Here is a 56,190-nt window from a genome sequence, read left to right as displayed (position 1 = left end):
TTCTGATCTGGTGCGTGGTATTGCGCATTCGCCGCTGTTGGTCGGCCGCACGGGTGAGTCCGTGGTGGATGAGTCTGCGGGTATTGCCGGTGGTGTGCTCCTTCTGTCCGGTACGGCGGTGGGCCGCGGTTCCGTCATTGGGGCGGGTTCGCGTTTGGATGGCACGGTGGTCTTCGATGGTGCGACCATTGAGCCGGGTGCCATCATCAACAACTCCATCATTGCCTCGGGTGCCCACATCGGTGCGAATGCGCACATCGATAACTGCGTTATTGGCGAGGGTGCAATCATTGGTGCGCGCTGTGAGCTGCAGGGTGGCATGCGCGTCTTCCCGGGCGTGAGCATTCCGGACGCGGGCGTGCGTTTTAGTTCCGACGCCTAAGCGCTGCGCCGTAAAAGGAGGACAAGGCACCGAGGAGGAAGGAACCTTCTCGGTGCTTTCCATATCTTTTGGGCGTGACGCATGGTTTTCATGGTGCGATTGAGATCCATGTGTTTTGCCTAACTGGGTGGCGACACGCCGAAGCAACCTTAGAATTGTTCACAGGGTTGGGGGTGGCCACTACATGTAGTACCCCCGATGATTGCCCCCTAGATAGGTAATCTGTGACGGATGTGAAAGTTGAGGATGCTGTACAGCGTTTTCGCTGGAGCCGCCGAAAAATCTCCCGCGACAGGTTGACGATATTTAGTGATTCGGTGTGAAATGACATCAGTGTAATCAACGGCACGGCGGGCACGGCACCGAAAAATCTTTTCGGTGTAGGGTCGGTGCCATCGAATCAAGAGAGAAACGACCTCGGAGAAAGGAAGCGGCGTGGACAATACAACGAATAACAGCGCTATTCTCCGTGGCGGTGCTGCTGCAGAGATGTCGCTCGATGAACTCTTTGGTGCCGTCGAGCAGGAGTGGCAAGACCAGGCGCTGTGCGCCCAGACGGATCCAGAAGCATTCTTCCCGGAAAAGGGAGGCTCTACCCGCGAGGCCAAGCGCATCTGCCAGGCCTGCGCGGTGCGTGATGAATGCCTCGAGTATGCCTTGGAGCATGACGAGCGCTTCGGTATCTGGGGCGGGCTTTCGGACCGTGAGCGTCGCCGCCTCAAGCGTGAGATTGGTTAGAGCTCAAAGCAGCTACTAACTAGCACCAGTACTCCCCCTCACTGCACAGTCCTATGTCATTCGGCTCGGGTCTCGGCGGTGAGGGGGAGTAGTGGTTTTAAGGCAGGGTCGCTCCGCACCCCTAGCCTTTACCAAGTAAAACGCGGATCGATATCACCGGGATCGACGTTGAGGTAATTGGCAACCAGAGCGGTCAACACTGTGGACAGTAGCTCTTCACGCTCCTGCGCGGAGTGCACGCGCTCCTCCACGGGCATGCGGAAAATGACGAGCCGGGCGCGCGTGGGCTGCCCTTCGGAATCAACGCCCGCCGGGACAATGCGCCCGAGCGGAACGGGGCCATCCGCGATGATTTCATCCGGCAACACAGTCATATCAGCTGAGAGGCGCATGCGGGGCACGGTATCAACGGCGAGATCGAGCCCGGTGAGCTGCTCGGCAAAGGCATTGTGAATGGGGGAGTAGGCCTCGAGCACGGCCATGTCGAAGCGCTCGGCGCTGCTGCGGTAGCGCGGCGTATTCTGCGGCAACAGCGGCCCGCGGGCACCACGGCCATGGCGGTGGCGGGCCGGGCGAATATGCGGGCGGGGCGTGGTCATGCGGCTTAGTCTAAGCCGCTTCGAGGCGGGCTCGTGGCGAGACGCGCCGCGCTGAACTATCTAAATCTCAAGTTAGGGTTTAGACTTGGGCCCGTGAATAGCTCTCGCCATTGCTCCCGCCCCGGCTGCGGCCGTCCCGCCGTGGCGACGTTGACCTACGCCTATGCGCAGCAAACCGCCGTCGTGGGCCCGCTCTCCGAAGAAACCGATCCCCATGCCTGGGATCTGTGCGAAAAGCACAGCGCACGAATTACCGCCCCGCAAGGATGGGAAATGGTGCGCGTTGACCGCATCGAGCTCGATGAGGATGATGACCTTACAGCTCTCGCCGAGGCGGTCCGGGAGGCCGGGCGCGTGACCACTGGCTTGGTGGATGATTCCACTGCCGGTTCCGGCGCCGATCCCATTGACTATTCCGCTACTTTCGACGGCGCGGATCCGCGAAATTCGAACCACCCCGTGTTCCGAACCCGCCGCGTCCACGATGCCCGCCAGCGTCGCCGCGCTCACCTGACGGTGGTTCCGGACGCAGAGTAGCCACTCGGGCGCTTTCTAGCCCGTCGGACACTGACTGGTCCGTCGGACGCTTTTTGGCCCGTCGGACGCGGTAGCTCGCGTCCGACGGGGGTATGCTTGTGGGCTATGCGAACTCGTGAACAGCTCAATGCAGTGATCAAGGCCTATGACGTCCGTGGTGTTGTGGGCGAGGACATCGACGAAAACCTCGTGCGCGATACTGGCGCGGCCTACGCCGCCATCCTCCGCGGGGAAGGGGAGACCACCGTGGCAGTGGGCCACGACATGCGTCCGTCCTCCCCGCAGCTGGCCGCCGCCTTTGCTGAGGGCGCTGCCGCGCAGGGCCTCAACGTCATTCAGCTCGGCTTGACCTCGACCGATGAGCTGTATTTCGCTGCCGGCCACCTGAATTGTGCGGGCGCTATGTTCACCGCCTCTCACAACCCGGCTAAGTACAACGGCATCAAGCTCTGCCGCGCGGGTGCTGTTCCGGTGGGACAGGAGACCGGTCTGGAGCAGATCAAGGACATGCTGATTGACGGCACCCCGGCCTTCGATGGCGAGCCGGGCACCGTGACCGAGCGCGAGGTTCTGCCGGACTACGCGGCATTCCTGCGCGGCCTGGTGCCGCTGGAGAACTCCCGCCCACTGGTCGTGGCTGTCGACGCCGCGAACGGCATGGGTGGGCACACCGTCCCGGCGGTCTTCGAGGGGCTGCCTTTCGACGTGCGTGACCTCTACTTTGAGCTGGACGGTACCTTCCCTAACCACGAGGCCAACCCGCTGGATCCGAAGAACCTGGTGGACCTGCAGAAGTTCACCGTTGAGCAGAAGGCGGATATCGGCCTTGCCTTCGACGGTGATGCGGATCGTTGCTTCGTGGTGGATGAGAAGGGCCAGCCGGTGCCGCCTTCCGCTATTTGTGCGCTGGTGACGGAGCGCTACCTGGACAAGTTCCCTGGTGCCACCGTCATCCATAACCTGATTACTTCCAAGACCGTTCCGGAGCTCATCGCGGAAAAGGGCGGCAAGGCCGTTCGTACCCGCGTGGGCCATTCCTTCATCAAGGCCCAGATGGCCAAGGAGAAGGCGGTCTTTGGCGGCGAGCACTCCGCTCACTACTACTTCCAGGAGTTCTGGAATGCGGACTCCGGCATGCTCGCGGCCATGCACGTACTGGCGGCCCTGGGTGAACAGGACAAGCCGCTGAGCGAGCTCATGGCGCAGTACTCGCGCTACGAGGCTTCGGGTGAGATCAACTCCACTGTGGATGACCAGAAGGCCACGACGCAGCGCGTGTTGGATGAGCTGGCGGACAAGATTGAGTCCGTCGACGAGCTCGATGGCGTGACCGTACAGCTGAAGGGCACCGATGCGTGGTTCAACGTTCGCGCCTCTAACACCGAGCCGCTGCTGCGCCTCAACGTTGAGGCCAAAACTGCCGAAGAGGTGCAGGCCATCGTCGACGAGGTGCTTGCCATCATCCGCGCCTAGCGTGAAGGCATGTGCCTTCACACGAAGGCCTTGAGACTTGAGGCGAAAACTGCCCTATCTGACGATTTCCCCCGCGTTCATTGCGGCGGGAGCGATAACTTCGTCAGATAGGGCAGTTGTAGTTGGGGAAGACCCAGCTTGGCCGTGGAGGCTGGGCTGAGGGGCTGGGCCATGGGGCCCCGCCTTGAAACAGCGGACTAGCCGCGCGAGTGGTTGACCATCTCTTCCCACTCGACGAACTTCTTGCGCTCGCGACCCTCGGCCTCACCCAGTGCGCGCTCGGCGGCGTCGAGCTTCTTCCAGCCCTCCCAGGTCAGGTGCTCCAGGCCCTTGGACTCGAAGAGCTCGACGATGTCCTCCTCGCGGGAGTGGGAGAGGTTGCCTGCTTCGGCGTCGGCAAGCAGCATGCCGATGGTCTCCGTGGCATCGGACTTGGTGTTGCCGATAAGGCCCACCGGACCGCGCTTGATCCAGCCGGTGGTGTAGAGGCCCGGCACGACCTCACCGTCGAGGTCAACGACGTGGCCGCCGTCGTTATTGATGACGTTCTTCTGCTTATTGAAGGGCACGCCCTCGATGGCATCAGAGCGGTAGCCCACGGCCAGGTAGACGGCCTGGGCCGGCCACTCGGTGAACTTGCCGGTGCCGGAGACGGAGCCATCGCCGTTGAGTGCGGTGCGCTCGGTCTTCACGGCGGTAACCTTGCCGTTTTCACCGATGAACTCCACCGGCTGCTCGAAGAGGTGAATCTGCAGGGTGTGCGGGGCATCCTTGGGCTCGCGGATGGCGTAGCCTTCCAGAGTCTGGCACACCAGGTCGCAGGACTTGGCCTCTTCGCGGGCCTTGAGGGAGGCCTCGTCGTAGTCGATGTCCTCCGGGTCCACCACCACGTTGATGGTCGGGGAGTGGTCGAGCTCCTTGAGCTCCAGCGGGGTGAATTTCGCCTGCGCCGGACCGCGGCGGCCGAAGACGCGCACGGTGGTGGCCTGGTTCTTGGCCAGGGACTCATAGACGTTGTCGGGAATCTCGGTGGATTCCTTGAGCTCATCGCCGGTCTTGGCCAGGATGCGGGCCACGTCCAGGCCCACGTTGCCCACGCCGATCACCGCGACGTCGGTAGCGGAAAGATCCCAGGAGCGCTCGAAACGAGGGTTGCCGTCGTAGAAGCCAACGAATTCGCCGGCGCCATGAATGCCTTCGAGGTCAGAGCCGGGGATCTGCATGCCTAGGTCGCCGACGGCGCCGGTGGCGAAGACGATGGCGTCGTAGTACTCCTCGAGCTCGGAGACGGTGACATCGCGGCCCACGTTGATGTTGGAGAGAAGGCGAATCTGCTCGGTGTCGAGCACACGGTGCAAAGAGTTGACGATGCCTTTAATGCGCGGGTGGTCCGGAGCCACGCCGTAGCGGATGAGCCCGAAGGGGGCGGGCATCTGCTCGATGAGATCGATCTGAACGTTGCCGCCGGTTTTCTTCACCAGGATGTCGGAGGCGTAGATGCCGGCTGGGCCGGCGCCGATGACGGCTACTTTCAGGGGCTGCTGGGTCATGATGGCCTTTCGGAATGTTGTAGTAACTAACGAAAGCTTAGGTCTAAACAAGCGTGGGTTTCATTGAACCGGCTTGTCTGCTGTAGGGCAACTGGGCCTAATTACATTCGGAGAACATTGTGGCATAAACCCAGCGTGCTTTGCATATTCGGGAGAAAATAAAAAAGACTGCTTTGTCTGTTTTAGCTAGACCGGTAGGTTTTCACTAACCGACGAAAGGCAGCAGATTATGACCACCGCGACGAAGCGACCACCCCGCGCAAAGAAGCCAGAAGGCCAGTGGAAGATTGATGGCACCGCGCCGCTGAACTCCGACGAGGAGATTAAGCAGGCCGATGATGCCCTAGCAGTGCGCCAGCGCGTTATCGATATCTACTCCAAGCAAGGATTTTCCTCGATTCCCGCAGAGGACCTCGCCCCACGTTTCAAGTGGTTGGGCCTGTATACCCAGCGCAACCAGAACTTAGGCGGTGAGATGACCTCCAAGCTCAGCAACACCGAGCTACAGGATGAGTACTTCATGATGCGCGTGCGCTTCGATGGCGGCCACGCGGATCCCGCTAAGCTGCGCGCGGTGGGAGAGATTTCGCGCGATTATGCGCGCTCTACCGCGGACTTTACGGACCGCCAGAACATCCAGCTGCATTGGATTCAGATTGAAGATGTCCCCGCCATCTGGGAAAAGCTGCGCTCCGTGGGGCTAGATACTCTACTGGGCTGCGGCGACGTCCCCCGTGTCATCCTGGGCTCACCGGTAGCGGGAGTGGCTGCTGACGAAATTATCGACGCCACCCCGGCCATCGAGGAGATCAAGAATGACTACCTCCTGCGCGATGAATTCCATAACCTTCCGCGCAAGTTCAAGTCCGCCATCTCCGGAAATGTGCGTCAGGACGTGACCCACGAGATTCAGGATGTCGCCTTCGTTGGTACGGAGCATCCCGAGTATGGCCCGGGTTTCGATTGCTTCGTGGGCGGAGGTCTGTCCACCAACCCGATGCTCTCGCAATCCCTCGGCGCGTGGATCCCGCTCGAGCGCGTCCCAGAGGTGTGGGCTGGAGTCGCACGCATCTTCCGCGACTATGGCTTCCGCCGCAACCGCAACCGTGCGCGCCTGAAGTTCCTGGTGGCGCAGTGGGGCATTGAGAAATTCCGAAAGGTACTGGAAGAGGAATACCTCGACGCACCGCTTCTCGACGGCCTCCCGCTTCCCGTCGCTCCCGGCAACCGTGACCATCTCGGCGTGCACCGCCAGCAGGACGGAAAGTTTTACGTGGGCGTCAAGCCCACCGTCGGGCATGCCACCGGCGAGCAGCTCATCGCCATCGCGGACGTGGCCGAGAAGTTCGGCATCAGCCGCATCCGCACGACGCCGATGAAGGAGCTGCTCTTCCTCGACGTGGAAGAAGAGGACATCCCTGCGCTGTCGCGCGCCCTGGATGAGACGGGCCTGTACTCCCAGCCCTCGGAATTCCGTCGCGGCGTCATCTCCTGCACCGGCCTGGAATTTTGTAAGCTCGCGCACGTGACCACCAAGGCCCGCGCCATCGAGCTCGTCGACATCCTGGAAGATACCCTCGGTGACCTCGACGTCCCGATTTCTATCGCCCTCAACGGTTGCCCCAATGCCTGCGCGCGCTCGCAGGTATCAGATATCGGCCTTAAAGGGCAGATCGTGACCGATGCTGATGGCAACCGTGTCGAGGGTTTCCAGGTCCACCTTGGCGGCGCTCTTGGCCTCTCCCCGGACTGGGGCCGCAAGCTGCGCGGACACAAGGTGGTGGCGGATGAGGTCCCGGACTATGTCATTCGCTTGGTCAACAAGTACAAGGAGCAGCGCGAAGACGGCGAGCAGTTCCGCCACTGGGTCCTGCGCGCGGACGAGGAGGACCTGCAGTGAATTTTCGTCGTCAGCCTAACCCGAACCGTAACCACCCAGCCTTTTGCCCCTACTGCGCCGGAACAAACCTATTTCCAGATGAGGAAGATGATTTTGCCTGGAAGTGCGAAGAATGCCTCCGCATCTTTTCCGTACGCTTCCACGGCCAAGACGATGCCCCCGTAGCGCCCGCGCCGGCGGTCTCCTCCGCGGAGGCGCTGCAGCGCTCTCTCGCTCGCCGCGGCCATTCCACCGCGAAAACTCAGGATTAAGGAAACCCACCATGACCGCCCCGACCGCTACCACTGCATTACTAACCCTGTCACACGGCTCACGCCACCCCGAAGCTGCAGCAAACGTTATGGCGCTGACCCATGCCGCTGGTGAGCTTGCTGGTGTGCCGGCCACCGCCGCACACTTAGAATTCAATGACCCGCCACTCGATGAGGCGGCGCGCTGCCTAGCAGCGCAAGGAATACGCGAGGCGGTCGTTGTGCCTTTGCTCTTTACCGAGGGCTACCACCAGCGCATCGACGTTCCTGAAGCTTTGGCCCAGGCTTCTGCGGCGTCGGGAGTGCGCCTTCACCAAGCCCGTGGACTCGGTACCGGCGAGGACATGGCGCGTCTGCTGGCAGAGCGAGTTCCAGAGGGAACAGATACCGTTGTCCTCTATTCTGTCGGCTCCTCCGATGAGCGTGCCAACGCCGCTGTCGCTGATCTAGCGCGACGCGTCGGCGAGCTGGCCGGTTGCACGGCGAAGGTTGCCTACGCCACGCGCGGTGAGTGCCAGCCCGTTGAGCCAGATGGCAATCAGGAGGTCGTCGTGCCACTCTTTGTGAGCCCGGGGCTGCTTTTAGATCGCCTCGACGAGGAGGCGGAGCACGGCGGCGGGGAGCCCCGGCAGGTTCTCCCTCCGCTGGGTGAGGCACTCGCCGGCATTGTTTCCCACCGTTATACGGAGGTGGCCCATGCGTAGCCTCATCCTCATCGCGATTGCGGGTGCCGCCGCGCAGCTTGTCGACGGCGGCATCGGCATGGGCTTCGGCGTTACCTCCACCACCATCCTGCTACTGGCGGGATTGGGGCCCGCGACGGCCTCCGCCGTGGTGCACACATCGGAGCTAGGCACCACCTTGGTCTCCGGAATTAGCCACTGGCGTTTTGGCAATGTGCATTGGCCCACGGTGCTCAAGCTCGGTGTGCCGGGAGGCCTGTCGGCCTTCATCGGAGCGACGATTCTGTCTAACCTCTCGCTCGAGGCCGCCGAACCCGTGACCTCCGCGATTCTCTTAGTCCTAGGCATCAACCTCGTCTGGCGCTTCTCGCGCCCACGGAGCAGCACATCGCAGGAGACTCGACAGCACTCCACTCCCCTCCTCGCGGGGCTTGGCGTGGTGGGAGGCTTTGTCGATGCTTCGGGCGGCGGTGGCTGGGGGCCGATTTCCACCTCGACGCTCATGGCGGTCGGCCGCGAGCAGCCGCGGCGCATCGTCGGCACTGTTAACACCGCAGAATTCCTCGTTACTTTTGGAGCCACGGCAGGCTTCATCGTTGGCCTCTGGGAAGAGATCGTGGCTAACGCTGCCGCGGTTGTAGCGTTGCTTATCGGCGGAGTCATCACCGCACCGATTGCAGCGTGGCTCATCTCGCGCATCAACCCCACGCTCCTTGGCGGCTTCGTGGGCACGGCTATCGTGACGCTCAACATTCCTAAGGCCCTAGGGTGGGCGCTGGCGCATCAGCAGATCCTTCTTCTGCAGGTCGCTGCGCTGGTCCTCGGAGTTGCTCTCACGGTATGGGCGAACCAACGCCGGGCTCGATCCGCACAGGGCGAGGAGGGGGATAGCACTTCGCAGCAGCGCACTGGCAGCCGTGTCGTCGAAACGACGGAGCCGACTGGCCGCGAGGGCGCCCATGCAGGCAGCTCCGCGGAATCCGAGGAAGAGCGCGTCAGAGTTGATTAGAAGGAGTTGACTAGAACTCGGGGCTCGAGCCCGGCAACCTCACCGATGACGATGACCGCAGGGGGAGCCACCGAGTTTTCTTCCATCGTGGCCCCTAGCTCAGCCAACTCGCACTGGAATGCTCGCTCGCCATCGAGGGAGCCTTCCTGAATGATGCGCACGGGGGTGTGGGGGGAGAGGGAGGCGTCGATCAGCGCGGCGGCGATAGCGGCCGCGTTCTTGACACCCATGATGACGGACAAGGTAGCCCCGGAACGTGCCAGTGCTGCCCAATCCACCAAAGACTTGGGATGGCCTGGCGGCAGGTGTCCGGAGACCACCGTGAAGGCATGGACGACGCCGCGGTGCGTCACCGGCGTCCCCGCCAGTGCGGGCACCGCGACCGCCGAAGTCACCCCGGGGACGACTTCCACCGGGATGCCTGCCGCAGTGAGCGCAGTGAGTTCTTCGAAACCACGCCCAAACACATAAGGGTCCCCACCTTTGAGGCGGACCACGCGGCGCCCCTGGCGGGCGTTGTCAACCAAAATCTCGTTGATGCGCTCCTGGGCCACCTGGGCGCGGTAGGGGATCTTGGAGACGTCGATAAGCTCCTTGGCGTCAATATCGCACAGCTTATCCAGCTGGGCGGTAGGGCCGAGGTGATCTGCCACGATGACCTCAGCATCCTGCAGCGCCCGCATGCCACGCACGGTGATCAGATCCCACGCGCCGGGGCCGCCGCCGACAAGGACTACCGGATGAATGCTCATGGCCACTAATCCTAGCTATGCTCGGGCCTATGACTTCCTATGACCCCGAAACCGTGGGCTTCTTTGACATCGCCCACGAAGGCGCCCAAGCGCGCGTGGTGGCTGCATCCGTGCCGGAGCTGGCCCGGCTCCTGGGTGGGCTGCGCCCGCGCAGCCTCGTCATCTTGGCCGCGGATCAGATTTCGCGCGCCGCCGCGCATGTTGCTGTGGGCCTAGCCGAGCCCGCTGAAGTCCCCATCATGGTCAGCGAATCACTGCCGCACTTTACTGGTGCACTCGATGTCGTGGTGGTGGCGGGGGATAGCCCGTGGGCGGAGCGTGCGCTGCATACTGCTGCGCGCCGGGGTGCCACGACAGTCCTTCTCAATGAGATCGAGGATGCTCCCGAGGACACCATCGTCATCGACACCTTGCCCACCGCCGAAGGGATTTCCCCGGTGCGCGTGATTACAGCTGTGCACGCCGTGTACGCGGTGCTGAGTGAGGACCCAGTTCTCGTTTCCCGCCGCGTGGAGGACATCGCCGATGCCGTGGACCGTGAGCTGGAAGCACTATCCCCGCAACGTGACTCCACGACGAACCCTGGGCGCGCGTTGCGTGAATTCGTAGAGGGCGGGCGAGTCATCCACAGCTGTGGGCCCGATCCTTATGCGCTGTCGGAGGAGCGCACGCGCGTGCACCTCGACGCGCTTGTTGCCCGCATGGCTGGCGCGCTGTGGGCAGCCCACGGGCTGGGAGGGACCGTTGTTGATGCGGAAGGCTTAGGGCCGATTCTGCAGACAGACCCGACTGACATCTTCTATGACCCGTTTGAAACGGAAGAGCCTTTGGTACCCTTGAAAGTTGTTTTATGGGGACAGGAAGAGGCGAACCTTCCCCACTCTTTCGCAGCAGCGAGCGCCGACACCTCCTGTGGGGAATTGGCCCGCGCGCTGCAGCTGATTACGCGCAGTTATGCCGCGACCGCCTACGACGTGAAATAGAGGATTTCAATGAAGTTGCTCACCAGCGCTGCCCGCAATTATTCGTGGGGTTCGCGCACGCTTATCCCGACGCTGCTCGGCGAACCAGAAGCCCACAGCCCGGTAGCTGAGCTGTGGTTCGGTGCGCATCCGGCTGACCCTTCAACGATTGGGGAGGAGAAGCTGGATGAGATCATCGCGGCCGACCCCGAAGGACAGCTGGGGCAGCGGGTGGCGGATAAATACGGCGCCGGCCTGCCCTTCCTGCTGAAGATTCTGGCGGCAGCTGAGCCGCTATCGCTGCAGGCGCATCCTTCGAAGATGCAGGCCGAGGAAGGTTTTGCCCGTGAGAACGCGGCGGGAATCGAACTCACGGCAGCCAACCGGAACTACAAGGATGACAACCACAAGCCGGAGCTCATCGTGGCGCTCACCGAGTTTTATGCCATGGCGGGCTTCCGCCCCCTCGCGCAGACCCGTAGCCTCTTCGCGGCTTTGGAATGCGAAGAACTAGCGCACTATGAAGGCATGCTCGACGCGGATCCAGCCGCCGAAGGCGATAGCCTCCGTGCGCTGTTTACCACGTGGATTACTATTCCTGGCGCCAAGCGCAAGGAGCTGATCAGCGCGGTAGTGGCCGCTGGTGAGCGGCTCCGCAGCGCCCAGGCTGGTGAGCCGTGGATGGCCACCGTAATGGGTACCGTGGCCAAGCTCAATGAACAGTACCCAGGTGATATCGGCGTTCTGGGAGCGCTTCTGCTCAACCACATTGTCCTGCAGCCGGGAGAGGCGATTTACCTCGACGCCGGGCAGCTGCATGCCTATGTCTCCGGCTTAGGCGTGGAGATCATGGCCAACTCCGATAACGTGCTGCGCGGCGGATTGACCCCGAAGTTCGTTGACGTTCCTGAACTGGTCAAGGTCCTTACCTACGAGGCGGCTGAAGACCCGCGCGTGGACCTGGTGGATGCCTCCGAAACCGGAAACGTGAAGGGTGCTAAGGCATGGTCTTATCCGGTACCGATTGAGGAATTCCTGCTGGACCGTGTGGAGCTTTCCGGCGAGGAGAGCGTCGACGTCGACAGCGATGGCCCGATGATTCTGTTGTGTACCTCCGGCGCAGCTGCGTTGAGCAACGCAGAGGGAGAGAGCCTCAGCTTAAGCGCGGGCCACGCTGCGTGGATCCCTGCTAGCGACCCGGCAGCCACCGTCCGCGCTGCCGGTGCCGAGGACACTGAGGTATTCATCGCCCGCGTCTAAGCCCGCGGCGGGGCGGCAAGCCTTAAAACTGCAGAGCTGCCCAGGCTTTGTTTGCGCCTGGGCAGCTATGGGGGAATTTAAGCAGACTCTGTGAACGCCGGTCTGGCAGTTGGCTCGGGGGAGCTTTCAGCTGGAGCAGTGGCGGAGGGGGTTGCTGCAGAAGGTTCCTCGGCAACGGGGGCATCATCCGTCGGTGCAGCTGGGGTGGGAGCCTCGTTGCTTCGGTGGGTTTCGGTTTCGCGCCCCAGCGCTTTCACACCATTGCCGCCTTGTGGGGCGGTTCCTTCCCACGGCTTCTTGCCAGCTTCGCGGGGGTCTGCGGGATCCTTCCGCTCCTCATAAGGTGCGGGAGCTTCGTGGGTGAACCCAGCTGGCCGCGGATTGAAGGTTCCAGGGGAGTCGGAAGGTTCTGATCGCGGGGGAGTGGGTTCCTCAGGCTGTGGCTGAGGTTGCCCGGAGGACTGCGGGCCAGCGTGGTGGTCCTCCGTTGGGCTCTCCTGCGGAACGACGGTCGGTGATTCCGGTGTGGTCGGCGGCTGCGTCGGCTCTGAGCTCGGCTGAGGAGAACCCGGTGCTGGCGACTCAGGGGCAGTCGTAGCGGAACCCTCGGATGGCGGCGCAGTGGGCGCCGTGCTGAGCGGCGCTTGCGGGTACTGAGTGTTCGGGGTTACCTGTGGCTGTTGGTTCTGCAGCGAGGAGACATTGTCAGGGCGGTAGACAGCCGTGGGTGCAGCCGGTTCCGTGCGGTTTACTACGGCATTCGGTGCCAAGTACGGGTCCTCCGCGGGTGCGGCAACCTGGGTCTGGGACTGCTTGGAGCGCGTCGAGCTCGGGGAGGCCGTGGTGGTGTAGGAGTGCGTTGCCGAGGATGACGTGGCCGGAGCGCTCGACGCAGCGGTGGCGGCGGAGGGCTTGGAGACCACGGAATCCGGCGCGCTCATGCGCCACACTGCGATGCCAACGGCGACGGCACACAGGAGGCCTACCACGACGAAAGCCACAATGCGGCGAGGGGTGCTCGTCATGCGGGGCGCTCTCCTTCCTACTTAAAATGCTGCGCAAAAGCCTGCTCAAATGTCACAAGACGGTAACAACGATAACACGAAACTGAGGATAGTAAATGGGCTGGGCAATAATCCCCGTGCATTTCTTATGCAAGCCGGTATTCGGAGCGCTGTAGAAGGAGAGAAATGTGAAAGAGGAAGGAAAGGTAAATAGGTAGCTCTGTAATAAAACGGGACTGCAGGACCAAGCCTTGCATACGTGCGCCTAAAGAATGGTAGAAATTGGATTAGATAGCGGCTGCGCGGCGTGCCCCGCCCGCGAATCCGCACCGGCAACCGTGGATAAAAGAACACAGACCCCTAATTCACCAGAGCATTAAGGAGAAAACAATGAGCTCATGGGATGAAGACATCTTCGCTGACGAGGCCAACGTCGACTTCTTGGATGAACTGGCTGATCTAGAGGATGAAGAGATCGTTGCTGCGGTCGATGATGCCTGCGCGCTCGCGGTCTCAGGCGAGGCGCAGACTGAGGAGGAACAGCGCAACGCCCTAGCAGCGGCCACGATCGCCGCCATCTGGGCAGGTGCTCCGTTCAGCGCCGGGGAGGTCGTTGAGGACTACCCCTTCATCCGGGATCTCGCCGGATCCGGCAGCGAGAACCTGAACGAAAATGCCCTCGAGCTCATCGAAAGCGTGGAGGAAGACTATGATCTCGAGCCCTTCATTGAGGCTCTGTCGTAGAGGCAGCTTTCCTAGACACAGCTCGAGCACCAGATACACCAAGCATGCTGATCAGTATTGAAGGAATTGACGGCGCGGGTAAAAACACCATCACCCAGCGCTTGCGGGAAGAACTAGCCTGCGATGTCGAAGTCTTAAGCTTCCCACGCTACGAAGACTCCATCCATGCTCAGCTCGCGCAGGAGGCACTCTACGGGCGTATGGGTGACCTCACCGATTCGGTCTACGGGATGGCCACGCTCTTTGCGCTGGATCGGCGGGGCGCCAAGGAGCAGCTCCTCGCCGCCGCTGAATCCACGGATACTCTGCTTATTTTGGACCGCTATGTGGCCTCCAACGCCGCGTACTCCTCCGCGCGAGTGGGAGGGGAGCTCATCGTCGATTGGATTTATGAGCTCGAATTCGAGCGCTTCGGCCTACCAGTGCCGCAACTGCAGATCTTTTTGGATACCGACGTTGCCCTTGCCGGCCAGCGTGCCGTGGCCCGTGCAGCCGAGGATGAAGGACGCAATCGCGACCGCTATGAGCGCGATGCCGCGTTGCAGTCACGCACGGCGTCTGCCTACCGCCGCTTGGCAGAGCAACAGTGGGCAGGGCAGTGGATCGCTACAGCGGATGCCGATATGATTATCCAAGCTGTCAAGGAGCTTGTAGGAGAATAATAAAGTGGCACCGAAAATCTTGGTCGTGGATGATGACCCGGCAATTGCCGAAATGCTCACCATCGTGCTCGAGGCAGAAGGGCTGGAACCTATTGCCGTCAACGATGGTAATGAGGCCATCCCGGCCTTCCGCGAGCACGACCCAGATCTGATCCTGTTGGATCTCATGCTTCCGGGCATGAACGGCGTTGATATCTGCCGTGCCATCCGTACCGAGTCCTCGGTGCCCATCGTGATGCTCACCGCAAAGACCGATACCGTCGATGTGGTCCTTGGCCTCGAATCAGGGGCGGATGACTACATCACCAAGCCCTTCAAGCCGAAAGAGCTCATCGCCCGCATCCGTGCGCGCCTGCGCCGGATTGACGGAGGTACAGGCGAAATTATCGAGGTAGGGGACCTGCTTATCGACGTCCCCGAGCACACCGTCACCCGCAAGGGCGGCGAGGAGATTTCGCTGACCCCGCTGGAATTCGACCTCCTGCTGGAAATGGCTCGAAAGCCCGGACAGGTGCACACCCGCGAGGCGTTGCTCGAATCTGTCTGGGGCTACCGCCACGCTTCCGATACTCGCCTGGTCAACGTGCATGTTCAGCGCCTGCGCGCAAAGATCGAGCATGACCCAGAGGATCCGCACATCGTGCTCACGGTACGCGGTGTGGGATACAAGACTGGAAAAGTCGCCGAGTAAAGGACTACCGCTATTTTTGGTTGGTTAAGGCGAGCCCGGGATGGCGTCGTCGAGCGCTGGCGCACGTCCCTGCAGACACGCGTCTTGGGCATGATGCTGGTCGCCTCCACGGTGGTCATGATCATCCTGGCTTATGCGCTGGTGTCGGTGTTGACACAACAGCTGGTGAGCCAGAAGGAAGACACTGCACTGCAGGAGCTCGACCGCGCCCGCGTGGCCGTGGAACAGCAGATCGACGCCACCGGCACAGCAAATTCAACGCAGGTGCGCATCAACTCTGCTCGCGCCGCCTTGGGCCAAATGTCGGCGCAGCAACCCGATGCCCAAGCTGTGTATGAGCCGGTCATCGTCGTTGAAAACTCAGACGGCACGGCCACGACCTCGCCGGAGGGCTACCGCATTCCCGATGGCATGCGCGAGCTCGTCGGCCGCGGTCAGGTTGTCCAGCAATACGCCACGGTGGACCAGCAGTCGGGGGCGACTTATAACGCGTTGATGGTGGGCACGCCCATCGAAAGTGATATCCCGAATACCCAGGTCTACCTCGTATTGTCCATGGAATCCGAGGAATCCACGATGGCGCTTATGCGGGGTTTGCTCTCGGCCGCCGGAGTGGTGGTTGTGGTCCTCCTCGTCGGCATTGCCTGGCTGGCCACCCAGCAGGTGATCGTTCCGATTCGTTCCGCATCCCGCATTGCGCAACGATTTGCCGCCGGCCACCTGCGCGAGCGCATGGTGGTCAACTCGGATGATGAGATGGGCCGCCTTGCTTCCTCTTTCAATGACATGGCAGACAAGCTGTCAAAGCAGATTACCCAGCTGGAGGAGTACGGCAACCTCCAGCGGCAATTCACGTCCGATGTCTCTCACGAGTTGCGCACGCCACTAACGACGGTGCGCATGGCGGCGGATGTCATCGCGGAAGACGCAGAAGAGTTCAATCCCTACACCAAACGTTCGGCGGAGCTGCTCATCAAGGAGCTGGATCGTTTCGAAGACTTGCTCGCGGACCTGTTGGAGATCTCTCGCCACGATGCAGGCGTTGCTGATTTGTCCACTGCCTCCATCGATATTCGCTCCTGCGTGGACTCCGCACTGAGCCAGGTGGAGCACCTCGCCGCAGAGTTGGGGGTGGAGGTAATCGTTCATGCCCCAGAGGAACCCGTGGCTGTGGAATGCGATTCGCGCCGCGTCGAGCGCATCTTGCGTAACCTTCTCGCGAACGCCATTGATCACTCTGAAGGCAACCCCGTCACCGTGGATATCGGGGCGACTGAGGATGCCGTTGGCATCGCCGTCACCGATTCTGGTGTGGGACTCAAAGAAGGCCAGGAGGAACTGGTGTTCAACCGCTTCTGGCGCGCGGATTCCTCGCGCAAGCGCCACTCAGGCGGGACCGGCTTGGGCTTAGCCATCGCTCGCGAGGATGCCGTGCTCCATGGAGGCACTCTGGATGCCATCGGCTACTTCGGCGTTGGCTCGCGCTTCCGTCTGATCCTGCCACGCACTCCGGGGGAAGCGGTGGAATCTGAGCCCATTGCCCTCGAGGTCCCCGGTGCTTCGAAGCCCGTCGAAGCGGAGGAACAGTCTGCGTTCGAGGTGAGCACTGAACCAGGAGCCCTTGCAGTAAAGGCAGAGCCAGATAACGGGATAGTGTGGCCCTCGGAGCGCGAAGCGCGTGGAGCGGAAGCACCGTTCAATCAAGACATCGTCCCCGATTTCGACGAGGAGGCCCAGCGATGATTCCGGCCCGCCGCCCACTCGCAGTACTCAGCTGCGTTGCGCTTACTACCCTCGTCGGGTGCTCGACCTTGCCACATAACACCGATCCCCAGGTGATCGGCACCTTTGAACCGCATGAGCGGGCAGATGATGCCGTCGTGGAGCCCCGCACCGATAGCGAACCGGACCTTTTAGTCCGTGACTTTTATTCGGCCGTGGCGATTCCCACTGGTAACTACGCTGCTGCCCGCACCTTCCTTTCTTCCGAAATCGCTAATTCTTGGGATCCCACGGATACCGTGCTCGTCGTGGACTCCATCGACCTTGTGACCTCAAACATGGAAGACGGTGCCCTCGAGTATTCGGTGCGCGGCAACATCATCGGCCGTCTGGCGAATGGCGGGGCCTATGTCCCGGATAACTCACGCCTTGAGGCGACTGTCCGACTGCGCCAGTTCAATGGGCAATGGCGCATTACGGACCTGCCCACCGGCGCGGTGATCGAGCGCACGGAACTGCGCAACCGCTACCGCCCGCAGTCGCTGTACTTCTTCGGTATAGCCCAGCGCCTACTAGTGGCGGACCGCAGGTGGCTCTACTCAGGGAAGGACTCGATCGCTTCAGAGCTGGTCACCCTCTTGCTACAGGGCCCGTCTTCCGATATTGCTCCGGCGACGTCCACCCTGATCCCGAAGGATGCCACTTTCTTAGGCATCAACGATGGCGTGTATGAATTCAGTGGTATGTCAGCAATGAGCCAGGAGGAGCGCCTCAAATTTGCCTCCCAGTTGGTCTGGACTCTCAACAATGCGGAGATCACTAGTTCGGTGCGCGCCACCATCGATGGCAGCCCCTTGGTTGACAACATGGAGGAGATGACCATCGATGATTTCGCCGAGTTTAACCCAGAGGTAGCTGCCCAATCCGTGCCCAAGCTCTACGCCGTCAACGACGGCTCGCTGCTGGAAGTCAAGGGCGAAGGTAGCACCGAGGTACAGGGCATGGCCGGCCAGATCCACGACATCCAGTCTGCCGATATCTCGGATGAGGGGATGGTGGCCGCGGTGCGTAAGCGTTCTGAGAAGGAATCGCAGCTGGCGATGGGCGAGCTCGGCCACGAACTCAAGGATTCGGTCAAGGGCGAAACCCTAGCCCGCCCCACCTTCGAGGTGGGCGGCCAGGTGGCGTGGACCGTCGTCGATGGCAAACATGTAGTCCGTGTGACGCGTTCGCCGGCGACTGGCGAACTGAGCACTGCCGAGGTTGACACCTCCGCACTGGAGAACGTAGAGGGAGAAATCTCGGTCATCCGTCTGTCCCTCACGGGAGCCCGCATCGCCATGATCATCGACGGCAGCATTTATACCGGCGTGGTGGCCCGCGCGACTTCGGGCGAGCGGCGCATCGTCAACATCCACCAAGTTGGCCCAGAGCTGACTGGCTCGGCCTTGTCCGTGGAGTGGCAGACGGATGGTTCTTTGCTCGTGGGTACCTCGGCGTCGAACTCGCCCGTGTGGCGTATCGAGCAAGACGGTTCTTCTGCTACCACCTTGCCCACCGGAAATATCACCGCGCCTGTGGTGGCGGTGGCTTCCTCACCGTCGACGCACTACGTCACCGATGCGCATGCCCTACTGCAGCTTCCCGCAGGCGGATCTGAACGCTCGTATTGGCGTGAAGTCGAAGGTCTGCAGGGAGTGCGCTCTTCCCCCATTATCGCGCGCTAGAGTCGCGCTACAGTGGGGTGCATGCCGAAGAATCGGGGGATAGGGGAGGCCACGGTCGCTCTCGTGGAGCTTTTCTTGCCACGTCCCTGCGCCGGGTGCGGGGGAGAAACAGCTGCGGGCGGGGTGTTGTGCACGTCCTGCCAGGAACACTTGCGGCAGGTTCCGCGCCGGGTGGAACGGCCGCAACCTTTGGGGTTTCCGGCATGGGCTCTTGGACCCTATTCCGATACTCGCCGTGGGGTCATCATTGCCATGAAGGAACGTGGGCACCGCGCAGTGCGTGCTCATCTCGGGGCGGTGTTCGCCGCCGGCATCGATTACTTGCGCGCCCGAGGTGATATCCCGGAGACCGGGTTGCTTGTGCCGGCGCCGACGCGTGTGTCTTCGGTGCGTCGCCGCGGTGGCGATCCTGTTGCTTCGCTGTGCCAGGCAGCGGCTGCCAGACTTCCGGGCTGGGCTGTGGTCAATGCCTTGAGTACGGCTGAAAGCAGCGCGGACCAATCGGAGCTCAGCGCCGCGGAGCGCGCTGATAACATGCGGACAGCCGTGCTGTTGCGTCCCGCCGCCCGCGAACTGGTGGGGAAGAGCGTGCTGCTTGTCGACGACGTCATCACCACCGGCGCAACGCTGCGCGCCAGCGCCGCGCGTGTGTGGGCTATCGGGGGTGACGTTGCGGGCGCGATTGTGCTGGCAGATGCGTAGGGTGGGCCGCTATCGAGCTTAGGTGGAGGGGGCCAGTCACCGCGTTGGTTATGACCAGTGGTAGCATGAGGGGTGTCACAGGGAAGCGGGCTTTCGGCCCCTCATCACAGGCTTGTGGAAGTCCGCAGAATGTGCAGTCATTCAGTCCCCACGAGTATAGGGAGGCATTTCATGTCCCAGCAGACCAACGCTCAGGTCACCATCACCGGCCGTAACGTGGAGGTTCCGGAGCACTTCCAGGAACGTGTCACTGAAAAACTAGCCAAGATCGAGCGCCTTGATCCGACCCTGACCTTCTTCCACGTGGAGCTGCAGCACGAGCCGAACCCGCGCCGCGAGTCCGAGGCAGAGCGTCTGCAGATCACCGCTACCGGTAAGGGGCACATCGCTCGCGCCGAGGCGAAGGAAGATTCTTTCTATGCGGCACTCGAGACTGCCCTGGGCAAGATGGAGCGCTCCCTGCGCAAGGTTAAGGTGCGCCGTGAGAACGTGAAGTCCGGCCACCGCGCCCAGAAGGGTACTGGCCAGATCGCTGCTGAGCTGGTCGCTGAAGCTGAGGCAGCTAAGCCTGCTAAGGAAGAGCGCTACATCGATCCCTACGCCGAGACCGTCGAGGATGTTCGCCCGGGCCAGGTCGTCCGCTTCAAGGAGCACCCGGCAACCCCGATGTCTGTCGATGATGCGCTCAGCGAGATGGAGCTGGTCGGCCACGACTTCTACCTTTTCATCAACGAGGAGAACAACAAGCCTTCCGTGGTTTACCGCCGTCACGCATTCGATTACGGTCTCATCTCCCTCACGGATGCTGATGCTTAAGGCCTAAGCCTTAAAGGCCTTGGGGCCTAGTGCACAGGCTCCCTGCCCCGCAGCGCACACGCGCAGCGAGACAGGGAGCCTTCTTATTTCTCTATTAAGCATTGTTAATCTTTGATCTTCTCTTTTTCGTGACGGATGAGGGGGCGTCCTGCAAACGCCGGGGTGGGGGGGGCAGAATTACGCTTTGGTCTGGGTGGCGAACTGTAAGGGAAAAGCTAGTGAGTACAATGGCGACGAGTTAACTTATTTGTCGCGACAAGAAGGACTATCTAGACGTGTTTGGACTTTCCAAGCTGCTCCGTGCCGGTGAGGGACGCACCGTCAAGCGCCTGGCCAAAATTGCAGATGATGTTATTGCCCTAGAAGATAAATTCGCGGCGCTGTCGGACGACGAGCTCAAGGCTAAGACTGATGAGTTTAAGAAGCGTCTGGCGGATGGCGAAAAGATGAATGACATCCTGCTCGAAGCCTTCGCCACCGTGCGTGAGGCCGCCTGGCGTGTGCTTGATCAGAAGCACTACAAGGTGCAGATTATGGGTGGTGCCGCCCTGCACTTCGGCAACGTCGCTGAGATGCGCACCGGTGAGGGCAAGACCCTGACCTCGCTGCTGCCGGCCTACCTCAATGCGCTGGAGGGTAAGGGCGTACACATCGTGACGGTCAACGATTACTTGGCCAAGCGTGACGCCGAGATGATGGGCCGTGTCCACCGCTGGCTGGGCCTCACTGTTGGCGTCATCCTCTCCGAAATGCGCCCTGCGGAGCGCAAGGAAGCTTATGCTTGCGACATCACTTACGGCACTAACAATGAGCTGGGCTTTGACTACCTGCGCGACAACATGGTCCGCTCGCTCAATGACACGGTCCAGCGTGGCCACAATTACTGCATCGTGGATGAGGTTGACTCCATCCTGATCGACGAGGCCCGTACCCCGCTCATTATTTCCGGACCGGTCGACGGCTCCTCCCAGTTCTACGGCGTTTTCTCCAAGTTGGCGCCGAAGATGCGCGAGGGCATCCACTACGAGGTGGACCACAAGAAGCGCACCATTGGTGTGCTGGAGGAGGGCGTCGAATTCGTCGAGGATCAGCTGGGTATTGAAAACCTCTACGCCCCGGAGCACTCCCAGTTGGTGTCCTACCTCAACAATGCTTTGAAGGCGAAGGAGCTCTTCACCCGCGATAAGGACTACATTGTCCGCAACGGCGAAGTGCTGATCGTGGATAGCTTCACCGGTCGCGTTCTGGCTGGTCGTCGCTACAACGAAGGCATGCACCAGGCCATTGAGGCAAAGGAAGAGGTGGAGATCAAGAACGAGAACCAGACTCTCGCCACCGTTACGCTCCAGAACTACTTCCGTCTCTACGACAAGATTTCCGGCATGACCGGTACTGCAGAGACCGAGGCTGCTGAGCTGCACTCCATCTACGGGCTAGACGTGGTGCCGATTCCGACTAATAAGCCGAACCAGCGTACCGACCACTCCGACCGCATCTACAAGACCCAGGAAGCCAAGTTCGCTGCGGCGGTGGATGACATCGAGGAGCACGTTGCCGAAGGCCAGCCGGTGCTGGTAGGTACCACCTCCGTGGAGCGCTCCGAGTACCTCTCGCAGCTGTTGAGCAAGCGCGGAATCAAGCACTCGGTGCTCAATGCGAAGCACCACGAGGAAGAGGGTCAGATCGTCGCCCGTGCCGGCCGCCCCGGCGCCGTAACCGTAGCCACCAACATGGCCGGCCGCGGTACCGATATCGTGCTCGGCGGTAACCCCGAGGTCATCCTGGATGAGAAGCTGCGCGAGCGCGGCCTCGATCCCTTCGAGGATGAAGAAAAGTACCAGGAGGCCTGGGACGCAGAGATCGATCAGGAGAGGGAACGCTCCAAGCGCCTGGGCGACGAGGTCCGCGAGGCCGGCGGCCTGTACGTATTGGGCACTGAGCGCCACGAGTCGCGTCGTATTGATAACCAGCTGCGCGGCCGTTCCGGCCGTCAGGGTGACCCGGGTGAGACCCGCTTCTACCTGTCCATGCGTGATGAGCTCATGGTGCGCTTCGTGGGCCAATCCATGGAAAATATGATGAACCGCCTCAACGTGCCGGATGATGTGCCGATTGAGGCCAAGATGGTGTCTAACTCCATCAAGGGTGCACAGGCGCAGGTGGAGAACCAGAACTTTGAGATGCGTAAGAACGTGCTCAAGTACGATGAGGTACTCAATGAGCAGCGCAAGGTTGTATACGCCACCCGCCACGACATCCTCGAGGCCAGCGACATCAAGGACAACATCCGCGAGATGATCAACGATACCGTGTCTGCTTACGTGGCGGGCGCGACAGCCACCGGATACGTGGAGGACTGGAACCTAGACGAGCTGTGGAATGCGCTGGAGTCCCTCTACGGGCCGACTATGACGCACGAGGAGCTTGTCGACGGTACCGAGTACGGCTCCGCCGGCGAGATCTCTGCGGAGCAGCTGCGCGATGCACTGTTGGTTGATGCGAACTCTGAGTATGACCAACTCGAAGAAGCCGTGAGCGCCATCGGCGGCGAAAGCCAGATGCGCAATACCGAGCGCATGATCATCCTGCCGATTATTGACCAGAAGTGGCGCGAGCACCTCTACGAGATGGATTACCTCAAGGAAGGTATCGGTCTGCGTGCCATGGCGCAGCGCGATCCTCTGGTGGAGTACCAGAAGGAAGGCGGCGACATGTTCAATGCCATGAATGACGCGGTCAAGGAAGAAACCGTGCGCCAGCTGTTTATGCTGCGCAAGCAGTTCAAGGCGCAGGAAGAGGCGAATGCCGCGGGTGAAGCGGAAGCATAGGACAACACTGAAGCGCCAGCGTTAGCCAACGCAAGACGCCGTGGGAATCTTTCCCCACGGCGTCTTTTTATTGGAAGTAGTTAGGTATATACTGGCAGAACGTTAATTGTTTTTCTTCGGAGGTTGAGTTAGTATGCGTCGCTTGTCTCTGCGAGTAGGTCTATCCGTGTTCGCATCTGCCACCCTGCTGGGTGGCGGCGCAGCTGCTTCGGCTTTGGAACTAACCCCGGAAGAGCAGTGTCAGCTGGCCTCCGTATTGGACTCTCAGAGCGATGACTCCTTGAAGGACGCTGCACTTAGCTCACAGGATGTTGTCTCCACTCAGTGTGGCGCGGTGCCTGAACCGGAAAGCTTTGATGAAGCTACTGCGAAGCTTCCCGTGGTTGGGGCCACCATGTTTGGCGGCATCAGCCTAGCTTTGGTGAGCGCTTCTGCGGCCTTCGCCGGAATCGATTGGACACCCATCCTGATCAAGCTGGGATCGCTGTTCTAAGACCAAGGCTAAGCCATAGGTTTGCTTTCTAATCCTCTCTAAAACCTCAAGAACCTCGTCCTCAGAACCTCTTTCTCTTGAGTCAGTGGGTTTGCAGGCCGCCCGAAAGTAAGCGGAATGACCGCAGGTATCGGCCGGTTGCAGCGCCGGTAAAAGCGCGCCGTGTTGAGCCTAAGAGCACCGAACCGAAGAACTCACCATTTGAGCGCGCGTGTAAGCTGCGCAGCGTCATTCCTCCGTGTGATTCCGCCGCTGCCTGGGCTTTCCTCCAGGCGCGCACATGCTTAGTGATTTCCGGGGCAAAGCGCGGGTTATTGAGATGACTCAAAGGCCGCAAGGCGGCGGCGACTTCGAGAACTATGACAACGAGACCACGGATCTCTTCCCGCGTGGCTAGGTCGCGAGCTGTGGGCTCGCGCTCGTAGCGGATGCGTTGCGGGGCAACATACAGTTGTAGGTGGCTCATGCCGGGGATGGGGGTGTACATGTCAATCGCGTCCTCTTCCGCAATGCGCGGTACGGAGGAAGGCGCTGAAGCAACGAATGGGAAAGGGCACAGAGAAGGAAGCTGGATGCACGTTCATTGTGCCATGGCAGCCCCGTCTGCGGCTAGAGCTTTGCAGCGCATCGGCCGGTGAGAGCAGGCGGGCGGTATGTTCGCTATACTTTCGGACGATAAACACAGTTCAATGCGAAGGGTAGATAAAATGCGTGGACTCATCGTCGATTTTGTAGGCGTGCTTGACGGCACCGAGGAGGACGTCAAGCGCTGGAGGGAATTATTCGCCGCCGCGAAATCCAACGGAGTTGCCACCGCTATCCTTTCCAACGATCCGGGCGGCCCAGGCGCGGAGCACATCCGTGAGTGGGAATACCGCGGCATCGTGGATGCCGTGGTGCTCTCCGGCGAGGTTGGCGCTGAGAAGCCGGACCGTGCTGCCTTCCAAGCCGCGGCAGATGCTATCGACCTGCCGATTAATGATTGCGTCATGGTGGATGATTCCATCGTTAACGTGCGCGCTGCTGTGGAGAACGGCATGGTGGGCATGCTCTACACGGTCTTCGATCGCACAAGCGTTGAGGTCCAGGCAGTCTTCGACATTGAAGGTGAGTTCTAAGTGTCGAAGGATGTGCGCGTCTTCCTGCCGGCTACCTTCGGCATGCTGGCTGAGCTTGAGGAGACCGGCCAGCTCGCCGCCCGCAGTGGTTGGGGTTTTGCGTTAACGCCCGCGTTGCGTGAGTTCTACACCGAAGGCGACGAGGAAGAAATTGAGTACTCTGCCTTCCTTGAAGCGTCCATGGCTTCATTGCGCCTGTTGGCTGTCGGGGATGAAGAAGAGTTTCCCCACCGACGCGTGGTCATCTCCGTCGACGTGGATGAGTCCGTGGTGACTCCGAAACCGGACATGGGCGAGCCTGTCGTGGCCCTCAATCCTGCCACGATCACGAAGGCTAACCTGCAGGCCATCCACGTGGATATCGAGGAATCCGAAGCCGCTACGGCCAAGGCTATTAACGCTATCGACAACGCTGATCTCGGGGATGAGGACGCTGAGCTCGTAGTCGGTGATGCTTTGGATAATTTCATGGCTTTTTATGACCCCACCGAACTACCCATCCTTGTGGAGCTTCTTTAGGGATCTTCTTGCCAACAATCACCGGTGCCTCACGCGTGGTGCTAGTCTAAGCCTCTAACGCCATCGCTTAAGAAGGAGCACCACCGTGAAGAGAGCCCGTCTTGCTAGCCTTGTCACCGCCGCTGCCCTGAGCACCGCTGCGCTTGTCGCCGCACCAGTTGCCGGCGCAGAGGAGCCTGCAGCGCCGATCGTGCAGGAGCACGCGGAGCGCAGCAACCCAGACCCCAAAAATCCGGATCCTGATATGGGTGTAACGACCCCATGGCTGCGAATCCTCGAGGGCTCCTCGCAGGGGCCAGTGGCCGTCGTTATCGCCATCCTCTTCGGCATCATCAGCATTGGCTTCGCCGCCTACAAGGAGTTTGGTGATTACCTGCCCAAGTTGGGCTGATTGCTGATATTCTGCGGGGGTAAAACTCAGCTCTATCGAAAGGTTTACTCAGTAGGTCTTCCTCCCGTCTTCGCCGTGTGGTGGCTACCTCGACCTTGTCCGTCGCGCTTGTGGCTGGCGGTGTCGTTGCCCCGACTGCCGGTGCAGTGACCACCTCCATCAAGAACGATAAGTGCACCATCACCTTGAACGAAGAGGAAGCCAGCGACCTGAAGAATGCGGAGTCGAAGGATAATGACGTCGACAGCAGCTTGCTGAAGAATGGCCTGAAGATTTCGCCCAAGGACGCGGAGAAGCGTGCTCGCGACGTAGAGAACCAATCGGACGAGCTCTACCGTGTTCTGGCTGGCTATGAGGCAGAGGTCGAGCTCGGTGATGAGGACGCCGTCAAGCGCGCAAAGAACAACATTGCGGTGGTAGAGGCCTTCCGTGGGATTGCGCCGGACTACGTCAAGGCCCTCAACGCCTGTGCGAAGAAAGAAGAGTTCAATAAGGAAGAGGAGACCGGTGGCAACACCTCCTCCAATATCGATACCGGCGGCGCTATCATCCTCGGCGTTTCCGGCGGCTTGGCCGTGATCCTTATGGTTCTCCGCGCGGCTGGTCCCTTCCTTAAGACCGTTCTGCCGCCGCAGCTGGCGGCAATGCTTCCGCTCTAAAACTTAGGTGCCATTAGAGCGCGTAAAGCTCTTCCTGTACTACGCGTAAGGCCTTTCCAGCGCTACGCCTAAGGCCTTTAGGCTTTAGGCCCAATCGACGTTGGTGCGCAGGGAAGCCAAAAGGCCCCGCACTGCGTCGCGACGGCGCGCAGACGCCGTTCCTTCTTCGATGCTGAGGTCCAATCCGCATTCGGGGTCCGCGGGTGGCCCGGCGTGGGTGCATCCACGCGGACAATCCTCAATTGCTTCGGCAAGGTCATCGAAGACCTCAATGACGTTTTCCGCATCAATGTGGGCTAAGCCGAAGGAGCGGATGCCTGGGGTATCAATGATCCATCCGCCATGCGGGGTGCTCCCTTCAGCAGGCAACCGCAGCGCCACCGACTGCGTCGATGTATGGCGGCCCTTGCCCACAGCGGAGACTTCGCCGGTTTCGCGGTTGGCATCCGGTACCAGCCGGTTCACCAGCGTGGATTTTCCTACGCCCGAATGGCCGATGAGGGCCGTGACATGTCCATCAATTGCGGCACAGACCTGCTCCAGCCCATCGTCCACGCCAGCTTCCACCACGGTGACATCCAAGTCCGCGAACTCTTGGGCGAACGGAGTGGGGTCGGTGAGGTCGGTCTTCGTCAGACACAGGACGGGCTGGATATTGCCGGCGAAGGCCGCGATGAGAGCACGCTCCACGAATCCGGAGCGCGGCGGTGGATCCGCCACGGCGCTCACGATCAGGAGGCGGTCCGCATTGGCCACCACGATGCGCTCATAAGGATCCGTATCATCCGCGGTGCGCCGAAGGACGGAAGTGCGCTCCTCTAGCTTCACGATGCGCGCGAGGGTGTCCTTCTTACCAGAAGTATCGCCCACGACGCCGACCCGATCACCGACCTCTACGGGCGTGCGGCCCATCTCGCGGGCGCGCATGGCGGTAACAACCGGGCCATCATTATCAAGGGCAACTCCCCAGCGCCCGCGGTCCTTGGTGATGACCATGCCGAACTTGGCATCCTTGTGCTTCGGACGGTCCTTCGTGCGAGGGCGCGAGCCTTTACCCGGCCGGATGCGGACATCTGATTCGTCGTAGCTGCTCGCGCGCCTAGCCATGGATCATGGCCTCCCACATCTTGGCGAAGCCGGGCAGAGTCTTGGACGTGGTGTCGATGTCCTCGACCTCGACACCGTCGACTGCCAAGCCGATGATGGCGCCAGCGGTGGCCATGCGGTGGTCGGCGTAGGAGTGCCACTGGCCGCCGTGGAGTGGGGCAGGGGTGATGCGGAGGCCGTCGTCAAGCTCGGTGACGTTGCCGCCAAGGCCGTTGATCTCCGTAGCGAGGGCCGCCAGACGGTCCGTCTCATGGCCTCGCAGGTGCGCGATGCCGGTCAGCGTCGACGGCGTTGAAGCCAGAGCGCACAGCGTAGCCACGGTAGGGGTGAGCTCACCGATATCTCCCATATCGAGATCGATGCCGCGCAGGCCTGCTAGACCCTCCTGCGGGCCGGTGACCTGCAGGTAGGGATCCTGGCGAGGGGCCTGCGGGACGTACTCAACCTGTGCCCCCATCTGCTCCAGGATGCCGCGGAAAGCATCACCTGGTTGGGTCGTTTCCTCCGGCCAATTCAGAATGCTCACGCTGCCGCCTGAGACGGCGGCAGCGGCAAGGAACGGAGTGGCGTTGGAGAGATCTGGTTCGATGTACCACTCGCGTCCCTTAATCTTCCCGGGCCGGACGACCCAATTGTCGTCGCCCGCGAGCACGTGCACGCCGGCCTCACGCAGCATGCTAATGGTCATGAGAATATGCGGTTGGGAAGGGACGGTGCCGCCTTCGTGGCGCACGCTGATTCCGTTGCGGTAGCGCGCCCCGGCCAGAAGCAGCCCGGAGACGAACTGGGAAGAAGCGGAGGCATCAATGGTGACTTCGGCGCCCTCCGGAGTGCCATGAGGCGTGATGCTAAGCGGCAGGCTATCGCCTTCGATGTCGACCCCCAGCTCACGCAAGGCCGTGGTCATCGTGGACATGGGGCGCTTCCGGGCATAAGGGTCACCGTCGATGACAACAGGCCCATCCGCCAGCGCTGCCACCGGAGGCAAGAAGCGCATGATCGTGCCAGCCAGGCCACAATCCACGGTCGCCCCATGGAGCTGACCCGGCGTCACGCGCAGGTGCGGTCCCCACTCGGAGATACCTACGCCCATGGCCTTCAAAGCTTCTTTCATCAGGTCAGTATCGCGGGACACCAGCGGGTTGTAGATGATAGAAGGTGAGTCAGCCAACGCAGCGAGGATGAGGGCGCGGTTGGTCATCGACTTTGACCCGGGAACTTCCTGAGTCCAGGACAGCGGGCCGGTGGGTTGGGGAGCACTCCAGAATGCAGACATGTAGTCCATAATAAAGGGCATGTGCGGAAGATTTGTTCTGTTCACCGAGTCCCTACTGGAGGAAATCGGAGCGTGGGAGTCCATCACGGAGGTCCACGCGCCGGAAGGCCTGCCGCCGGCACGCTATAATATTGCTCCGACCCAGCCCATAGCCATCGTGCGGGTTGCGGAGGAGACCGCCCGCGTGGAGCCAGCCCGCTGGGGGCTTATCCCGCATTGGAAGAAAGACCTCGATGGCCCGCCGCTGTTTAATGCCCGCGCGGAAACTGTGGCGCAGAAACCTTCCTTCCGCGATGCCTTCAAGGCGCAGCGCTGTGTCATCCCGCTGGATGGCTACTACGAGTGGAAGGCTGGAGAGGACAAGAAAGCCAAGAAGCAGCCCTACTATGTGACCGGGCCCGATGGTCTGCTGTGGGCGGCTGGTTTGTGGGCCACGGGGATGGATAGGCTTTCGGCCACTATGGTGACCACGGATGCCACGGAGGAGATGGCGTGGCTGCACCACCGCCTGCCCAAGTTTCTGTCTACAGAAGAGATCGCGCCCTGGCTGGCGGGAGAGGCACTGCTGGAGCCGAGCTCCGTGCGCGGCTTTCAGGCACGCCCGGCAGACCCCGCGGTGGGCAACGTGCGCAACGACTACGCAGAGCTTATCGACGAACCACCGGCCACCACCCTCTTCTAGTTCGCGAGAACTAGTCGGCGAGAACGTCGGCGAAGGAGAGCTCCAGCACGCGGGGGAGATCCTCCGGATTCATCTCGATGTCGAGGCCACGCTTGCCTCCGGAGAAAAGGATGGTGTCGAAGAGCAGCGCGGTCTCGTCAACGACAGTGGGCAGGACATGCTTGTGCCCCAACGGGGAGATACCGCCGGGGATATAGCCGGAGGACTTGGAAGCGTCGACAGGCGCGGCCATCGTGGCCTTGGATGCGCCGAAAGCGGCGGCGGCTTTCTTGAGGCTGAGCTGGTGAGTGACTGGAAGGACACAGACGGCGAGTTGGCGTTTAGGGCCTTTGCCAGCGCTCAGATCAATGACGAGGGTTTTGAAAATGCGCTCAGGGGCAACATCGAGGGCCGCAGCGGCTGCCTCACCGAAGTTTTCGCGACCGCCCTCAAAGGTGGAGACGTGGTGGTCAATACCTGCCTCTTCGAGGAGTTTGAGGGCGGGGGTAGCGGCACGCGGGGTCTTCTTGGACATATAAACCACCCTAGTCCGGAGCGCTAGGATGGTCGGTATGGCCACAGAAACGACGAGCGAGATGCTTCAGAAACAGCGGTTGTTTGAGGAGCAAGCCTTGCCCTTGCTGGACCAACTCTACGGCGGAGCGATGCGTCTGACGCGCAACCCGCAGGACGCAGAGGACTTGATCCAAGAGACCTACCTCAAGGCCTTTAGCAACTTCGATTCCTTCAAACAGGGCACGAACTTGAAGGCGTGGCTGTACCGCATCATGACGAATGCCTACATCAATTCTTACCGGAAGGCCAAGCGCCGCCCGGTGGAATCCTCAGCGGATGAGCTGAGCGATTTTCAGCTGTATACCACGTCCGGGCATGATTCCACGGGCCTGGAATCAGCGGAGGTCGAAGCACTCAAGCAGATGCCGGATTCGGAGATTTCCGAGGCCATGAATGACCTGCCGGAGGACTACCGCATGGTGGTGTACTACTCGGATGTGGTGGGTTTGGCCTATAAGGAAATCGCAGAAGTGATGGGCACCCCATTGGGGACGGTCATGAGCCGCCTCCACCGCGGAAGAAAATTGCTTCGCGCGGCGTTGAAAGACGTAGCACGAGAAAAAGGCATTGGTCGCAACCACCCAGAGATGGAGGAGAAGTAATGGAACGCGCAACAGGACGCAATTGCGGTGCGTGTAACTCTCCCGAGGTTGAAGCGCTCTTTAGGGAGCTGTTCGATGAATCGACGAGCTACGCGCGGGCTATGGCAATCCGCGAGCATCTTGCGCAGTGCGATGCCTGTCAACAGCGCGTCGAGAGTGAAGAAGTAATCCGAGCACTCGTGCGCAAATGTTGCGGGGGACAGGCAGCACCGCAGTCACTGCGCCAGCGCATTTGCGTGGAAATTACGCGGACTGAGATTACCTGGGGCTAGGGCCGTTGAGGCCACATTAACGCCTAGGCCAAGTTAGATAGGCCTCGGCGTATAAGCAAAGGGCTCGTTCCCGTCCTCTGAATGAAGAGGGAAACGAGCCCTAATTGATTGCTGACGTTATGCGTTAGGACGCTTGCCGTGGTTAGCGGACTTCTTACGGCGATCCTTGCGCTTACGGCCACGCTTGCTCATCGCGTACTCCTTCTGTTAAGGGTAAATGAACTTATTCAACTGTAGCGGCAGGGTATGCCGGGGTGTTAATCGGGGGTGCAGTTTTTGAGGACTCTTTAAGCAGAGACGCGGGCACGGCCGCGGCTGCGGTTGCGGCGCTTGATAGCGCGACGCTCCTCTTCAGAGAGGCCGCCCCACACACCGGCATCCTGTCCGGACTCGAGGGCCCACTTGAGGCAGGAAGAAGCAACCGGGCAGCGGTTGCAGACCAGCTTGGCCTTAGCGATCTGGGTGAGTGCAGGGCCGGAATTGCCGACAGGGAAGAAAAGCTCCGGGTCTTCGTCGCGGCAAACAGCTTCGTGGCGCCAATCCATGATTGAAATCTCCTAACAAATTTTTGACAGCAGTGAGTGAAAGCAGGCGCACCAAGGGCAGTCCACAGCCGTGAACTGTTCCGAGTGCTCCGGGGGTTTAAGTGAACTGGTCTGCGGTCAGTGGGGCCCTGTCTCGAGTTAGGGCCAGCGTCGCCGCCGCCATGGTTCACTTGCGGTTAACTTGGAGGTTTCTCCGAGTTAAGAACTGATTTAACAGCTCGTTGTTTTTGCTACCTGAGAATAATGACACGTTTACTCAAACTCCGCTAGGGGTAGAGGTCAAAAAGTGTCCAAAGTCACTAAATAAATTCCGTCAATTCATACATTTGTTATGGATTGGGTCCTGTAAGAACCCTGTCAGTAACGTCTCAACCTGCGGTGATGGGGGAAATGGGGTGAGTGTGGTGACCTGGATCGCGTCAAATCCGGATTGCTTCCTCTGCCCCCGAAACGTGGAAGGCAGGTAGCTCAAGCTGAGCCTGGTGACGTTGTATTCGGAAAGGGGATATCTGTGGGCGCGTGAAGCACTGGCGTGGAGTAGGCCTAAGCGTGGAATAGAGACGTAGACTAGATACCCGTGAATAAGAAGCAGAAACAGTCCTCGACCACGCCTGCCCGCACAACCGGAGGCCGCGCCCCGGGGGCGGTGATAGCGGCTGCCGGCATTGCCGTGCTCCAGTCCATCGCGGTTATTATCTTCGGAATTTTCCTCGTTGTTCGTGAGCTAACGGGTGCTGAAAATGACTCTATGGTTTCCGATTCTGGGGCGGCGGGCTTCGTCGGCCTAGGTACGGCTATCTTCGTCTTTATCGTGTTCGGCTTTGTCATCCTTGCCTCGTGGGCCTTCGTTAAGGGCAAGCGCTGGGGCCGCGGAGCTATCGTGCTCGTGGAATTTATTTTGGGTGCCATCGCCTTCCAGATGTTCAGCGGAGGCTCCGCAGCGCTCGGCACCGTGACGCTGGCCAGCGCAGCGGTGGTACTTTACCTGCTCATGATGCGACCCGAGGCGGCGCAATGGGCTGAAAGCCACTTCTAGGTGAGCTGCTTCTTAAACAACTAAGAAGCTAAGAGGCAGTGAGCGCCACGGCGGTGTTTCCACGCTGCTCGGTGATGGCCGTGCCCGCAAGAGTCAGCGAAATTGGACCGGTATAGCCGTCACGGTCAATAGGAATGCTGCGCTCGGTCTTTCCAGTAGCCCAGTCCACCACGTCGATTCCTTCCTCCGTGGGCACTAATAGCCGCTCGCCGACGGCGATGCCGGTGCCGACTGCCTGCTCCAGAACGTGGTCCACTTTGAGCTCGGTTGGGCTAAAGAGATAAAGACGCTCACCGTCGAACCACGTCATGTGGTGGGGCAGATCAGCGACCGCGGGGGCGAAGGGGGAAGCGGAATTCGTGATGGCCTTTGAAGGCTCCACGTCCGTGGAGGAGAGCGCTTTGCCCTCAAAGTCATAGGAGACGATACGTGGCACATCGCCCGGCAGGAAGACCGCAGCGGCCTCCTGACCATAGGCAATGAGACGCGCGCCTGGGTTATTAATCTCGATATCCTTGGAGATTTCCGGCGAACGCGCATCCTCTGGAGTGGCGTTTTGGATGCGCAGCCACGTGGAGTCTAGAGAATCCGGACAGGATTCGGTCACCGCCATCGTTTCGGTGCGGGTCAGCGCTGAGGTGATGGCGCAATCCTCGTGGGGTTGGAGGTTCGGTTCTTGTTTGGCTTCGACATCGCCATATTCAACGGTGCGCACTAGGTCAGAGCGCCATAGTTCTACGCGCTCGGCGGAAACGGTGCCCACGCGGTCATTCGACACAATGGGGACCACCTGCTCGGAATTGCGGGCGCTGCGGGTATCGGAGTACTGGCCGGATACCGCATCGATGGCTACCACATCGCCGCAGCCATTTCCCACATCATAGGTGGCCACGATCTTGTTCCACGCCGTGCCGAGCGAACAGAGGTCGGCATCGCGGCGCTGGTAGGTCCAGACCGTATCGCCAGAGGCATCCGAAGCGCGGAGGGTATCACCGTCATGGGTTATCAGCAGCCCCTTGGTGGATATCGCGCGAGACTGGCCCGGCACCACAGTGTTAGGGAGGCTGAAGGATTCAGTGAGGGAGTTGGGGACGGACTCGAGAGTCTGAGTCTCGGCATCAGACGCGGTATCGACAGCGGGAGTAAGCTCCGACTTGTGGATCGGTGCCGTAATCACCGCGCCGCCAATAGCAATGGCACAGACCGCGCTGATCGCGCCCACAGCAAGCCAGTCTGCTTTGGTGGAACGCAAGACGGGAGCCTTCTTCGCAGAGCTTGGCTTCTTCGCGGATTCCGGGCCCTGCTCGGTGCTCATCGGCGTCCTCCTTGGCGGGGCTTGCGCGTGCGGGAACGGGTGCGGCGCGAGGCGCGGGCAGATGCCGTGGAGGAACGTGGTGAGCCTCCACGCGACGACTCCCCACGTGAGTTCGAGCGCCGCGGTGCACCCAGCACTTTTGTGGGTGGGCCGACGGTGTCAGCAACCGCCTCTGGGATATCGAGGGCTTCCGCAAGCTCCGGGGAGGTGCTGAACCACTGCGGTGGCTCTGGCTGGCCCAAATCAAGATCATCGTTGATGACTTGCCATTTGCCCAGCTCGTCGTAGCCGACGAGAGTGATGGCCGTGCCCGTGTGCCCCGCGCGGCCAGTTCGTCCGATGCGGTGGACAAAAGTCATCGGATCATCGGGTACCTGGTAGTTGATGACGTGGGTGACATCCTCAATGTCGATGCCGCGAGCGGCGACGTCCGTGGCCACGAGAATCTCCACGGTGCCTTCCCGGAAGGCATTGAGCGAGCGTTCGCGTGCTTTTTGGTCCAAATCGCCGTGGACCGCGCCCACGCGAAAGCCGCGCTGTGCTAGCTCGTCCGCGACGGCGGCGGCTGAGCGTTTCGTACGCGTGAAGATGATGGTGCGCCCGCGGCCTTCTGCCTGCAGGACCTTTCCCAAGATCGCGATCTTGTCCATACGGTGTGCCTGGAAGGTGACCTTGCGCGTGGAGGAATGGGTGTGCTGGGCGTCACCAGACTCGGCGCGGATGTGGACCGGTTTGTCCAGGAAGGTACGTGCCAAGGTCACGATGGGCCCAGGCATGGTGGCGGAAAAGAGCATGGTCTGGTGGGGGTTGCCGTGCAGGAGCGAGAGGATCTTCTCGATATCCGGCAAGAAGCCCAAGTCCAGCATCTCGTCGGCCTCATCCAGAACTAGAACGCTGACGTGGTCGAAGGAGAGATGCTTCTTCTGGCAGAGATCGAGCAGGCGGCCTGGGGTGCCGACGACGACGTCCGCACCCGACTCAATCTGTTGGATCTGTTCTTCATAGGGGCGCCCGCCACACAGGGTGACCACGCTGAGCGGAAGGTTTGTGGCGGCGAGCTCCAAATCCCCGCTGACCTGGATGGCCAGCTCGCGCGTTGGTGCAATGACCAGTGCGCGGGGAGTGCCATCGAGCTCCGGAATGTCGGCGTCATCGAAAACGCGATCCAGTAGCGGGACACCGAAGCCATAGGTTTTGCCCATGCCGGTGCGCGCTTGACCGATCAGGTCCTGGCCATTCAAAGCGATGGGCAGCGTGAGCTCCTGGATGGCAAAGGTGCGCGTAATCCCGTTGTCAGCGAGGGCATCGCAGATCTCTACAGCGACGCCGAGTTCGGCAAAGGTAGGGGATTCGCGGGAATCGCGGGATGATTTCGGGGCAAGCACACCTTGATAGTAGAGGACGTGGCTATAGTGGGGCCATTAGAGCGCCGGGGCGCAGTTCTCACGGCACCGATTAAAGAACACGATTTAAGGGAGATGCACCACATGGATATCAAGTTTGGTTTTGCCGATACCGCCCGCGAGCTGGTTATTCACGCGGATGGTGAGCGCGAAGAACTAACCCAGACCATCAACAACGCCTTGGCAGACAACTCCACCCTCGAATTGAAGGACACCAAGGGCCGCTCCTACATCGTGCGCACTGAGCGAGTCGTTTACGTAGAGATCGGCACTGCACGCGCGCACACCGTCGGATTTGCGGGCTAAGTACGCGCGCGCTGGCTCAGCGGGTAGCCTAAATGGCCATGGAGAATCCCGCGGATTTTAAGCAGCACCCACACCCCGCCTCAGCGGTGGAGCGCTTCGCTCGTGAGTACGGCTGGTGGCGTGTGGTGGCGATCCCCGTCATGGTCGTCATCACTGTGTGGGTGCTGGTTGATGTTTTCCGCTCGCCTGCCCAGGATGCGGAGGTGACGGCGGCAGGGGAGACGTCGGCAAGCAGCACCGCCGCATCCGCCTCCTCGCGTAAGGGGCCTGACCCTGCCAACGCCAGCGCGGTCGCCGCCGCCAAGGATGGTTTGCCTGCAGGCGGTGACTTCACCGAGCAAGGTGAGGAAACCTACCGCGATGCAGGGCCGTCCACCATGCACGCGGGCAAGGGCGGGAAGCAAACCATCCGCTTTTCCGTTGAGATTGAAAACGGCATCGACACCTCCGCATATGGTGGGGACGGTGCTGTCGTTGCGCTTGTCGACGCCACCCTGGCCGACCCTCGCGGGTGGACGGCCAACGGAGACTTTGAATTCATCCACGTCAAAGCCGATGACAACCCCGATACGCACATCCGTCTGACATCATTGGGAACCACGGCGAAGTTGTGCGGCGCGCAGTTGGAATCAGAAACCTCCTGCCACACGACCATTACGGGGGAGTCCGCGGTCAACCTCAACGAGTCTCGGTGGGTGCGTGGCGCGACGCCCTTTGAAGGAGACTTGGGCAATTACCGCCAGTACCTGATCAACCATGAGTTTGGCCACGCTATCGGTTTTGCAGCGCATCAGGCTTGCGGCGGGGACGGTAAACTCGCGCCGGTCATGATGCAGCAAACGCTGAGCTTGAACAACGCCCAGCTTTTTGAGAAGGAACCCAACGAGGTTTATCCGGACGAGGATGTCACGTGCGAGCCGAACCCGTGGCCCTACCCGAACCCGGCTAATTCTGATCACGCTAAGCCCGAGTAGGTCGCCCACAATTTAAGGATTGTTTCCCCATGCCATTGCCACCTGAGCCCGTTCTTGCCGCTTTCAACGCCGAGTTTCACCCGCGCCGAACACAGGGTGAGCTCGTGGGTCCTGCGTGGGATAGCGGGATCCGCGTGGGCGATATTGTCTTCGCCGAGGCGCGGCCGTGGACTGGCTGGTCCGCCAAGGTTCGCGAGAAACTCAGCCTGCCGGGAGCGCGTATTGCCCGGCCAGTGCTGACTGCGGATGGTCGCTACACTGCTGCCGGATGGAAGGCCACACAATTTGTGGAGGGGCAGTTGCGGGGGCGCATCGATGAAACGGTGCAGATGGCGCTACGCCTCGATGAAGCGCTCGAGTTGGCGCCGTTGCCGACGGTTGATCGGCGCGATGATGTGTTTGCACGGGCAGAACGGGCAGCGTGGGAGGAGAGCGGCGAGGCCTATTCCGATGCTGAGCTTGCGCAGCTCCCACTTGTCACCGCCCACATGGACGTGCTGGGCACCACGGTTTTTTCTGGGGCGAACCCGCCGGCGCTGACTGATATCGTTCCTTCCGCGGCACCGCGCCCGGTTGGCTGGTCCGCCGCGCTGGTCATGGTGGATGGCCTCATCGCAGGGGTGGTGGATGATGATATTTGTGCCCGCTTTGCGGCGGTTCCCGGTATGCGGCAGCTGCTCTTGCGCGCGGTGGCGTACCGCCGTTACGTCAATACCCTGCACCCGCGCTCTAAAGCGACCGTGCGTTCGAATATAGAGAGGGTGGAAGAGGCCCTCGTGTCCGCGGCATCTGACACACTATAGGGCGTGAAGTACAGCAGCGAATCCCCCACACGTACCGGCGTCACGCTTCCTCCCTCACCGGAAGTCCGCCTCATTCCCCGTAGCCGCCGCGCCACGTCGCGCGAATGGGATGTTCCTTTGCCGCAGCAAGGTACCTGGCGGGTGCTTGGTGCGGCGGGGTCAGGGGTGTCAAGCCTGCTGATCGACGTTGTCTTGGCACAGCTGAATGCTGGAGCCGATGCCTCCGGCATCCTTGTTGTTGCCCCATCCAAGGAATCCGGTTCGCTGCTGCGCCGGGAATTGGCAGAGAACCTTGATGACTATGCCGCACAGACTTCGATGGTGCGCTCGGTGCACTCATTGGCTTTTGCGCTGCTGCGCCAAAGCAGCGAGGAGGAGCTGCGTCTCATCACCGGTGCGGAACAGGATGCAGTGATCCGTGAACTGCTACAGGGCCATGCGGCCGATCGCCGGGGCGCGTGGCCAGAGGAGATGCGCCCGGCCCTGGAGTACGTGGGCTTTGCGCGCCAACTGCGTGACTTGTTGCTGCGCGCCATCGAACGTGGCCTGGGCCCGACAGACCTGGAAGAGCTGGGGGAGCGCTACGGCCGCCCCATGTGGGTGGCTGCCGGAGATTTCCTGCGCGAATATGAGCGCACTCAGGCGCTGGCGGGTTCGCATTCCTATTCCGCTGCGGAATTGGTCAGCCAGGTGCTTTTGCGCCCGGAGCTGTTGCGCGAGCACCCGTGGCACACCATCGTGGTCGATGACGCGCAGTTGCTGGACCCGACCTCCGGCCAGCTGATCGCGGAGCTGGCGAAGACCGCACGCCTCACCGTGATTGGTGGTGACCCCGACCAAGCGGTCTTTGCCTTCCGCGGTGCTAATTCAGATTTCCTCACCACCTGGAAGGCAGAGAATGAACTTCGCCTGAGTTCTACGTACCGCAGGCCTTCCCCGGCGTGCGTGAGCGTCGTGGATTCCCGGGGTACCTTGCGTGATGTCTTGGCCAATACGGTTCGCCGCCGGCACTTAGAGGACGGCGTGGACTGGCGAGATATCGCAGTGATCGTGCGCTCTACTGGAGACATTGGACCTGCCCGGCGCACGCTGCTGTCTGCCGGCGTGCCGGTGCACATCAACCCCACGGACGTGGTGCTCGCTGAGCAGCGCTTGGTCAAAGCGGTGCTTTTGGCCCTGCGTGCTCTGGAGAATGAGCTTGAGCCCGCCGAACTCGAGGACCTGGTTACCGGTCCCGTGAGCGGCGCTGATCCGGTGACGCTGCGGAGACTCATCCGCGGCCTACGCCGCTGGAAACCGGAGCAGCGCGGAATGAATACGCTTCGAGAGTTGCTGGACGGTGAGCTGCCGGACTTCAATAACCTCCTCACCGAGCGCGAGGAAGCGATTTTGGCGCGTATTCGCGGGGTGCTGTCTGCCGGTCGTGCAGCCTTGCGGGAAGGCGCTGCTGTTGAGGAAGTCCTCTGGGAGGTGTGGCAAGCCACGGGTTTGGACACGCGCCTGCAGGCAGCAGCCCTGCGCGGTGGCGCCGCGGGTTCGCAGGCGGACCGCGACTTGGACGCGATGATGGCCTTGTTCGACGCCGCCGGCGATTACGCCGAGCGCCGTCCGGCGGCATCGTTGGAGTCCTTCATTCTGCATATCACGGAGCAAGAACTGCCCACCGGCGTGCGGGATCGCCGCTCGGCCTTGCCCAATGCGGTAGAAATTCTCACCGCGCATGGCGCAGTGGGGCGCGAGTGGGACACCGTCATCGTGGCGGGCGTTCAGGAAGGAACGTGGCCCTCGGTGGGGGAGACCGGCTCTCTTTTTGGGCAAGAAGACCTCATCGATCTGTTGGATCGTGGCATCACTCTCGGCACCCCAGTCAGCCACGTGTCGGGGCGCTTGGCGGAGGAGCGCCGCCTCTTCCACGTGGCCACCACCCGTCACAGGCAACGGCTGCTCATCGTGGCGGTGGACTCACCGGAGAGTGATGTCGTGGAAGAACCCTCGCGTTTCATCGACGAGTTCCTTTCTACTCGCGGCGTTGATGTTCCCGGCGCACAAGCGCGCCGGGAGGCAGGCAAGCGCCTGGCACGCCAGGCCTGGCCACGTGAGCTGGGTCTCGAGGTTCCGGAGCCGAATCCGGTGACGCTGCCCAGTGCTGCTAGTGGGGAGGGAGAGCTCGATCCCCTTGATGTCTCCGTGCTCTCGGTGCCCGCCTTCGTGGCGCAACTGCGCCGTTGTGCAACCGATCCGGAGACCGGCGAGGTGGAGCGCTCCCAGGCGGTCCGGCAGTTGGCCCGTTTGGCGGAGGCCGGGGTCCCCGGGGCGCATCCGGATCAGTGGTGGGCCGCGCGCGGAGTGGCTTCGCAATTGCCGCTGCGTGGTTCGAGCACAGTGTCGCCATCCCGGGTTGATGCTCTGCTCACGTGTCCGCTCAACGCGGTGCTGGGGCAGCTCGTGGAGGATGATTCTGCGAATATCAACCTGCTACGGGGTAATTTAGCGCATGCTTTCTTGGAAGCGCTAGGCCGCGGTGCTGCCGCCGAGCCCGCGAAGCGGCTGGTGCTCGATGCCTTCGATGCGCTTCTGGAAGGGCCAGCGTGGCACCGCGAGGCTGAGCGTGCGGACTTTGAGCGCCTTATCGACCGCACTCATAGTTGGGTGCTCTCGAGCTCGACATCACTCGAACCCGTGGGCGTTGAGGTCCCCGTCACCGTGGACATTGCCCCCGATGTCACCATTCGTGGGTTCATTGACCGGTTGGCGAAGGCCGGCGAAGACTACGTCGTGGTGGATCTCAAGACGGGGACAAAAGTCCCGTCGGCGACCAGTGCCCAAGACAATACCCAGCTCATGACCTACCAGCTGGCGCTGGCGCACGGTGAGCTTGTCACAGCGCCCGTAGAACCTGGCGGCGAGTCGCAGGCTGTGTCTATCCGGACCGGTGACGGCCTGCCGCGTGGCGGGGGTGTTCTGGTGTATCCGCGATCCAGTACTGCCGCCGTGTCCACCCGGGAGCAAGCCACCAAGCCTCCTGAGGAGCTCGAAGAGTTTGCGCAGTCGCTGCCCGCACTCGTGGCTGAGCTGCGTGGTCCGGGGCTGACCGCGCGCGAAAACGCTGATTGTGATCGCTGCCCAATCCGCTCTATCTGCCCTGTGATGAATGAAGGAGGTCTGGTGACCGATGCCTAAGAATCCCGCTCAAAACTTCAGCCCTGAGGAGCTGGCTGCTGCGCTGGGCAAACCCTTTCCGCCCACCCCGGAACAGGCCGCCGTTATTGATGGCCCGCTTGGCCCGAAACTCGTCGTGGCCGGCGCAGGCGCTGGTAAGACGGAGACGATGGCCTCGCGCGTGGTCTCACTCGTGGCAAACGGTTTGGTGCGGCCCGAGCAGGTCCTTGGCCTGACCTTTACACGCAAGGCAGCCCAACAACTAGAGCAGCGCATACGCCGCCAGCTGCTGACCCTGCGTTCCTCTGGAATCCTTGCCCCAGGCAGCTCGGCGGCAGAGGCGGTGGAAAATATCGCGCCAAACGTGTCCACCTATGACTCTTATGCCGGTGATCTTGTCCGCGAGTATGGCCTGCTCATGCCGGTCGAGCCGAATGCCCGCATCATCACCGAGGCGGAGCGCTATGCCATCGCCCACGAGGTGGTGAGCAATTACTCGGGCTCGCTCAGCACAGATAATGCGGTGGCCACGGTCACCGCTACCTTGCTCAAGCTCGCGGAAACGATGGACGGAGAGCTTAAGAATCCGCAGGATCTCTATGAGCATGAGGACATCTTCCGCAAGACCGCTGAGGACCTAGAAAAGAGCAAGAGGACCAAGGGTGAGTTCAGCAAGGACTTGCAGAAATACCTGGATACCCAGCGCTTGCGCCTGGAGTACCTGCCCTTGGTGGAAGCGCTCAAGAAAGAGCAGGCAGAACGTGGGGTGATCACTTTCGGTGAGCAGATGTCCATCACCGCCACCCTGGCCAAGAACTTCCCGCTCTTAGGCGAGCAACAAAGCGCGCGCTACCGCGTCATCATGTTGGATGAGTACCAGGACACCTCCCACGCGCAGCGCATCTTGCTGCGCTCTCTCTTTGGCGGCGAGCGCGAGGGGCTCTCGGTCACTGCGGTGGGTGATCCCATGCAGTCCATCTATGGCTGGCGCGGCGCTACGGCAGAAAACTTGGAGGCCTTCGTCACGGACTTTCCGCAGCCGGACGGCACCCCGGCGCCGAAGGATCAGCTCACCACCTCCTGGCGCAACCCTTCGACGGTACTCAGCTTGGCTAATGACGTGGCGTCGAAGCTCTTCTCCTCAAGCCCTGGCGAGCGCCCAGTAGATGAGCTGTCGCCCAAGCCCACCGCACCGGCCGGCAAGGTAGAGCTGGGTTACTTCGCTTCGGAGGATGAGGAGCGCGCGTTCATCGCTGAGCACCTCCGCCGGCTCTATGAGTCCACGCCGGAAGGCGAGGATTTCAGTGCCGCCGTTCTCGTGCGCACCAATAAGCAATCGCCGTTGATCGCCGCTGCTTTGGATGAGGTCGGCGTGCCCAACGAGATCTTTGGCCTCGGTGGACTTCTCTGGCAGCCGGAGATCCAAGATCTCGTGGCGGTGGCCACGCTTTTGGTGCGGCCACAGGACACCGCTGCGGCGCTGCGCGTGCTTACTGGGCCGATGTGTGGCCTGGGTATCGCCGATATTCAAGCGCTGCATTCGCGTCAGCGCAACCTTGCAGGTGCCACCGAGGGACGCACGCGGTGGGAAGGCGGTGATCCCCTGGCACACCTGGCTGCCCAGGTCGAGGAGATCACGGCGGAGGGGCCAGACCAGGTGCTGGGGCTTGCCGACGCCCTCGCAGACCTCGGTGAACGCGATCGCTACAGCACCGAAGGCTTGGAGCGCATGGAGGCGGTCTCCTCTAAGCTGCGCTATCTCCGTACCTATTCTTTGGGCAAGACTCTCAACGACATCGTGGCCGATATTGAGCTGCTCTTTGGTCTGCGCACCGAAGTTCTTGCCTCCGGCAAGCCGGGGGGAGCAACGCACCTTGACGCCTTCGCCGATTTTGTCGCGGGCTTCCACGGTGATGGCTTGGCCGGTCTCTTGGACTATCTTGAGTTAGCCAAGGAAAAGGAAGACGGGCTCGAGCTGGGAGAGGTCCCGCTTGTGCGCAACCGCGTGCAGATCATGACGGTGCATAAGTCCAAGGGCTTGGAATGGGAGCACGTCTGCGTGGCACATGCGGATTCCTCGAGCTACAAGGCGCAGGCGGAGACCTTCCTGACCAAGATTGAAAAGGCCCCAGGTGATGAGGATGCCATCGATGTTCCTGAGGATGCGGTGACGCGCTCTGACTTTGATAAGGCCTGCACGGCTTTCAAGGAACAGAACCGCGAGTTCCAAGCAGAGGAAGCTGCCCGTTTGTTCTATGTGGCGATGACCCGCACCGAGTCCACGCTGACGGTGACTGGTTCCGGCACGAATAAACTCAAAGGCAAGAGCAAGAAGGGCCCCTATTCCTACCTGCAGCTATTGGCAGATAAGCATCCGGAGCTGATTGTTCATTGGGATATCCCCGAAATCCCTGTGGAAGAGGAGAAAGGTGGCATAGTTGAATCCTCTTTCCCCTCATTGACCCCGCAAGCGGAAGCGCTGCAGGCAGCAGAGGCGGTCCGCGCAGCTATGGAGAACCTCCCCCCGCTTCGTGATGGTGAAGTCTTCGGGCTCTGGGAACAGGAGGCGAGCGCGCTCATCGAAGAGCACAAAGCCCTCCAGGCCCCAGTGGTCGATGTTGAACTGCCCGGCGAGCTGACGGCCTCCGACATGGTGGCCATGTCGGCAGATCCCACCCAATTCGCGCGCCGCCAGCGTCGCCCCATCCCCTTCAAACCCAACTCCTATGCCAAGCGCGGCACTGCTTTCCACGCCTGGTTGGAGGATCGTTTTGGCGCGCCTGCCTTGTTGGGGGAGGATGAGCTGCCCGGCTCTCATGATGAACCGGACCACGATTTGGAATCCCTCAAGGAATCCTTCCTAGCCTCGGAGTGGGCACAACGCACGCCGGCCTTCGTGGAGGCCCCTTTCGAGATCACCATTGGGGATTCCGTCGTCCGCGGCCGCATGGATGCGGTATTCCAACAGCCGGATGGTTCGTGGCTCATCGTGGACTGGAAGACTGGCCGCCGCCCCCAGGGCGCTGCGTTGGCCTCGGCGCAGATTCAGCTCGCCGTCTACGCGGAGGCATGGCGGCGCATCCACGGCGTGGAGACTGTCCGCGCGGCGTTCTTCTACGTGCATGAGAACTATCTTCTGGAGCCGGAGGACTTGCCCACCGGACCACGGTTGGCTGAGTTCTTAAGCTCTGCAGTTTCAACCCCACCAGGGTTGAGTCTAAGGTAGTCTCACGAGGAATTCCGCACTGTCAAGGGAGGTTGGCACTTCGTGCCCAAGCACTTAGGTAAACGCTTTAAATCGCGTTTCTTGTCGCAGGTTGAGCTGACCTCGCAGCCTGATCACGCGCTCATTGATGTCATCACGATTCCGCGCACGCAGAGCACCAGCCCGTGGAAGCAGCTGGCAAGCCGCGTTATCTGGGCCATGGGACTCTTGGTTTTCGTCACCATCGTCGTCTTTTTTGACGGTGATGGCTACAGCGAAGACCTGTCCTTCCTCGATGCCGCTTATTACTCAGCGGTGTCGTTGACCACTGTGGGCTATGGCGATATTGTCCCGGTGACTCCCACCGCGCGCTTCATTAACCTCATTATCGTTACCCCGGCCCGCCTGCTCTTCCTTGTTTTATTGGTCGGTGCTACCTTGTCGGTTCTGACGGATCGAGCCCGCCGCACCTTTGAAATCCAGAATTGGAGAAAGCAATTGCGTAACCACACCGTTGTCATCGGCTATGGCACCAAGGGTGCCGGTGCGGTCGCCGCGCTCATCGCTGATGATGTTCCCGCCTCCCAAATCGTGGTTGTTGATAACAACCGCGCGGCCCTGGCCAGCGCCGAGCACCACGGCCTCGTCACCATCTATGGCTCCGGAACCAAGCAGGACGTCCTGCGCATCGCCGGTGCGCAGCACGCCTCCTCCGTGGTGGTGACTCCGTCCACGGACGATACCGCGGTGCTGTGCACGTTGTCCGTGCGAGAGCTTAACCCTAAGGCCAAGGTGGTCGCGTCTGTGCGTGAATCTGAAAACCGCCACCTTCTCCTTCAATCTGGCGCTGATTCGGTGGTGACCTCGGCGGAGACGGCCGGCCGCCTCCTGGGCCTCGCTACCGTAACGCCAACCGTGGTGGAGATGATGGAGGATCTCCTCTCACCAAATGAGGGTTTCTCCGTGGCGGAGCGCGCAGTGCGCGAATTCGAGGTGGGCTCCAACCCGCGCCACCTCGCCGACATTGTCCTGGCCGTCTTGCGCAACAACGAGCTGCACCGCGTCGACACGGCAGATGCGTACGCGCTCAAGCCCGGTGACCGCCTGCTCTACATCAAGCACGAGATGCAGCAGGCCGCGGAAGATTCCGATGAAGACGAGGACGAAGGCAACTAATGTTCCTGCCTGTCACCGAGACCGGCCGCGTCCCGGTTACGCCACAGGGCCAGCCGGTTTTTCTGGCTGAGTCAGCGGGGGACATCGTGGTCACGGCCGGGGCCATCCATGCTTTCCTACTGGGCACCGAGGCCGCCGAGCGGCTCGGCGCGCTGCGTGATGCCACCTTCTTTAACGGTCAGCGCGACATCCTCAAAGCCCTGCACCTGATCCGTAACCGTCGGGAAGCGCGCTTTGATCCGCGCAGCGGCCGCGAGCTGTCTTATCCCGCGCCCGGGGCGGTGGGCCGCGACGGCGAGCACCTCGTATTTCCACGCCTTGATCCCGCCGTCATCGGCATTATCCGTCACGAAGAGTCGGACCAGATCCTGTTGGCTCGTAACCGTCACCGCCCGGACTTCTTCTCCTTGATTGCCGGCTATGTGGACCCCGGTGAGACTCTCGAAGAAGCGATGATCCGGGAGGCGCTGGAAGAGACCGGCCGCCGCGTTGAGTCAGTCAAGTACTGGGGTTCACAGCCTTGGCCACCCAGTGGCTCCTTGATGGTGGGCTTTTCCGCGGTCACGGAGGACGTCCAGGCCGTGTGCGACACTGACGAAGAGCTCGCGGAAGTGCGGTGGGTGTCCCGCGCTGAGCTGCCAGAACTGACCATTGCCCGCAAGGGCTCGATTGCACACACGATGATTATGGAGTGGTTCCACGGTGATGAGACCGGATCTGTCCCTGCTCGATGAAGACCAGCGAGCCGCAGCCACGGCGCCGCGCGGCCCAGTCTGCATCCTGGCGGGTGCCGGAACGGGTAAGACCCGCACGATTACCTATCGCATTGCCCATATGGTGGACCAGGGTTTCGTCAACCCGCAGCGCGTTCTGGCCGTTACCTTTACCGCACGTGCCGCGAGCGAAATGCGCGAGCGTCTCAATCAGATGGGCGTCGGGGGAGTACAGGCCCAAACTTTTCACGCCGCAGCGCGCCGCCAGCTGAAGTACTTCTGGCCGCAGGTTGCGGGGGATTTGCCTTGGCAGCTCATCGACAACAAGTTCAGCCTGGTCGGCCGCGCGGTCCGCTCGCTTGGCCTGGACAACAACAAGGACACCATTCGTGATTTCCTGGGGGAAATCGAATGGGCAAAGTCTTCGCTGATTAGCCCCGAGGGCTATCCCGGTGTCATCGAATCCACGGACCGTGAAGCACCGGGGGACCCAGCCAAGGTGGCGGAGGTCTTTCGTCGCTATGAGGACATGAAAGCCACCCCGGATCTCATGTACCTCGATTTCGATGATTTGCTCATGCATATTGCTGGTGCCATCGAGAACGTGCCTGCGGTAGCCGAGGTTTTCCGCGAGCAGTACCGCACCTTTGTGGTGGACGAGTATCAAGACGTGACCCCGCTCCAGCAGCGCGTCTTGGAGGCTTGGCTGGGGGAGCGCGATGACCTGACGGTCGTGGGCGATGCCAACCAGACCATTTACTCCTTCAACGGTGCTTCCCCGGACTACCTTCTAAATTTTTCCCGCACCTATCCGCAGGCCACCGTGGTGAAGCTGCAGCGAGACTACCGCTCCACTCCGCAGGTGACGGATTTGGCCAACGAAGTCATCTCGAAGGCCACGGGCCGCGCTGCGGGAACCCGTCTGGAGCTGCAGGGTATGCGCGAGCCAGGGCCCGAGCCCACGTTTAAGGCCTATGAATCTGAGGAGATTGAGGCCAAGGAGGTCGCGGGCCAGGTTCTGACCTTGCTCAACCAGGGAGTTAAGGCCTCGGAGATTGCGATCCTCTACCGTATCAACGCGCAGTCGGAGCAGTTTGAACAGGCGCTTGCCGACGCCGGAGTGGTCTACCAAGTCCGCGGCGGCGAAGGCTTCTTCCGCCGCCCAGAGATCTTGGAAGCCATCCGCGTGCTCATCGCCGCCACCCGTCGCGATGATCTGCCGAACGATCCGGTGGCCGTGGCGCGCGCGGCCTTCGTGGAGCTGGGGCTGTCCGCCACGGAGCCGCAGGGCGCGCAGGCTCGTGAGCGCTGGCAGTCGCTCACCGCACTGGTGGATCTCATCGCACAAATCGTAGAGGACCACGAGGGCATCGACCTTCCCGGCGTACTCGGTGAGCTGCACCGCCGTTCCGAGAACAAGCACAACCCCACGATGGAGGGCGTCACCTTGGCCACCATCCACGCCGCCAAGGGCTTGGAGTGGGATGCGGTTTTCCTCGTGGGCCTCACCGAAAAACTGCTGCCCATTAACCACGCTATTAAGGCTGGCGATGAACACGTGGAGGAAGAACGCCGACTGTTTTATGTCGGCATTACCCGTGCCCGCGAGCACCTTGCCTTGTCGTGGGCGTTGGCAAAGACCACCGGCTCGCGCGCCTCGCGTGAGCGAACTCGCTTCCTGGACGGGGTGGTCCCGGGAATCGAGGAGAGCCAGTCATCGAACCGTCGCTATCGCCCGCGCCGTTGCCGAGTATGTTCGGGGCAGCTCAGCAGCCCAGCGGAGAAGGTCCTCGGCCGCCATGAGTGGTGCGAGTATGAGGGTGATGAGGATGTCTTCAACGCGCTGCGCGCGTGGCGGGCATCCGTGGCGAAGGACTCTCAGGTTCCTGCCTACGTCGTGTTTTCTGATGCCACCCTGCAAGCGATTTCGGAGGCTCTTCCCACCAATGAAGCGGAGCTATTGGATATCTCCGGGGTGGGCCCCTCCAAGCTGGAGCGCTATGGAGCGGAGGTGCTGCAGATCATTGCTTCTTCCCGCGGCTAAGAGGAACTACGAAGCAGCACAGTACGTGCAGCGGGGATGTTCCATAAGTAGTCTCCGCTGCTCTAAGCCGTAGAGGTCTATCTCCGTGAGTTCGCCGGCGAGCGGCTTGCCACCGGGGGCTCCTGGTGGGGCCGGCCTCCCCAATAGCCGGCGAATAATCACCACCGCATGCATCACTATCGCAGTGCGCACGATTGGGTCTCCCGGTGCTTCCACTGCCGCGGCGCGGTGGGCCACCTCGTGCCATAGCTCGTCTGATTCGATGCGGTGCAGGTGCGCGCATAGCGGGCAGGGGCCAGCCCCGTCGATGCGAACCGGTCCGATGATGCCGCGGGCATCGATCATAGATACCGGCAACCAGGTGGCTGGGGAATTGTGCATGGCCTGTGCCCATTCCGTGGCGCCATCCAACATGTCGACAGCCACGATAGGCAGGTGCCCGGCCACGTTTGCGATGTACTCGGCGGGGGTTTCGCTGTGGAGAGGGGAGCGTGGTTGAAAGGAATCACCAAGCAGGACATCGCGCAGTTCATTGGCCAGGGCGGAGGTTCCCAGCACGGCCACGCGCTGCGGCCGGGGCGCCGGCCACAGAACTCGGTAGCTAATCAGATCCTCCACTAGGCTGCGGGCAGCTGAGGGGCTCATGCCTGTATTCTCAATGGATTTTTCAATGGTTTGTCGGGTCAGCGGCGTGCGCAGCCTGTTGAGCAAGCCTGCCAGCTGTGGGTGGGCTTCGAAAACCCCGACGCGCGTGGCATCCATCCCACACTGGAGCATTCCGGGTTCACGCTCAAGAATCGTGGTTTCCGGCGCCAGCATGTACGTCTGTGCACTCAAGACTGTCCTCCCCGTTTTTATGACCCACCCCAGGTGTGTTTAGACACCATTGCACCACAGGTAGAATGCCCTGTCATGTCGAGCAATCCCGAGGTACGCGTCATCCGTTCAGCCCGGCGCCGTCGCACCGTCCAAGCCCGCGTGGTCGACGGTGTTTTGGAGGTGCGCATCCCCGCTTGGATGTCAGCGGCGGAGGAGCGCGAAGCGGTGGATGGCATCGTGGCGAAGGTGCGCAAAAAACAAACCTCTTCGCAGCTTTCCGACGATTCCCTGGCCGACCGCGCCCGCACCTTGAACACTCGCTTTCTGGAGGGCCGCGCCACGGTGGGTTCCATCCGGTGGGTGAGTAACCAAAAATCCCGCTGGGGTAGCTGCACTACCTCAACGGGAGATATTCGGATTTCTGACCGGCTGCAGGATGTTCCTGACTACGTCCTCGACGCGGTCATCATCCACGAGCTGACGCACACCTTCATCCCGGGCCATGGTCCGGACTTCTGGGAGTGGGCTGACCGCGCGCCCAAAGCGGAGCGCGCGAAAGGATACCTCGAGGCGTACCAGCGTTTCCGCTAGTTCTCTTCCTCCGGCTTGTCCTTTTTGTTGTCGTCGCCGTCGGCGTCTGTGTCCTCACCAGTGCTGTCGCTGGTGTTATCGCTGGCATTGTCACCGGAATCCTGTTGGCGGAGCATCTCCTCCAGCTTGGAGAATTCTGCCTCAAAGCCCTCATCAGGGGTGTCATCGAGCAAACCGTCGATGAAGGACGCCGGGTTCTCCAGGTGCTCGGCCGTGGGCAGAAGATCCGGGTGGTCCCAGGCGGAATCGCGCTTATCGGAGCCTACCGCGACGGTGGCGCGGCGCCAGAGTTCAGTGGCGGCCTCCACCTTCGGGGCGTTGAGCTCGATGCCGACAACTTGGGAGAAGGCCTTCTCCGCGGAGCCGCCAGTGGAGCGGCGGTGCGCCCACGCTTCAGTCATTGCTTTCGTGGACGGGATGCGCTCTCCGAGTGCTTCGGTCACGACGTGCTCTACCCAGCCCTCGACGAGTGCCAAGAGGGTCTCCAGGCGGGAAGCCGCGCCCGCGTTGCGAGAGGTGATCCGCGGGGACAGGTCCATGCCTTGTAGCTTGCTCATCGCGTCCTGGATGGCCTGCGGGTCGCCGGATTCCAGGTTGAGCTCGCGGGTAGCTTCCTCGATGTGGGAGGTATCAATAACCAAGCCCATGGCGTATTCCTCAACGGAGGAGACGAGGCGCTCGACCAGCCATGGCACATGCTTGAACAGGCGCTGGCGGGCAGCTTCACGGGCCCCAATGTAGACGAGCACCTCCTGGCCCGGAACGTTGAGATCACGCGCGATGGCCTGAATATTGTGCGGCAAGAGTGCGGTGGTGCTTGCTGGGGAGACCGGCAAGCCGAAATCAGAACCGGTCAATGCCTGCGCAGCCAGATCACCTAGGGCGTGGCCCAGCTTCATACCGAAGTTCATGCCGGACATCGAGTTCATCATCGAAGTCATCGGGCCCATCATCTCGCGGGCCTCCTCCGGCAAGGATTCCAGCTGCGCGGAGTTCATGTGCTCCGCCACCGGGGTGACCATGCGCTGCCACATCGGCAGAGTCGAATCCAGCCACTGCGCGGAATTCCAGGCAGTGACGGTGCCGGATGCGGTGGGGAGAATCGTGGCATCATCCAGCCACAGTTCCGCCAGCCTCACGGCTTCTTGCACGGCGGTGCGGTCCTGCTCGCTGACCTCTTTATCGCCGGAGATCTGCTGGTGCGCGATGCGCTTGGCCAAGTCATAGTTGACCGGGCCGGAACCCTCCGGGGAATTCATGGAGGAGCCCATGCCGGACAGCATCTGGCCGAACTGATTCAATAGGTCTCCTAGGCCACCGTTGCCCGCGCTGAAGCCGAAGGCGCCGAACGGGTTCTGGTCGCGACGATCGTTATCATCGTCATCGTCGTTATTGGGGAAGGAAAAACCGAATCCGTTGCTCATGGGGCCTAATCTACTAGGTTTCCTAGCGCGGATTCTAGGACCACGGCAACGCTGAGAGCGAACAAGCATCACGAGGCTGTAGGCTGATCCTCCGTGAAATCTTCGCAGAACCCCCGAACTCGCCGCCTGTCCACCCTGACGTGGGGAGCCATTCCGGTGGTGTTGACGGGAGCCCTGCTCAGCGTTGACCACATCCCCGGTACCGACATCACCCTGTCGGTGCCGTACGCCGCCGAAGGACCAGGTCCGACCGTGGACACCTTGGGTGAAGTGGAGGGAGAACCGGTGGTCAACGTCGAGGCCCCAGAAACGTTCCAGCCGCAGGGGCATCTCAACATGACGACGGTCTCCGTGCGCACCAATATGACGTTGGCTCAAGCTTTGGGGCGGTGGCTTTTCACCGATGACACCATCGTCCCCATCGACAGCGTCATCCCGCAAGGCAAGACGGATGAGGAAGTTCAGGAAGCCAATCAACAGGCTTTTACCCAGTCTGAGTCAGCGGCCACCGTCGCCGCCATGAACTACCTGCACAAGCCCGTGCGTATCGAGGTAGCACAGGTGCTCGACGACGGCCCCGCAGCGGGCGCGCTTGACGACGCCGACATCATCACCGCCGTCAACGGCGACAAGGTCACGGAGCCTGGCCAGGTACAGGAGAAGATCCGCGCTCTTAAGCCCGGTGATGAAGTGAAGCTGGGGATTATTCGCAAGGGCGAGGAAAAGACTGTCCGGGTCACCCTCGGCTCTCACCCCGAGCAGGAGGACGTGGCCCTGCTAGGCATCCTTATGACCTCGGTGCCCACCGAAGACATCACGGTGGATTACAACCTGCAGGACATCGGCGGCCCCTCGGCTGGCATGATGTTTACCTTGGCGGTGATTGACAAGCTCTCTAGTGAGGATCTCACCGGCGGCCGGTTTGTCGCCGGCACCGGCACTATTGGTGAGGACGGCGAAGTCGGCCCCATTGGCGGTATCGTCCACAAGGTCCACGCAGCGCAGGAAGCGGGCGCCGAACTATTCCTCGCCCCAGCCGACAACTGCGCGGAGGCGGTCAGCCGCGATACTGGGGACATGGTGGTGGCCAAGGTCCACACGCTGGACGATGCCATCGAGGCCATGCAGGACTTTGCGGAGGGCAAGCCCGTCGAGACCTGCGAAGGTTAGACCGCTACACCAAGCCAAGCTCCTTGAGGCGCTCCTCCGGATCGTCCTGATCCGTGGAGATCATCTGCTGCATGATGAGGCCCTCATCGTTGTCAACGACGGTGAGGATGGCCGTGTTGCCCAGCATGGACCAGCCCACGACGCGGTTGCCGCTGTCCTCGATGACGCGGGAGCTGCGCAGCTCGGTGAGCACCTGGGTGGTCTGGGAAGCCTTGGTCTTGGACTTGAAGAACTGGAACTGTCCCACCTCGGAGCCGGAGCAGTTGAAAGAATCCGTCACGCCATTGGGATCGCAGCGGTCGAACTGCGCGAAGATCTCTTCCGGCACGAGGCCACCGAAGATCTTATAAGCCTGCTCCACAGAGTCGGTGAACTTGCCGCTGGGCTCCGCGGACTCGCTGGCGTCCTTGTCTTTGTCTTTGCGGTCGGCGTAGCTGCGGGTTGAGGATTCATCCTCCGCCTCCGAGCTGTCTGCAGACTCGGAGGTGGCGGGAGTAGTCGTCTCGGATTCCTCAGCGGAGGTTGCCGGGGCCGGGGCGCTGGTCTTCTCCGCGGCGGCGGTCGTTGCTTCGCTCGCAGGCGCTGGTTCAGGGGAGGGGGCATCGTCCTTCCCACATGCGGAGAGCAGGCAGCCGGTGGCAAGCACGGCCGATGCTGCGGCGGTGAAGCGGGATGTCAAGCGCACGAGAGACTCCTCTATCAATTGCGTGCCCAGCCCTGAGAGCTGAGCGCTAATGGCCACTGCAGTCTGAGTTTAGTCGATTAGAGCATTTCCTCCGGATCTTGCTCCAACCCGTAGCGCAGTGCAGCGATGACCCCAGGCGCCACATTCGGTCCGCCACGCAGTTGGATATCGTCCTCCGCGAAGGGGCCGGCCTCCGCCAGTTCTTCCTCGGTGGGGCGTAGCTGCAAAAGCGTGAGCTCGGCGCCATCGTCGTCGAAACTCTCCGCATCGGCTGTGGAGCTTCCGTCCAGGGCGGTGGCTCGCAGGACTCCGGAGAAGAGGCGGGCGGGACGGGCGTCGCCAAGCACGGCGTCCGAGGTGTCCTTAAACATGATCTCCTGTGCCAGAATGACGCCGGCGATCTCTCGCGGCCATGCTAGCCGCGAGACGTAGTCCGCGAGGTGCTCCGAGCCCGGTTCGATGCCTTCCGGCAACTCTTGCACCACGAGGGTGAGGGAAGAGGAGTCATCGACGTCCCCAAGTTGGGCGGCCACCAGCTCAGTGGGGACGAGAGCGAAAAGGGTAGGAGGTGCATCCCAGCCTTCGGCGTGGATGAAATCCACGGCCTCGCGCATGGCCTTGTTGAGCGCGCGGTGTACAGCAGGCTGGGAGGAAGGTTGGGAACTCATAAGCGTCCTTGTTCGTTGACGGTCATAGTGCTTCTCTAGACTAGAAGCTTGATACCTCTATATTCGCACGACACTTGATTGGAGCTGGAGTTGGCTTCCGGACTCAACCGACCCACCGCCCCGATGAAACGTCCGCCCAAATTTCTCTCGTGGGTTGTCGCCATCATCGCGGTCCTCTTGTTCATTGGCCCCATGTTGGTGGGCTTCTATACGGATTGGAAGTGGTTCGGCGCGATTGAGTACCGCGGGGTCTTCACCAAGACCCTGATCACGCGCATCGTCCTCTTCGTCCTCTTCGGCCTCGTAGCAGCGGCTGTTACCTACGTAGCGGGCCTGATTGTGTGGCGGGGGCGCGGCGACTCGATGGACATGGCGGACTTCAATTCCCCTGTCTATCAGTACCGCAAGTCCATTGAGAGCACGATGAGTGTCTTCCTCAAGGTCATCCCGGTCCTTGTCGGCGTTGTTTCTGGCCTTCTGGGGCAGGCAAACTGGCGTACCGTCATGCTCTTCCTTAATTCCCATGACTTTGGGGTGACGGACCCGCAGTTCAACCACGACCTTGGCTTCTACGCATTCCGCTTGCCGGTGTGGTCAATGCTGGTCAACGCGGCTTCCATGCTGGTCGCAGTGTGCTTCCTCATTGCACTCGTGGGGCACTACATTCTTGGCGGCATTCGCTTGGGCAATCGCGCCGCCGGCGTGCGTGGTTCGCTGTCGAAAGCAGCGCGTACACAGCTCGCAGTAACCGGTGGTATTTGGATGCTGCTCCAGGTGGCCGGCTACTGGCTGGGGCGTTACGAGTTGCTGTATAACCAGCATTCGTTGTTTACGGGTGGTTCCTACACGGATATCAATGCCTACCTGCCGGCAAAGATCATTCTCATGATCATCGGCGTGTTCGTGGCCGTGGCGATTTTCTCTGCTGTGGTGATTAAGGACCTGCGCATTCCGGGCCTGGCCGTAGTTCTCATGGTGCTGTCTTCCTTGGTCATTGGCCAGGGCTGGCCGCTCATCATGGAGCGCTTCTCCGTGAACCCGAACCGTCAGGCTAAAGAGGCTGAGTCCATCTCCCGCAACATCGAGTCCACCCGTTTTGCCTATGGCCTCACCGATGACAAGGTGACCTACGAGGAGAACTGGGGCGCGGAGGACGTCGCCGATGACAAGGTCGCCTCGGATGACTCCACCATCTCTAACCTGCGCTTGCTGGACCCGGATATTTTGGCGCCGACGTTTACCCAGATGCAGCAGCTGAAGAACTTCTACGGCTTCCCAGAGACGCTGGCGATGGACCGCTATGAAATCGACGGCGAACTCCGTGACTTCGTGGTTGCTGCCCGCGAGCTGGATCCGAATGAGCTGCAAGAAAACCAGCAGAACTGGATCAACCGCCACACCGTCTATACGCATGGCAATGGCTTTATTGCGGCGCAGGCGAACACGGTCGATGAGGTGGCTCGTGACGCCGGTTCCGCCCGCGGTGGTTTCCCCATCTTCACGGTGGCTGACTTGCAGACCCAGGCAGGTAAGGACGCCGAGGGCGAGGGCGAAACCAAGAATGCTGAAGAATCCCTCGGCATCAAGGTGGACCAGCCGCGCACCTACTTCGGCCCGGTTATCGCTAGCGCCCAGGACGGTATGGACTACGCCATCGTGGGCAAGACCGGTGATGAGTCCGTCGAGTACGACACCGATACCTCCACCTACACCTATGACGGCAAGGGTGGCGTCGACATCGGCAACATCGTTGACCGCGCTGCCTTTGCGCTGAAGTACCAGGAACTCAACTTCCTGCTGTCGGACCGCGTGGGGCCGGAGTCCAAGCTGCTCTATGACCGCGACCCGCGCGAGCGCGTGGAGAAGGTTGCTCCCTGGCTGACGACGGATTCCTCCACCTACCCGGCGGTTATCGACGGCCGCATCAAGTGGATCGTTGACGGCTACACCACCTTGGATTCCCTGCCGTATTCCCAGCGCACCTCCCTGACGGAGACCACCCAGGACGCGCAGAATCCGACGGGCACGACGCAGCGCCTGGTCAATGATCAGGTGGGCTATATCCGTAACTCGGTGAAGGCGACTGTCGACGCCTACGATGGCACCGTCGATCTCTATGAGTTCGACACCGAAGACCCCGTGCTTAAGGCATGGGAGGGGGTCTTCCCGGGCGTCGTCAAGCCCGAGTCGGAGATCTCCGATGAGCTGCGTCAGCACATGCGTTACCCGGAGGACATGTTCAAGGTGCAGCGCAACCTGCTGGCCAAGTACCACGTGGATGACCCGGGCGTCTTCTTCAACAACGATGCCTTCTGGTCCGTGCCGGAGGACCCGACCGCTGGTGAGTCCCAGGGCCTGAACCAGCCTCCGTACTACGTGCTGGCTTCCGATCCGGAGACCAACAAGCCGAGCTTCCAGCTCATTACCTCCTACCGTGGCCTGAACCGTCAGTTCCTCTCCGCCCACATGGCGGTGTCCTCCGACCCGGATTCTTACGGTGATATCACCGTGCGCGTGCTGCCGACGAATACCCAGACCCAGGGCCCGAAGCAGGCACAGGACGCGATGATGTCCTCCGACCAGGTGGCCCGTGACCGCACGCTGTGGCAGGGCTCGAATGACCTGAAGAACGGTAACCTGCTGGCCCTGCCGGTGGGTGGAGGAGAGATCCTCTACCTCGAGCCGATCTACTCACAACGCAAGGGCCAGGAGTCCGCGTTCCCGAAGCTGCTGCGCGTGCTGGTGTCCTACAAGGGGCGCGTGGGGTATGCGCCGACGATTGGTGAGGCCCTGGAGCAGGTCGGCATCGACCCGAAGGCCGCCCAGGACATCACTGAGATTGAAGGCGACTCCGGCAAGCAAACCGAAAAGGAGTCCGATAGCGGCGACCAAAAGGAATCCAAGGATTCCAAGGATGCTGAGGCTTCTGCGCCGGCATCGGCCCCGAAGGCTTCGAACGAAGGCGAGGCTATCGACGCCATCAACAAGGCTCTCGACGGCGTGGACAAGGCCAAGAACGGCTCCTTCGAGGAGTACGGAAAGGCTTTGGACGAGCTGGACAAGGCAGTGGAAGACTACCGCTCCCTGCAGTCCCAGTAAATCCGGATAGGCGCCGACGAAAAACTCGGCGCCTCACCTATGAAATGGCGTCTGCCCAGGGGATTTGGGTAGGCGCCAAGGTGTCTGTATAGTTACATCCGTCGCCGGCACACGGGGTTTCAACCCTAGTGTTTATATCCAGTGTGCTGAAGCGTTTGATGTATGGAAGTGCATCTCGACGCGGGGTGGAGCAGCTCGGTAGCTCGCTGGGCTCATAACCCAGAGGTCGTAGGTTCGAATCCTGCCCCCGCTACCAACTTCCAAGCCCCTGCCAGGAGAAACACTGGTAGGGGCTTTAGTTATTTCTCTTAAGGCGCACGTCCTGGGACTCAAATCGGGACTTTAGCGATGGCATTTTGTGGCCTAAACGACAAAACGTGTTGTTTTCC

General features: G+C 61.3%; 54 protein-coding genes and 1 tRNA gene (1 of these 55 only partly in view). 39 read left to right on the top strand and 16 right to left on the bottom strand.

The window, feature by feature from the left end; translation table 11 throughout:
- Both HMPREF2743_RS02490 and HMPREF2743_RS02485 read left to right on the top strand, forming a co-directional pair.
- Positions 1–382 carry the 3' end of a mannose-1-phosphate guanylyltransferase gene (locus tag HMPREF2743_RS02490; RefSeq protein ID WP_010189217.1) on the top strand. Its footprint begins 713 nt before the window's first position, so the window shows 382 of its 1,095 coding nt (coding positions 714–1,095); the start codon falls outside the window, past its left edge; its stop codon occupies positions 380–382.
- Positions 383–871: 489 nt separating this feature from the next.
- Positions 872–1,120 carry a WhiB family transcriptional regulator gene (locus HMPREF2743_RS02485; RefSeq protein ID WP_005528147.1) on the top strand — a complete coding sequence of 83 codons (249 nt, stop codon included), beginning with the start codon at positions 872–874 and terminating at the stop codon, positions 1,118–1,120.
- Between the two features lie 128 nt (positions 1,121–1,248).
- Here the strand turns inward: HMPREF2743_RS02485 and HMPREF2743_RS02480 are convergent, their stop codons facing one another.
- Complete coding sequence (locus HMPREF2743_RS02480) at positions 1,249–1,719, bottom strand: metallopeptidase family protein (RefSeq protein WP_070526269.1); 471 nt, start codon at positions 1,717–1,719, stop codon at positions 1,249–1,251.
- A 93-nt stretch (positions 1,720–1,812) separates the two neighbouring features.
- Here HMPREF2743_RS02480 and HMPREF2743_RS02475 point away from each other — a divergent pair, with 93 nt between their 5' ends.
- Entirely contained in the window at positions 1,813–2,256 is a 444-nt protein-coding gene (locus HMPREF2743_RS02475) for a DUF3499 domain-containing protein (protein WP_012714896.1), read from the top strand.
- Between the two features lie 105 nt (positions 2,257–2,361).
- Complete coding sequence (locus HMPREF2743_RS02470; RefSeq protein ID WP_070526267.1) at positions 2,362–3,729, top strand: phosphomannomutase/phosphoglucomutase; 1,368 nt, start codon at positions 2,362–2,364, stop codon at positions 3,727–3,729.
- A gap of 197 nt (positions 3,730–3,926) precedes the next feature.
- On the opposite strand, the gene HMPREF2743_RS02465 is transcribed toward HMPREF2743_RS02470, so the two are convergent.
- The gene (locus HMPREF2743_RS02465) at positions 3,927–5,279 is read right to left on the bottom strand and encodes an FAD-dependent oxidoreductase (RefSeq protein WP_070526264.1); all 1,353 of its coding nucleotides are present in this window, start codon (positions 5,277–5,279) and stop codon (positions 3,927–3,929) included.
- Between the two features lie 229 nt (positions 5,280–5,508).
- Between HMPREF2743_RS02465 and HMPREF2743_RS02460 the strand changes: the two genes are divergently transcribed.
- From HMPREF2743_RS02460 to HMPREF2743_RS02445, 4 genes are read left to right on the top strand one after another with little or no spacing between them, the layout of a single operon-like run.
- Complete coding sequence (locus tag HMPREF2743_RS02460; protein WP_070517833.1) at positions 5,509–7,179, top strand: nitrite/sulfite reductase; 1,671 nt, start codon at positions 5,509–5,511, stop codon at positions 7,177–7,179.
- On the top strand, positions 7,176–7,430 hold the full coding sequence (locus HMPREF2743_RS02455; protein ID WP_010189207.1) for a hypothetical protein: 255 nt from the start codon (positions 7,176–7,178) through the stop codon (positions 7,428–7,430). The genes HMPREF2743_RS02460 and HMPREF2743_RS02455 overlap by 4 nt, the downstream gene beginning before the upstream one ends.
- Positions 7,431–7,441: 11 nt before the next feature.
- On the top strand, positions 7,442–8,134 hold the full coding sequence (locus HMPREF2743_RS02450) for a sirohydrochlorin chelatase (protein WP_070818113.1): 693 nt from the start codon (positions 7,442–7,444) through the stop codon (positions 8,132–8,134).
- Entirely contained in the window at positions 8,127–9,122 is a 996-nt protein-coding gene (locus HMPREF2743_RS02445; RefSeq protein WP_070818112.1) for a sulfite exporter TauE/SafE family protein, read from the top strand. The genes HMPREF2743_RS02450 and HMPREF2743_RS02445 overlap by 8 nt, the downstream gene beginning before the upstream one ends.
- Here HMPREF2743_RS02445 and cobA read toward each other — a convergent pair.
- Positions 9,119–9,874 (bottom strand): uroporphyrinogen-III C-methyltransferase, encoded by a 756-nt coding sequence (gene cobA, locus HMPREF2743_RS02440; RefSeq protein WP_070818111.1) that lies wholly within the window; start codon positions 9,872–9,874, stop codon positions 9,119–9,121. The two genes, HMPREF2743_RS02445 and cobA, sit on opposite strands and share 4 nt — an antisense overlap.
- Before the next feature lie 29 nt (positions 9,875–9,903).
- Between cobA and HMPREF2743_RS02435 the strand changes: the two genes are divergently transcribed.
- Together HMPREF2743_RS02435 and manA are read left to right on the top strand one after the other, a co-directional pair.
- A complete protein-coding gene (locus tag HMPREF2743_RS02435; RefSeq protein WP_246818714.1) occupies positions 9,904–10,857 on the top strand; it encodes an exopolyphosphatase in 954 nt (317 codons plus the stop codon).
- 9 nt (positions 10,858–10,866) lie between these two features.
- Entirely contained in the window at positions 10,867–12,096 is a 1,230-nt protein-coding gene (gene manA / locus HMPREF2743_RS02430) for a mannose-6-phosphate isomerase, class I (protein ID WP_070526254.1), read from the top strand.
- Between the two features lie 77 nt (positions 12,097–12,173).
- On the opposite strand, the gene HMPREF2743_RS02425 is transcribed toward manA, so the two are convergent.
- Positions 12,174–13,121 carry a DNA-directed RNA polymerase II gene (locus tag HMPREF2743_RS02425; RefSeq protein WP_070526252.1) on the bottom strand — a complete coding sequence of 316 codons (948 nt, stop codon included), beginning with the start codon at positions 13,119–13,121 and terminating at the stop codon, positions 12,174–12,176.
- A 369-nt stretch (positions 13,122–13,490) separates the two neighbouring features.
- Here HMPREF2743_RS02425 and HMPREF2743_RS02420 point away from each other — a divergent pair, with 369 nt between their 5' ends.
- The 9 genes from HMPREF2743_RS02420 (at position 13,491) to HMPREF2743_RS02380 (ending at position 23,485) form a co-directional block, all read left to right on the top strand.
- The gene (locus tag HMPREF2743_RS02420) at positions 13,491–13,844 is read left to right on the top strand and encodes a DUF4259 domain-containing protein (RefSeq protein WP_070526249.1); all 354 of its coding nucleotides are present in this window, start codon (positions 13,491–13,493) and stop codon (positions 13,842–13,844) included.
- A 44-nt stretch (positions 13,845–13,888) separates the two neighbouring features.
- Positions 13,889–14,506 carry a dTMP kinase gene (locus HMPREF2743_RS02415; protein WP_070818110.1) on the top strand — a complete coding sequence of 206 codons (618 nt, stop codon included), beginning with the start codon at positions 13,889–13,891 and terminating at the stop codon, positions 14,504–14,506.
- A gap of 4 nt (positions 14,507–14,510) precedes the next feature.
- Positions 14,511–15,197 carry an MtrAB system response regulator MtrA gene (gene mtrA, locus HMPREF2743_RS02410; protein ID WP_010189192.1) on the top strand — a complete coding sequence of 229 codons (687 nt, stop codon included), beginning with the start codon at positions 14,511–14,513 and terminating at the stop codon, positions 15,195–15,197.
- Positions 15,198–15,287: 90 nt separating this feature from the next.
- Entirely contained in the window at positions 15,288–16,940 is a 1,653-nt protein-coding gene (gene mtrB / locus HMPREF2743_RS02405; RefSeq protein ID WP_070526242.1) for an MtrAB system histidine kinase MtrB, read from the top strand.
- Positions 16,937–18,646: an MtrAB system accessory lipoprotein LpqB gene (gene lpqB, locus HMPREF2743_RS02400; protein WP_070818109.1), complete on the top strand. Its 1,710-nt coding sequence runs from the start codon at positions 16,937–16,939 to the stop codon at positions 18,644–18,646. The genes mtrB and lpqB overlap by 4 nt, the downstream gene beginning before the upstream one ends.
- 21 nt (positions 18,647–18,667) lie before the next feature.
- Entirely contained in the window at positions 18,668–19,348 is a 681-nt protein-coding gene (locus tag HMPREF2743_RS02395; protein ID WP_070526237.1) for a ComF family protein, read from the top strand.
- Positions 19,349–19,519: 171 nt separating this feature from the next.
- Positions 19,520–20,164: a ribosome hibernation-promoting factor, HPF/YfiA family gene (hpf, locus tag HMPREF2743_RS02390; RefSeq protein WP_010189188.1), complete on the top strand. Its 645-nt coding sequence runs from the start codon at positions 19,520–19,522 to the stop codon at positions 20,162–20,164.
- Between the two features lie 275 nt (positions 20,165–20,439).
- Positions 20,440–22,992, top strand: coding sequence for a preprotein translocase subunit SecA (gene secA, locus HMPREF2743_RS02385; RefSeq protein WP_070743880.1), 2,553 nt, complete (start codon positions 20,440–20,442; stop codon positions 22,990–22,992).
- Between the two features lie 133 nt (positions 22,993–23,125).
- Complete coding sequence (locus HMPREF2743_RS02380; protein WP_070526233.1) at positions 23,126–23,485, top strand: hypothetical protein; 360 nt, start codon at positions 23,126–23,128, stop codon at positions 23,483–23,485.
- Positions 23,486–23,567: 82 nt separating this feature from the next.
- Here HMPREF2743_RS02380 and HMPREF2743_RS02375 read toward each other — a convergent pair whose 3' ends face one another.
- The gene (locus tag HMPREF2743_RS02375; protein WP_070526227.1) at positions 23,568–23,972 is read right to left on the bottom strand and encodes a hypothetical protein; all 405 of its coding nucleotides are present in this window, start codon (positions 23,970–23,972) and stop codon (positions 23,568–23,570) included.
- A gap of 220 nt (positions 23,973–24,192) precedes the next feature.
- Between HMPREF2743_RS02375 and HMPREF2743_RS02370 the strand changes: the two genes are divergently transcribed.
- The 4 genes from HMPREF2743_RS02370 to HMPREF2743_RS02355 all read left to right on the top strand — a co-directional run bounded on the left by HMPREF2743_RS02370 (position 24,193) and on the right by HMPREF2743_RS02355 (position 26,172).
- A complete protein-coding gene (locus HMPREF2743_RS02370) occupies positions 24,193–24,603 on the top strand; it encodes an HAD-IA family hydrolase (protein WP_010189184.1) in 411 nt (136 codons plus the stop codon).
- A gap of 12 nt (positions 24,604–24,615) precedes the next feature.
- Positions 24,616–25,122, top strand: coding sequence for a DUF6912 family protein (locus HMPREF2743_RS02365; protein WP_210383625.1), 507 nt, complete (start codon positions 24,616–24,618; stop codon positions 25,120–25,122).
- Positions 25,123–25,207: 85 nt separating this feature from the next.
- Positions 25,208–25,513, top strand: a complete 306-nt coding sequence (locus HMPREF2743_RS02360; RefSeq protein WP_070526223.1) for a hypothetical protein — start codon at positions 25,208–25,210, stop codon at positions 25,511–25,513.
- 80 nt (positions 25,514–25,593) lie between these two features.
- The gene (locus HMPREF2743_RS02355; RefSeq protein ID WP_246824441.1) at positions 25,594–26,172 is read left to right on the top strand and encodes a hypothetical protein; all 579 of its coding nucleotides are present in this window, start codon (positions 25,594–25,596) and stop codon (positions 26,170–26,172) included.
- Positions 26,173–26,256: 84 nt separating this feature from the next.
- On the opposite strand, the gene rsgA is transcribed toward HMPREF2743_RS02355, so the two are convergent.
- Entirely contained in the window at positions 26,257–27,279 is a 1,023-nt protein-coding gene (gene rsgA / locus HMPREF2743_RS02350) for a ribosome small subunit-dependent GTPase A (protein ID WP_070526218.1), read from the bottom strand.
- Positions 27,272–28,576, bottom strand: coding sequence for a 3-phosphoshikimate 1-carboxyvinyltransferase (gene aroA / locus HMPREF2743_RS02345; protein WP_070526216.1), 1,305 nt, complete (start codon positions 28,574–28,576; stop codon positions 27,272–27,274). The genes rsgA and aroA overlap by 8 nt, the downstream gene beginning before the upstream one ends.
- Between aroA and HMPREF2743_RS02340 the strand changes: the two genes are divergently transcribed.
- Positions 28,575–29,237, top strand: a complete 663-nt coding sequence (locus tag HMPREF2743_RS02340) for an SOS response-associated peptidase (RefSeq protein WP_070818107.1) — start codon at positions 28,575–28,577, stop codon at positions 29,235–29,237. The two genes, aroA and HMPREF2743_RS02340, sit on opposite strands and share 2 nt — an antisense overlap.
- Positions 29,238–29,247: 10 nt before the next feature.
- Here the strand turns inward: HMPREF2743_RS02340 and ybaK are convergent, their stop codons facing one another.
- Positions 29,248–29,751, bottom strand: a complete 504-nt coding sequence (ybaK, locus tag HMPREF2743_RS02335; RefSeq protein WP_070526211.1) for a Cys-tRNA(Pro) deacylase — start codon at positions 29,749–29,751, stop codon at positions 29,248–29,250.
- A 37-nt stretch (positions 29,752–29,788) separates the two neighbouring features.
- On the opposite strand from ybaK, the gene HMPREF2743_RS02330 reads away from it, so the two are divergent.
- Together HMPREF2743_RS02330 and rsrA are read left to right on the top strand one after the other, a co-directional pair.
- The gene (locus HMPREF2743_RS02330; RefSeq protein ID WP_010189171.1) at positions 29,789–30,394 is read left to right on the top strand and encodes a sigma-70 family RNA polymerase sigma factor; all 606 of its coding nucleotides are present in this window, start codon (positions 29,789–29,791) and stop codon (positions 30,392–30,394) included.
- Entirely contained in the window at positions 30,394–30,666 is a 273-nt protein-coding gene (rsrA, locus tag HMPREF2743_RS02325; RefSeq protein ID WP_070526208.1) for a mycothiol system anti-sigma-R factor, read from the top strand. Before HMPREF2743_RS02330 ends, rsrA begins: the two co-directional genes overlap by 1 nt.
- A 117-nt stretch (positions 30,667–30,783) precedes the next feature.
- Here the strand turns inward: rsrA and HMPREF2743_RS13020 are convergent, their stop codons facing one another.
- Together HMPREF2743_RS13020 and HMPREF2743_RS02320 are read right to left on the bottom strand one after the other, a co-directional pair.
- A complete protein-coding gene (locus HMPREF2743_RS13020; RefSeq protein ID WP_012714902.1) occupies positions 30,784–30,858 on the bottom strand; it encodes a 50S ribosomal protein bL37 in 75 nt (24 codons plus the stop codon).
- Positions 30,859–30,953: 95 nt separating this feature from the next.
- The gene (locus tag HMPREF2743_RS02320; RefSeq protein WP_010189168.1) at positions 30,954–31,211 is read right to left on the bottom strand and encodes a WhiB family transcriptional regulator; all 258 of its coding nucleotides are present in this window, start codon (positions 31,209–31,211) and stop codon (positions 30,954–30,956) included.
- A gap of 577 nt (positions 31,212–31,788) precedes the next feature.
- On the opposite strand from HMPREF2743_RS02320, the gene HMPREF2743_RS02315 reads away from it, so the two are divergent.
- Positions 31,789–32,247: a hypothetical protein gene (locus HMPREF2743_RS02315; RefSeq protein ID WP_070818106.1), complete on the top strand. Its 459-nt coding sequence runs from the start codon at positions 31,789–31,791 to the stop codon at positions 32,245–32,247.
- A gap of 28 nt (positions 32,248–32,275) precedes the next feature.
- Here the strand turns inward: HMPREF2743_RS02315 and HMPREF2743_RS02310 are convergent, their stop codons facing one another.
- Both HMPREF2743_RS02310 and HMPREF2743_RS02305 read right to left on the bottom strand, forming a co-directional pair.
- On the bottom strand, positions 32,276–33,562 hold the full coding sequence (locus HMPREF2743_RS02310) for an Rv3212 family protein (protein ID WP_070526204.1): 1,287 nt from the start codon (positions 33,560–33,562) through the stop codon (positions 32,276–32,278).
- Positions 33,559–34,947, bottom strand: coding sequence for a DEAD/DEAH box helicase (locus HMPREF2743_RS02305; protein ID WP_070818105.1), 1,389 nt, complete (start codon positions 34,945–34,947; stop codon positions 33,559–33,561). Before HMPREF2743_RS02305 ends, HMPREF2743_RS02310 begins: the two co-directional genes overlap by 4 nt.
- 102 nt (positions 34,948–35,049) lie before the next feature.
- Here HMPREF2743_RS02305 and HMPREF2743_RS02300 point away from each other — a divergent pair, with 102 nt between their 5' ends.
- The 8 genes from HMPREF2743_RS02300 to HMPREF2743_RS02265 are packed head-to-tail and all read left to right on the top strand — an operon-like array spanning position 35,050 to position 47,345.
- Positions 35,050–35,271 carry a DUF3107 domain-containing protein gene (locus HMPREF2743_RS02300; protein ID WP_070526468.1) on the top strand — a complete coding sequence of 74 codons (222 nt, stop codon included), beginning with the start codon at positions 35,050–35,052 and terminating at the stop codon, positions 35,269–35,271.
- 32 nt (positions 35,272–35,303) lie between these two features.
- Positions 35,304–36,245 (top strand): DUF3152 domain-containing protein, encoded by a 942-nt coding sequence (locus tag HMPREF2743_RS02295; RefSeq protein ID WP_070526200.1) that lies wholly within the window; start codon positions 35,304–35,306, stop codon positions 36,243–36,245.
- Positions 36,246–36,274: 29 nt separating this feature from the next.
- The gene (locus HMPREF2743_RS02290) at positions 36,275–37,048 is read left to right on the top strand and encodes a hypothetical protein (RefSeq protein WP_070743890.1); all 774 of its coding nucleotides are present in this window, start codon (positions 36,275–36,277) and stop codon (positions 37,046–37,048) included.
- Positions 37,049–37,051: 3 nt separating this feature from the next.
- Entirely contained in the window at positions 37,052–40,228 is a 3,177-nt protein-coding gene (locus tag HMPREF2743_RS02285; RefSeq protein ID WP_371441223.1) for a PD-(D/E)XK nuclease family protein, read from the top strand.
- A complete protein-coding gene (locus HMPREF2743_RS02280; protein ID WP_070818103.1) occupies positions 40,221–43,433 on the top strand; it encodes an ATP-dependent helicase in 3,213 nt (1,070 codons plus the stop codon). Before HMPREF2743_RS02285 ends, HMPREF2743_RS02280 begins: the two co-directional genes overlap by 8 nt.
- A gap of 42 nt (positions 43,434–43,475) precedes the next feature.
- Positions 43,476–44,588: a potassium channel family protein gene (locus HMPREF2743_RS02275; RefSeq protein WP_070818102.1), complete on the top strand. Its 1,113-nt coding sequence runs from the start codon at positions 43,476–43,478 to the stop codon at positions 44,586–44,588.
- Complete coding sequence (locus tag HMPREF2743_RS02270) at positions 44,588–45,322, top strand: NAD(+) diphosphatase (protein ID WP_070818101.1); 735 nt, start codon at positions 44,588–44,590, stop codon at positions 45,320–45,322. Before HMPREF2743_RS02275 ends, HMPREF2743_RS02270 begins: the two co-directional genes overlap by 1 nt.
- Positions 45,294–47,345, top strand: a complete 2,052-nt coding sequence (locus tag HMPREF2743_RS02265; RefSeq protein ID WP_210400240.1) for an ATP-dependent DNA helicase UvrD2 — start codon at positions 45,294–45,296, stop codon at positions 47,343–47,345. The genes HMPREF2743_RS02270 and HMPREF2743_RS02265 overlap by 29 nt, the downstream gene beginning before the upstream one ends.
- Positions 47,346–47,351: 6 nt before the next feature.
- On the opposite strand, the gene HMPREF2743_RS02260 is transcribed toward HMPREF2743_RS02265, so the two are convergent.
- Positions 47,352–48,182 (bottom strand): hypothetical protein, encoded by an 831-nt coding sequence (locus tag HMPREF2743_RS02260; RefSeq protein WP_070526187.1) that lies wholly within the window; start codon positions 48,180–48,182, stop codon positions 47,352–47,354.
- 75 nt (positions 48,183–48,257) lie between these two features.
- Here HMPREF2743_RS02260 and HMPREF2743_RS02255 point away from each other — a divergent pair, with 75 nt between their 5' ends.
- Complete coding sequence (locus tag HMPREF2743_RS02255; RefSeq protein WP_070526185.1) at positions 48,258–48,755, top strand: M48 metallopeptidase family protein; 498 nt, start codon at positions 48,258–48,260, stop codon at positions 48,753–48,755.
- On the opposite strand, the gene HMPREF2743_RS02250 is transcribed toward HMPREF2743_RS02255, so the two are convergent.
- Positions 48,752–50,179 carry a zinc-dependent metalloprotease gene (locus tag HMPREF2743_RS02250; protein WP_070818099.1) on the bottom strand — a complete coding sequence of 476 codons (1,428 nt, stop codon included), beginning with the start codon at positions 50,177–50,179 and terminating at the stop codon, positions 48,752–48,754. The two genes, HMPREF2743_RS02255 and HMPREF2743_RS02250, sit on opposite strands and share 4 nt — an antisense overlap.
- 93 nt (positions 50,180–50,272) lie before the next feature.
- Here HMPREF2743_RS02250 and HMPREF2743_RS02245 point away from each other — a divergent pair, with 93 nt between their 5' ends.
- Entirely contained in the window at positions 50,273–51,349 is a 1,077-nt protein-coding gene (locus tag HMPREF2743_RS02245) for a YlbL family protein (protein WP_070517854.1), read from the top strand.
- 4 nt (positions 51,350–51,353) lie between these two features.
- Here HMPREF2743_RS02245 and HMPREF2743_RS02240 read toward each other — a convergent pair whose 3' ends face one another.
- On the bottom strand, positions 51,354–52,034 hold the full coding sequence (locus HMPREF2743_RS02240) for a beta-N-acetylglucosaminidase (protein WP_070517855.1): 681 nt from the start codon (positions 52,032–52,034) through the stop codon (positions 51,354–51,356).
- A 77-nt stretch (positions 52,035–52,111) separates the two neighbouring features.
- Positions 52,112–52,702 (bottom strand): PPA1309 family protein, encoded by a 591-nt coding sequence (locus tag HMPREF2743_RS02235; protein ID WP_070818098.1) that lies wholly within the window; start codon positions 52,700–52,702, stop codon positions 52,112–52,114.
- A gap of 123 nt (positions 52,703–52,825) precedes the next feature.
- On the opposite strand from HMPREF2743_RS02235, the gene HMPREF2743_RS02230 reads away from it, so the two are divergent.
- Both HMPREF2743_RS02230 and HMPREF2743_RS02225 read left to right on the top strand, forming a co-directional pair.
- Positions 52,826–55,801 (top strand): UPF0182 family protein, encoded by a 2,976-nt coding sequence (locus HMPREF2743_RS02230; protein ID WP_070818118.1) that lies wholly within the window; start codon positions 52,826–52,828, stop codon positions 55,799–55,801.
- Between the two features lie 179 nt (positions 55,802–55,980).
- Positions 55,981–56,057 (top strand) — tRNA-Met (locus HMPREF2743_RS02225).
- Positions 56,058–56,190 lie beyond the last annotated feature (133 nt).

The organism is Corynebacterium sp. HMSC036D02, from assembly GCF_001836165.1.
Lineage (GTDB): Bacteria > Actinomycetota > Actinomycetes > Mycobacteriales > Mycobacteriaceae > Corynebacterium.
This window is presented reverse-complemented; position numbering and strand designations above follow the sequence as displayed.

Bases quoted from the DNA above. Each gene is read 5' to 3' on its own strand.
- HMPREF2743_RS02310 (WP_070526204.1), bottom strand. From the start codon at position 33,562: ATGAGCACCGAGCAGGGCCCGGAATCCGCGAAGAAGCCAAGCTCTGCG.
- HMPREF2743_RS02280 (WP_070818103.1), top strand. From the start codon at position 40,221: ATGCCTAAGAATCCCGCTCAAAACTTCAGCCCTGAGGAGCTGGCTGCT.
- HMPREF2743_RS02435 (WP_246818714.1), top strand. From the start codon at position 9,904: ATGACTTCCTATGACCCCGAAACCGTGGGCTTCTTTGACATCGCCCAC.
- HMPREF2743_RS02255 (WP_070526185.1), top strand. From the start codon at position 48,258: ATGTCGAGCAATCCCGAGGTACGCGTCATCCGTTCAGCCCGGCGCCGT.
- HMPREF2743_RS02485 (WP_005528147.1), top strand. From the start codon at position 872: ATGTCGCTCGATGAACTCTTTGGTGCCGTCGAGCAGGAGTGGCAAGAC.
- HMPREF2743_RS02300 (WP_070526468.1), top strand. From the start codon at position 35,050: ATGGATATCAAGTTTGGTTTTGCCGATACCGCCCGCGAGCTGGTTATT.
- HMPREF2743_RS02375 (WP_070526227.1), bottom strand. From the start codon at position 23,972: ATGTACACCCCCATCCCCGGCATGAGCCACCTACAACTGTATGTTGCC.
- HMPREF2743_RS02425 (WP_070526252.1), bottom strand. From the start codon at position 13,121: ATGACGAGCACCCCTCGCCGCATTGTGGCTTTCGTCGTGGTAGGCCTC.
- HMPREF2743_RS02445 (WP_070818112.1), top strand. From the start codon at position 8,127: ATGCGTAGCCTCATCCTCATCGCGATTGCGGGTGCCGCCGCGCAGCTT.
- lpqB (WP_070818109.1), top strand. From the start codon at position 16,937: ATGATTCCGGCCCGCCGCCCACTCGCAGTACTCAGCTGCGTTGCGCTT.
- HMPREF2743_RS02415 (WP_070818110.1), top strand. From the start codon at position 13,889: ATGCTGATCAGTATTGAAGGAATTGACGGCGCGGGTAAAAACACCATC.
- rsrA (WP_070526208.1), top strand. From the start codon at position 30,394: ATGGAACGCGCAACAGGACGCAATTGCGGTGCGTGTAACTCTCCCGAG.
- HMPREF2743_RS02230 (WP_070818118.1), top strand. From the start codon at position 52,826: ATGAAACGTCCGCCCAAATTTCTCTCGTGGGTTGTCGCCATCATCGCG.
- hpf (WP_010189188.1), top strand. From the start codon at position 19,520: ATGTCCCAGCAGACCAACGCTCAGGTCACCATCACCGGCCGTAACGTG.
- HMPREF2743_RS02370 (WP_010189184.1), top strand. From the start codon at position 24,193: ATGCGTGGACTCATCGTCGATTTTGTAGGCGTGCTTGACGGCACCGAG.
- rsgA (WP_070526218.1), bottom strand. From the start codon at position 27,279: ATGGCTAGGCGCGCGAGCAGCTACGACGAATCAGATGTCCGCATCCGG.
- HMPREF2743_RS02235 (WP_070818098.1), bottom strand. From the start codon at position 52,702: ATGAGTTCCCAACCTTCCTCCCAGCCTGCTGTACACCGCGCGCTCAAC.
- aroA (WP_070526216.1), bottom strand. From the start codon at position 28,576: ATGCCCTTTATTATGGACTACATGTCTGCATTCTGGAGTGCTCCCCAA.
- HMPREF2743_RS02250 (WP_070818099.1), bottom strand. From the start codon at position 50,179: ATGAGCAACGGATTCGGTTTTTCCTTCCCCAATAACGACGATGACGAT.
- HMPREF2743_RS02320 (WP_010189168.1), bottom strand. From the start codon at position 31,211: ATGGATTGGCGCCACGAAGCTGTTTGCCGCGACGAAGACCCGGAGCTT.
- HMPREF2743_RS02480 (WP_070526269.1), bottom strand. From the start codon at position 1,719: ATGACCACGCCCCGCCCGCATATTCGCCCGGCCCGCCACCGCCATGGC.
- HMPREF2743_RS02265 (WP_210400240.1), top strand. From the start codon at position 45,294: ATGAGACCGGATCTGTCCCTGCTCGATGAAGACCAGCGAGCCGCAGCC.
- HMPREF2743_RS02470 (WP_070526267.1), top strand. From the start codon at position 2,362: ATGCGAACTCGTGAACAGCTCAATGCAGTGATCAAGGCCTATGACGTC.
- HMPREF2743_RS02420 (WP_070526249.1), top strand. From the start codon at position 13,491: ATGAGCTCATGGGATGAAGACATCTTCGCTGACGAGGCCAACGTCGAC.
- HMPREF2743_RS02340 (WP_070818107.1), top strand. From the start codon at position 28,575: ATGTGCGGAAGATTTGTTCTGTTCACCGAGTCCCTACTGGAGGAAATC.
- ybaK (WP_070526211.1), bottom strand. From the start codon at position 29,751: ATGTCCAAGAAGACCCCGCGTGCCGCTACCCCCGCCCTCAAACTCCTC.
- HMPREF2743_RS02290 (WP_070743890.1), top strand. From the start codon at position 36,275: ATGCCATTGCCACCTGAGCCCGTTCTTGCCGCTTTCAACGCCGAGTTT.
- manA (WP_070526254.1), top strand. From the start codon at position 10,867: ATGAAGTTGCTCACCAGCGCTGCCCGCAATTATTCGTGGGGTTCGCGC.
- HMPREF2743_RS02330 (WP_010189171.1), top strand. From the start codon at position 29,789: ATGGCCACAGAAACGACGAGCGAGATGCTTCAGAAACAGCGGTTGTTT.
- HMPREF2743_RS02450 (WP_070818113.1), top strand. From the start codon at position 7,442: ATGACCGCCCCGACCGCTACCACTGCATTACTAACCCTGTCACACGGC.
- HMPREF2743_RS02465 (WP_070526264.1), bottom strand. From the start codon at position 5,279: ATGACCCAGCAGCCCCTGAAAGTAGCCGTCATCGGCGCCGGCCCAGCC.
- cobA (WP_070818111.1), bottom strand. From the start codon at position 9,874: ATGAGCATTCATCCGGTAGTCCTTGTCGGCGGCGGCCCCGGCGCGTGG.
- HMPREF2743_RS02395 (WP_070526237.1), top strand. From the start codon at position 18,668: ATGCCGAAGAATCGGGGGATAGGGGAGGCCACGGTCGCTCTCGTGGAG.
- mtrB (WP_070526242.1), top strand. From the start codon at position 15,288: ATGATGCTGGTCGCCTCCACGGTGGTCATGATCATCCTGGCTTATGCG.
- HMPREF2743_RS02295 (WP_070526200.1), top strand. From the start codon at position 35,304: ATGGCCATGGAGAATCCCGCGGATTTTAAGCAGCACCCACACCCCGCC.
- HMPREF2743_RS02380 (WP_070526233.1), top strand. From the start codon at position 23,126: ATGCGTCGCTTGTCTCTGCGAGTAGGTCTATCCGTGTTCGCATCTGCC.
- HMPREF2743_RS02270 (WP_070818101.1), top strand. From the start codon at position 44,588: ATGTTCCTGCCTGTCACCGAGACCGGCCGCGTCCCGGTTACGCCACAG.
- HMPREF2743_RS02460 (WP_070517833.1), top strand. From the start codon at position 5,509: ATGACCACCGCGACGAAGCGACCACCCCGCGCAAAGAAGCCAGAAGGC.